44 protein-coding genes (2 of these 44 cut by a window edge) are annotated in these 57,671 nt (G+C 60.5%); 27 read left to right on the forward strand and 17 right to left on the reverse strand.

Going from position 1 to position 57,671, the window contains the following annotated elements; all coding sequences use genetic code 11:
- Both EJP67_RS10430 and EJP67_RS10435 read right to left on the reverse strand, forming a co-directional pair.
- Positions 1–479 carry the beginning of a sensor histidine kinase gene (locus EJP67_RS10430; RefSeq protein ID WP_126021622.1) on the reverse strand. 1,384 nt of this gene lie to the left of the window's left edge, so 479 of the gene's 1,863 nt are visible here — the first part of the coding sequence; its start codon is at positions 477–479; its stop codon lies off the left edge, out of view.
- Positions 480–563: 84 nt separating this feature from the next.
- Positions 564–1,916, reverse strand: coding sequence for a dicarboxylate/amino acid:cation symporter (locus EJP67_RS10435; protein WP_126021728.1), 1,353 nt, complete (start codon positions 1,914–1,916; stop codon positions 564–566).
- Positions 1,917–2,177: 261 nt separating this feature from the next.
- Between EJP67_RS10435 and EJP67_RS10440 the strand changes: the two genes are divergently transcribed.
- Genes EJP67_RS10440 through EJP67_RS10450 form a run of 3 tightly spaced genes read left to right on the forward strand, consistent with a single transcriptional unit; the run spans position 2,178 to position 4,771 of the window.
- Positions 2,178–3,596, forward strand: a complete 1,419-nt coding sequence (locus EJP67_RS10440; RefSeq protein ID WP_126021623.1) for an MFS transporter — start codon at positions 2,178–2,180, stop codon at positions 3,594–3,596.
- A gap of 40 nt (positions 3,597–3,636) precedes the next feature.
- Entirely contained in the window at positions 3,637–4,335 is a 699-nt protein-coding gene (locus EJP67_RS10445; RefSeq protein WP_126021624.1) for an aspartate/glutamate racemase family protein, read from the forward strand.
- Between the two features lie 34 nt (positions 4,336–4,369).
- Positions 4,370–4,771 carry a PaaI family thioesterase gene (locus EJP67_RS10450; RefSeq protein ID WP_126021625.1) on the forward strand — a complete coding sequence of 134 codons (402 nt, stop codon included), beginning with the start codon at positions 4,370–4,372 and terminating at the stop codon, positions 4,769–4,771.
- A gap of 39 nt (positions 4,772–4,810) precedes the next feature.
- Here EJP67_RS10450 and EJP67_RS10455 read toward each other — a convergent pair whose 3' ends face one another.
- Positions 4,811–5,167, reverse strand: a complete 357-nt coding sequence (locus EJP67_RS10455; protein ID WP_126021626.1) for a hypothetical protein — start codon at positions 5,165–5,167, stop codon at positions 4,811–4,813.
- 401 nt (positions 5,168–5,568) lie between these two features.
- Between EJP67_RS10455 and EJP67_RS33910 the strand changes: the two genes are divergently transcribed.
- The 9 genes from EJP67_RS33910 to EJP67_RS10500 all read left to right on the forward strand — a co-directional run bounded on the left by EJP67_RS33910 (position 5,569) and on the right by EJP67_RS10500 (position 13,176).
- Positions 5,569–5,925 (forward strand): hypothetical protein, encoded by a 357-nt coding sequence (locus EJP67_RS33910; RefSeq protein ID WP_240650590.1) that lies wholly within the window; start codon positions 5,569–5,571, stop codon positions 5,923–5,925.
- 95 nt (positions 5,926–6,020) lie between these two features.
- Entirely contained in the window at positions 6,021–6,401 is a 381-nt protein-coding gene (locus EJP67_RS10465; protein ID WP_126021627.1) for a hypothetical protein, read from the forward strand.
- 553 nt (positions 6,402–6,954) lie between these two features.
- Positions 6,955–7,890: a metallophosphoesterase gene (locus EJP67_RS10470; RefSeq protein WP_126021628.1), complete on the forward strand. Its 936-nt coding sequence runs from the start codon at positions 6,955–6,957 to the stop codon at positions 7,888–7,890.
- Positions 7,891–7,975: 85 nt separating this feature from the next.
- Positions 7,976–8,428: an HAD domain-containing protein gene (locus EJP67_RS10475; protein WP_126021629.1), complete on the forward strand. Its 453-nt coding sequence runs from the start codon at positions 7,976–7,978 to the stop codon at positions 8,426–8,428.
- Positions 8,425–9,270 carry a metallophosphoesterase gene (locus tag EJP67_RS10480; RefSeq protein WP_126021630.1) on the forward strand — a complete coding sequence of 282 codons (846 nt, stop codon included), beginning with the start codon at positions 8,425–8,427 and terminating at the stop codon, positions 9,268–9,270. Before EJP67_RS10475 ends, EJP67_RS10480 begins: the two co-directional genes overlap by 4 nt.
- A complete protein-coding gene (locus EJP67_RS10485; RefSeq protein ID WP_126021631.1) occupies positions 9,267–10,097 on the forward strand; it encodes a metallophosphoesterase in 831 nt (276 codons plus the stop codon). The genes EJP67_RS10480 and EJP67_RS10485 overlap by 4 nt, the downstream gene beginning before the upstream one ends.
- Positions 10,094–10,309: an antitoxin Xre/MbcA/ParS toxin-binding domain-containing protein gene (locus EJP67_RS10490; RefSeq protein WP_126021632.1), complete on the forward strand. Its 216-nt coding sequence runs from the start codon at positions 10,094–10,096 to the stop codon at positions 10,307–10,309. Before EJP67_RS10485 ends, EJP67_RS10490 begins: the two co-directional genes overlap by 4 nt.
- On the forward strand, positions 10,306–10,797 hold the full coding sequence (locus EJP67_RS10495) for an HAD domain-containing protein (protein WP_126021633.1): 492 nt from the start codon (positions 10,306–10,308) through the stop codon (positions 10,795–10,797). Before EJP67_RS10490 ends, EJP67_RS10495 begins: the two co-directional genes overlap by 4 nt.
- A gap of 219 nt (positions 10,798–11,016) precedes the next feature.
- Entirely contained in the window at positions 11,017–13,176 is a 2,160-nt protein-coding gene (locus EJP67_RS10500; protein WP_126021634.1) for a PDDEXK family nuclease, read from the forward strand.
- A 416-nt stretch (positions 13,177–13,592) separates the two neighbouring features.
- On the opposite strand, the gene EJP67_RS10505 is transcribed toward EJP67_RS10500, so the two are convergent.
- Genes EJP67_RS10505 through EJP67_RS10515 form a run of 3 tightly spaced genes read right to left on the reverse strand, consistent with a single transcriptional unit; the run spans position 13,593 to position 15,668 of the window.
- A complete protein-coding gene (locus EJP67_RS10505) occupies positions 13,593–14,930 on the reverse strand; it encodes a S41 family peptidase (RefSeq protein WP_165909600.1) in 1,338 nt (445 codons plus the stop codon).
- A gap of 52 nt (positions 14,931–14,982) precedes the next feature.
- On the reverse strand, positions 14,983–15,369 hold the full coding sequence (locus tag EJP67_RS10510) for a hypothetical protein (protein ID WP_126021636.1): 387 nt from the start codon (positions 15,367–15,369) through the stop codon (positions 14,983–14,985).
- 59 nt (positions 15,370–15,428) lie between these two features.
- Positions 15,429–15,668 (reverse strand): hypothetical protein, encoded by a 240-nt coding sequence (locus tag EJP67_RS10515; protein ID WP_126021637.1) that lies wholly within the window; start codon positions 15,666–15,668, stop codon positions 15,429–15,431.
- A gap of 465 nt (positions 15,669–16,133) precedes the next feature.
- Between EJP67_RS10515 and EJP67_RS10520 the strand changes: the two genes are divergently transcribed.
- From EJP67_RS10520 to EJP67_RS10555, 8 genes are all read left to right on the forward strand, one after another.
- Positions 16,134–19,109: a type VI secretion system Vgr family protein gene (locus EJP67_RS10520; RefSeq protein ID WP_126021638.1), complete on the forward strand. Its 2,976-nt coding sequence runs from the start codon at positions 16,134–16,136 to the stop codon at positions 19,107–19,109.
- 48 nt (positions 19,110–19,157) lie between these two features.
- A complete protein-coding gene (locus tag EJP67_RS10525; RefSeq protein ID WP_165909601.1) occupies positions 19,158–24,065 on the forward strand; it encodes an RHS repeat-associated core domain-containing protein in 4,908 nt (1,635 codons plus the stop codon).
- Positions 24,065–24,568: a hypothetical protein gene (locus EJP67_RS10530; RefSeq protein ID WP_126021639.1), complete on the forward strand. Its 504-nt coding sequence runs from the start codon at positions 24,065–24,067 to the stop codon at positions 24,566–24,568. The genes EJP67_RS10525 and EJP67_RS10530 overlap by 1 nt, the downstream gene beginning before the upstream one ends.
- 91 nt (positions 24,569–24,659) lie before the next feature.
- A complete protein-coding gene (locus tag EJP67_RS10535; RefSeq protein ID WP_126021640.1) occupies positions 24,660–25,211 on the forward strand; it encodes an SMI1/KNR4 family protein in 552 nt (183 codons plus the stop codon).
- 85 nt (positions 25,212–25,296) lie between these two features.
- Complete coding sequence (locus EJP67_RS10540) at positions 25,297–25,794, forward strand: pentapeptide repeat-containing protein (protein ID WP_126021641.1); 498 nt, start codon at positions 25,297–25,299, stop codon at positions 25,792–25,794.
- Complete coding sequence (locus EJP67_RS10545; RefSeq protein WP_126021642.1) at positions 25,795–26,691, forward strand: AP2/ERF family transcription factor; 897 nt, start codon at positions 25,795–25,797, stop codon at positions 26,689–26,691.
- A 90-nt stretch (positions 26,692–26,781) separates the two neighbouring features.
- Complete coding sequence (locus tag EJP67_RS10550; RefSeq protein WP_126021643.1) at positions 26,782–27,219, forward strand: BPSL0067 family protein; 438 nt, start codon at positions 26,782–26,784, stop codon at positions 27,217–27,219.
- Positions 27,206–27,553, forward strand: coding sequence for an STY0301 family protein (locus EJP67_RS10555; protein WP_126021644.1), 348 nt, complete (start codon positions 27,206–27,208; stop codon positions 27,551–27,553). The genes EJP67_RS10550 and EJP67_RS10555 overlap by 14 nt, the downstream gene beginning before the upstream one ends.
- An 81-nt stretch (positions 27,554–27,634) precedes the next feature.
- Here the strand turns inward: EJP67_RS10555 and EJP67_RS10560 are convergent, their stop codons facing one another.
- The gene (locus EJP67_RS10560; protein ID WP_126021645.1) at positions 27,635–28,150 is read right to left on the reverse strand and encodes a DUF805 domain-containing protein; all 516 of its coding nucleotides are present in this window, start codon (positions 28,148–28,150) and stop codon (positions 27,635–27,637) included.
- Between the two features lie 520 nt (positions 28,151–28,670).
- Between EJP67_RS10560 and EJP67_RS10565 the strand changes: the two genes are divergently transcribed.
- Entirely contained in the window at positions 28,671–28,925 is a 255-nt protein-coding gene (locus EJP67_RS10565; protein ID WP_126021646.1) for a hypothetical protein, read from the forward strand.
- A 24-nt stretch (positions 28,926–28,949) separates the two neighbouring features.
- Positions 28,950–29,153, forward strand: a complete 204-nt coding sequence (locus EJP67_RS10570; protein ID WP_126021647.1) for a hypothetical protein — start codon at positions 28,950–28,952, stop codon at positions 29,151–29,153.
- Between the two features lie 950 nt (positions 29,154–30,103).
- Here the strand turns inward: EJP67_RS10570 and EJP67_RS34115 are convergent.
- From EJP67_RS34115 to EJP67_RS10645, 7 genes are read right to left on the reverse strand one after another with little or no spacing between them, the layout of a single operon-like run.
- A complete protein-coding gene (locus tag EJP67_RS34115) occupies positions 30,104–38,212 on the reverse strand; it encodes a putative Ig domain-containing protein (RefSeq protein WP_206169481.1) in 8,109 nt (2,702 codons plus the stop codon).
- Between the two features lie 3 nt (positions 38,213–38,215).
- A complete protein-coding gene (locus EJP67_RS10620) occupies positions 38,216–38,848 on the reverse strand; it encodes a hypothetical protein (RefSeq protein ID WP_126021648.1) in 633 nt (210 codons plus the stop codon).
- Between the two features lie 7 nt (positions 38,849–38,855).
- Entirely contained in the window at positions 38,856–39,872 is a 1,017-nt protein-coding gene (locus tag EJP67_RS10625) for an alpha/beta hydrolase family protein (protein ID WP_240650592.1), read from the reverse strand.
- Entirely contained in the window at positions 39,869–40,969 is a 1,101-nt protein-coding gene (locus tag EJP67_RS10630; protein WP_126021649.1) for a hypothetical protein, read from the reverse strand. The genes EJP67_RS10625 and EJP67_RS10630 overlap by 4 nt, the downstream gene beginning before the upstream one ends.
- Positions 40,970–41,003: 34 nt before the next feature.
- Positions 41,004–42,713, reverse strand: coding sequence for an outer membrane protein assembly factor BamB family protein (locus tag EJP67_RS10635; RefSeq protein ID WP_126021650.1), 1,710 nt, complete (start codon positions 42,711–42,713; stop codon positions 41,004–41,006).
- A gap of 1 nt (position 42,714) precedes the next feature.
- On the reverse strand, positions 42,715–44,199 hold the full coding sequence (locus EJP67_RS10640) for an HlyD family type I secretion periplasmic adaptor subunit (protein ID WP_126021651.1): 1,485 nt from the start codon (positions 44,197–44,199) through the stop codon (positions 42,715–42,717).
- Positions 44,196–46,367 (reverse strand): type I secretion system permease/ATPase, encoded by a 2,172-nt coding sequence (locus tag EJP67_RS10645; RefSeq protein WP_165909603.1) that lies wholly within the window; start codon positions 46,365–46,367, stop codon positions 44,196–44,198. The genes EJP67_RS10640 and EJP67_RS10645 overlap by 4 nt, the downstream gene beginning before the upstream one ends.
- 907 nt (positions 46,368–47,274) lie before the next feature.
- On the opposite strand from EJP67_RS10645, the gene EJP67_RS10650 reads away from it, so the two are divergent.
- The 4 genes from EJP67_RS10650 to EJP67_RS10665 all read left to right on the forward strand — a co-directional run bounded on the left by EJP67_RS10650 (position 47,275) and on the right by EJP67_RS10665 (position 52,081).
- Positions 47,275–48,930 (forward strand): amidohydrolase family protein, encoded by a 1,656-nt coding sequence (locus tag EJP67_RS10650; protein ID WP_165909604.1) that lies wholly within the window; start codon positions 47,275–47,277, stop codon positions 48,928–48,930.
- The gene (locus EJP67_RS10655; RefSeq protein ID WP_126021654.1) at positions 48,927–50,648 is read left to right on the forward strand and encodes a caspase family protein; all 1,722 of its coding nucleotides are present in this window, start codon (positions 48,927–48,929) and stop codon (positions 50,646–50,648) included. Before EJP67_RS10650 ends, EJP67_RS10655 begins: the two co-directional genes overlap by 4 nt.
- A 26-nt stretch (positions 50,649–50,674) precedes the next feature.
- Positions 50,675–51,598, forward strand: a complete 924-nt coding sequence (locus tag EJP67_RS10660) for a serine protease (RefSeq protein WP_126021655.1) — start codon at positions 50,675–50,677, stop codon at positions 51,596–51,598.
- A gap of 63 nt (positions 51,599–51,661) precedes the next feature.
- On the forward strand, positions 51,662–52,081 hold the full coding sequence (locus tag EJP67_RS10665) for a helix-turn-helix domain-containing protein (protein ID WP_126021656.1): 420 nt from the start codon (positions 51,662–51,664) through the stop codon (positions 52,079–52,081).
- A 67-nt stretch (positions 52,082–52,148) separates the two neighbouring features.
- Here the strand turns inward: EJP67_RS10665 and istB are convergent, their stop codons facing one another.
- The gene (gene istB / locus EJP67_RS10670) at positions 52,149–52,952 is read right to left on the reverse strand and encodes an IS21-like element helper ATPase IstB (RefSeq protein WP_126021657.1); all 804 of its coding nucleotides are present in this window, start codon (positions 52,950–52,952) and stop codon (positions 52,149–52,151) included.
- On the reverse strand, positions 52,942–54,519 hold the full coding sequence (istA, locus tag EJP67_RS10675; RefSeq protein ID WP_126021658.1) for an IS21 family transposase: 1,578 nt from the start codon (positions 54,517–54,519) through the stop codon (positions 52,942–52,944). Before istA ends, istB begins: the two co-directional genes overlap by 11 nt.
- A 273-nt stretch (positions 54,520–54,792) precedes the next feature.
- On the opposite strand from istA, the gene EJP67_RS10680 reads away from it, so the two are divergent.
- Positions 54,793–55,401 carry a hypothetical protein gene (locus tag EJP67_RS10680; RefSeq protein ID WP_126021659.1) on the forward strand — a complete coding sequence of 203 codons (609 nt, stop codon included), beginning with the start codon at positions 54,793–54,795 and terminating at the stop codon, positions 55,399–55,401.
- A 647-nt stretch (positions 55,402–56,048) separates the two neighbouring features.
- On the opposite strand, the gene EJP67_RS10685 is transcribed toward EJP67_RS10680, so the two are convergent.
- Positions 56,049–57,671, reverse strand: partial view of a DUF262 domain-containing protein gene (locus EJP67_RS10685; RefSeq protein ID WP_165909605.1) — the 3' portion only. The gene runs 333 nt beyond the window's last position; 1,623 of the gene's 1,956 nt are visible here — the last part of the coding sequence; its start codon lies off the right edge, out of view; it ends in the stop codon at positions 56,049–56,051.

Below are 57,671 nucleotides of genomic sequence, written 5' to 3' on the forward strand. Positions count from 1 at the left end.
CTGCCCTGCCCCAGCGCGTCGATCACGTAGGGGCGGAACGACAGGTCCTGGCCCACGGTGGTGCCGGGCTTGTCCCAGTCGGAAGCCGCCAGCGAGGTGCCGGAAGCGTCGAGCACGTAGAGCATTTCCGCTCCGGCCGCGGCGTTGACGCCGTCGAGGTAGCGGTTGACCGAATCGCGCAGCCGCATGTCCGACGGCGTGCCGAGCAGGGCCGGAACCAGGGGCGTCATCTCCAGCAGCGCGGGCAGGTAGTCGAAGCGGGCGAGGTCGGCGTCCAGGCCGGTGGCGAGCATGTCGAGCCGGTGGTCGGCCGCTTCGCGCAGCCGGGCCAGGCCGGTCTGCATCGCGACCTGGTAGCCCGCGAAGGCGGCCACGGCCACCAGGGCCAGCGCGCCGCCCCATCGGGGCAGGCCGCGCCATCCTCTCGTCGCCTGGTCGGAGTGTGGGTCTAGACGCCGGGCCGGCTCCCTTGGATTCATGGGCCCGTTATTGCACAAGGCCGGGCCGCCCGCATTAGTGGCAGCCCGATGGCCCCAGGCGGGGCCGGAGGGAGCGGAAAAAAATCAGGAAGCCTGGCGCGCGCCGCTGGCGGGCATGTGTGTCTCGGTGGCGTCGAGCACGCGCTCGGGCTCGTCGGCCTCGGCCGTGCTTTCCTGGTTCAGGTGCTGGTTCATGCGCACGGTGTCGAGGTCGCCCGTCCACTTGGCGACCACGAGGGTGGCGACACCGTTGCCGATCAGGTTGGTGAGCGCGCGGGCTTCCGACATGAAGCGGTCGATGCCCAGGATGAGCGCCAGCCCCGCCACCGGCACGTGCCCCACCGCCGACAGCGTGGCCGCCAGCACGATGAAGCCGCTGCCCGTCACGCCGGCCGCGCCCTTCGAGGTCAGCAGCAGCACCGCCAGCAGCGTGAGCTGCTGCGTCAGCGTCATGTCGGTGTTGGTGGCCTGCGCGATGAACACGGCCGCCATCGTCAGGTAGATGGAAGTGCCGTCGAGATTGAACGAATAGCCGGTCGGAATCACGAGGCCGACCACCGACTTCTTCGCGCCCAGGTTCTCCATCTTGGCCATCATGCGCGGCAGCACCGATTCGCTGGACGAGGTGCCCAGCACGATCAGCAGCTCTTCCTTGATGTACTTGATGAACTTCCAGATGCTGAAGCCGTGGAATCGCGCAATGAGCCCCAGCACCACGAAGATGAACAGCAGGCAGGTGGCGTAGAAGGTGGCCATCAGCTGGCCGAGCTGCAGCAGCGAGCTCACGCCGTACTTGCCGATGGTGAAGGCCATGGCACCGAAAGCGCCGATGGGCGCGACCTTCATGATGTAGCCGACGATCACGAAGAGCACGTGCGAGCCCTTCTCGATCACGTCGAACACCAGCGTGCCGCGGCCGCCGAAGCGGTGCAGCGCGAAGCCGAACATCACGGCGATCAGCAGCACCTGCAGGATCTCGCCCTTGGCGAAGGCGTCGACCACGGTGTTGGGAATGATGTTGAGCAGGAAGTCGGTGGTGCTCTGCATCTTGCCCGGGCCGGTGTAGGCCGCGATGCTCTTGGTGTCGAGCAGGCTCACGTCGACGTTCATGCCCGCGCCGGGCTTGAGCACGTTCACCAGCACCAGGCCCACGATGAGCGCGATGCTGCTGACGATCTCGAAATACAGCAGCGCCATGCCGCCGGTCTTGCCGACCTTCTTCATGTCCTCCATGCCGGCGATGCCGACCACCACCGTGCAGAAGATGATCGGCGCGATGATCATCTTGATCAGCTTGATGAAGCCGTCGCCCAGCGGCTTCATCGAAGCGCCGGTGTCGGGATAGAAGTGGCCCAGGAGCACCCCCAGCACGATGGCCGTGATGACCTGGAAGTACAGGGATTTGTAGAAGGGTTTGGGGGCGGTCTGGTGTTCCATGGGAGTGCTCATTGGTTTGTCTCCAGGTTCGTGACCGAGCCCCGCATGAGGGGCGCACGGCCGGCCGGTGGTTCAGCAATCGACATGCCACGGCCGGCAAGGGCTGGGGCGCGCCCTAAGTCCTTGATTTCACGGGGCTTTTCTTCACGCGGCGCGAGGCGCCCCGCCGACGATCCGGATGCCGCCGACCGGCCCCGTCCGACCTTCCGGATCGTTAACTCCGGGTAAACCCTAAACACCCGGCGGTGTCAGACTCGGCGCATGAACGACAACGCCCAGCCTGCCGCGGCCACGGAAAGCGCCTCCAGGCGCATCGCGCTCACCGTGGCGGCCGCCTTCTTCATGGAGACGCTGGACGCCACCGTCATCGTCACGGCGCTGCCGGCCATCGGGGCGGCCTTCGGCATCGGCGCGCTGGACGCGAGCCTGGGCGTGACGGTCTACCTGATCGCGATGGCGGCGCTGGTGCCTGCCGCCGGCTGGTGCGCGGGGCGCTTCGGCGCGCGGCGTGTGTTCGCGCTGGCGGTCGGCACCTTCACCCTCGCCTCGCTGGCCTGCGGGCTCGCGCCGAGCTTCGAATTCTTCGTCGCGGCGCGCGTGCTGCAGGGCGCGGCGGCCGCCTTCATGTCGCCGGTGGGCCGGCTGGTGGTGCTGCGCGAGACGCCGAAGCACCGGCTGATCGAGGCCATCGGCACCATCACCTGGCCGGGGCTCATCGCGCCGGTGATCGGGCCGCCGCTGGGCGGGCTCATCGCCACGCATGCCTCGTGGCACTGGATCTTCCTGCTGAACGTGCCGCTGGGCCTCGCCGGCCTGTGGCTGATCATGCGGCTCTTTCCGCGCCGGGCCGACACGGCACCGGTGCGCTTCGACGCCGCCGGCTTCGTGCTCACCGCCATCGCGCTGGCCGCGCTGGTCGAGGGCCTCACGCGGCTGGGCGGGCCGCAGCCGGGCTCGGCCGCCACGCTCGGCCTGCTGGCCGCCGGCGTGGTGGCCACCATGGCCGCCGTGCACCATGCGCGCCGCGTGGCGACGCCCCTGCTCGACCTTCGCGCGCTGGCGGTGCCGACCTATGCGCTGGCCACCGCGACGGCCGGCTTCATCTCGCGCGTCGCGATCAACGCATCGCCCTTCCTGCTGCCGCTGATGTTCCAGATCGGCTTCGGCATGAGTGCCTTCCAGGCCGGCTCGATGCTGCTGGTCTACATGGCCGGCAACCTCGTGATGAAAAGCGCCACCACCGCGGTGCTGCGGCGCTTCGGCTTTCGCCGCGTGCTGACGGTGAACGGCGCGATCTGCGCCGCCACGCTGTTCGGCTGCGCGCTGCTGTCGCCCGGCGACCCGCTGCCGTGGATGTGCGTGCTGCTCTTCGTGGCGGGCATGGCGCGTTCGATGAACTTCACCGCCATCAACACGCTGGCCTTTGCCGACGTGCCCGACGAGACCCGCGCGGGCGCCAGCACGCTCGGCACCATGCTGCAGCAGGTGTCACTCGCGCTCGGCGTGGCGCTGGGCGCGATGGTGCTCGGCGCATCGCAGGCGCTGCGCGGCGCGGCGGCCGTGGAGCTGGTCGATTTCCACCACGCCTGGTACGTGGTCGGCCTGCTGATGGCCATCGCGACGCTGATGATGCTGCGGCTCGACCGCCATGCAGGCGTGGCGGTGTCGCGCAGGGCGTGAGAACATCGTCCGCTGCCTTTCCTTGACGGAGATTCGCTTCATGCCACTTCACATCGGCATCGTCGGCTGCTCGGCCGAAGGCGCTGCGCTCTGCTATCGCACGCTGTGCGTCGAAGGCGCGAGCCACATGGGCCACGCGCATGCCCATCCGGAGGTTTCGATGCACACGCATTCGCTCGCGGCGTACGTGGATTGCCTGGACCGCGGCGACCTGGGCGGCGTCGCGCAGCTGATGCTGTCGTCGGCGGACAAGCTCGCGGCGGCCGGCGCCGACTTTCTTATCTGCCCCGACAACACCATCCACCAGGCGATGCACCTGGTGCTTCCGAAGTCGCCACGGCCTTGGCTGCACATCGCCGAAGTCGTTGCGGCCGAGGCCGTGTCGCGCGGCTTCCGCAGCGTGGGCGTGCTGGGCACGCACTGGCTGGTGAACAGCGAGGTCTATCCGCAGGCGCTGTCGGCAGCCGGACTCGAGGCCGTGCGGCAAGGCACCGAGGAGCGCGCGACGATGGGCCGCATCATCATGGACGAGCTGGTGCGCGGCGTGATGAAGCCGGAGTCCACCGACGTGCTGCGGCGGATGATCGACGGGCTGAAGGCGCGCGGCTGCGATGCCGTCGTGCTGGGCTGCACCGAGTTGCCGCTGGTGCTGAACGACGGCAACTCATCACTGCCCACGCTGGACTCGACACGTCTGCTGGCCCGCGCGGCGCTGCGGCGCGCTACTACCACGGGCTGAGCCTTCGCTCCTCGATACAAGCAAGGAGACATTCATGCCAGACATCGCCGCGATGCAGAAGCTGCTGGACACCATCTTCCCCGGCCTCATGGGCGTGCGGCTCACAGAGCTGGCGCCCGAGCGCGTGGTCGCGCTAATGGAAGTGCGGCCCGACCTGTGCACCGCCGGCGGCATCCTCCACGGCGGCGCCTACATGGCCTTCGCGGACACCCTGGGCGCGGTCGGCACCATCGTCAACCTGCCCGAAGGCAAGCGAACGACGACGACAGATTCGAGCACCAAGTTCATCGCCGGAGCGCGCGTGGGCACCACGGTCACCGGCACCAGCGTGGCACTGCATCGCGGGCGCACGACTCAGGTGTGGCAGACCTCGGTAACCAACGCGGACGGCAAGCTGTGCGCTGTCGTCACGCAGACGCAGCTGGTGCTCGACTGAGGTGCACTGCCGCGTCAGCGGCTGCGCATTCGCTCGATCTCAATAGCGGTCTTCGTAGTAGCGGCGATGCTGCTCGCGCTCCCACTGGCGGCGGCGCCACTCGCGGCGCTCTTCCCAGCGCTGCGCACGACGTTCTTCCCAGCTGGGTCCGGACTCGTAATAGACAGGCGCCGGAGCGGAATACACCGGGGCCGGCTGGTAGTAGGTCGGTGCCGGCCGCGAGTACACGGGTGCCGGCTCGTAGTAAACCGGTGCGGGCTCGGTCACGACCACGCCGGGTACGTTGATGCCTACGGACCAGCTCGTGCCCGCGTTGGCGGATGCGGCGGCGAACAAGGCGCCGGCGGCGAGGAAACCTGCGGCGACCAGCTTGAGCGTGGATTTGGGGAAAGCCATTTCTTTCATCTCCTGAAGGGCAAGAAGCTGCCCTGATGCGCTTCCAACGCCTGGCTGCACGGTGTGGCGCACATCGGGACGGTGAAGAACGTTCCTAAATGTCACGCTACCTCGATGGGCGGCTGCGAAAAGCCCGCTGGCTATACTGCCTTCGTCACGTCAAAAGAAGGCGTGACCGGGTTTAGCAGCCCGAAGAAGCTCTGCGACGCACGCCGCAGGTTCTTCCGCAGGATCTGCGGCTTTGTCGTTCGCGCCTCCAGTTTTTGGCGGCTCGGATGGGAGGGCTCGCGCCCTGCCGGTTCTCGCAAGAGCTTCCCGGTCTGCTAACCCGTTCGAGCCGCCGCCCCCGTTTAGCAGCGAGTGCGTCGGCTTTTGCAAACCGAAGCTCTTGGAGGCCATTCATGGCTAGATCCGCTCGCGCATTCACGCGCACATCCTCGCTCCCTCATTCCAACGAAGAACCCGCTGCGCCCTCCGGCGCGCCGTCGAAGTCATTCCCTCAAGACGGCCCCGAAGCATTCGCGCTGCAGGCAGGCGACGACATCACCAGCATCCGCGACGTGCACAGCGCATACGCGTGCCTCGAAAAGCTCATCGCGCCGTTGCAGGTGACCGACTGCGAAGAGCTCTGCCCGACGCGCTCCGAACTCGGCGCGCTGGTCCGGCTGATCAACGAGGCTCTGCATCGGCGCATCGAGGTTGCGGACGGCACGATCAGCTCTCTGCGTGAGGTTCTGTGGGAGAGTTGTTCGACCTAGATATGGATCGGCTCCGGCGAGAGCTCCAGCCCTTGGATATGCTTCCGCATCCACCGCTCCGTCAGCGGTTTCATGAACGAACCCTGCAACCGCCGATGGACTATCTCGCCGAACTGCGACTTCAAGGCTTCCACCAGGCGGACGACCATCGAGACGATGAAGGCCGCGTGCAGTTCGATTGCGATCTGTACCGCGGTACATCGGACGAGCTCACGATCCAGGTGTATGCCGTGGATCAGGAGGCGCTTGAACGCGAGGTCATGCCGACACTGGAGGCTGTGCTGCCGCAGATCGACGAGATGGTCGCCCGGCTCGGTGAGATCGATGCCGATCTGGCACAGATCATCTTGTATCGCGGGCGACTCGGGCTCCACTTCTGGTCGCGCGGGGTCAACAACGAGTTCACCGGGATCTGTACGCAAAGCGGAAATCGCTGGGTCTTCCAGGGGTATGGGGACATCTTCGCCAACGGTTAGTTGAAGAAAAGCCCGCGCGGGCGAACATCTGGCGATCTGGCCAAGCTGCTGAAGCAGCACAAACTGAAAAGCCCCTGATTCCGTGCCGTCTAACCCATAAATATGCTCGCTGCGCCGGCATAACTTGGCGCAACCAGTAGCTCCCACGCGGCTTTGAACAGGGTCTACGCATCGCGTTGGAGACTACCAACACGCGTGGGAACCCATAAGTTGGCATGATCGCCAACATCACCACCATAAGTTGGCATAAAGCTTGACCCTCGCAGTTCCCCTCAATGGCCCCGCAATGGTGATTGCCCGAATGCAGTGGTCAACGCTAAGATGAGCTTGACGAAAACGCTCCCTCAAGACTTGTCTCCGAACGCCATGTTGAACTTCTCAGCCGCAACCACCCAACGCGCCGCATCCGACGCGGGCGCGGCTGTGCGCATGGCCATATGTTCGCGGATCTCGACCCGAACCTCGAACCGGATAGCAGCGGCGATATCGCCTCGCCTCATCCTCGTTCCCCAGTCCAGGAGCTGACAAATTCGGCTCCATCCAGGAGCCCAGAATGGTCAGCCCAAAGCAACTCTTTCCTCTCCCGCGTGCAAGTGCTAGCCCCGAGATCCTGATCTTCGGCGATCCGCACGGCGACTTCACCCCCGTGATCGCCGCAGTCGAGTGCTTCCGGCCCAAGGCGATCGTGCTGCTGGGCGACATCCAGGCGCGCCAACCTCTGCACATCGAGCTGCAGCCGATCCTGGCTCTCACCGAGCTCTGGTTCATCCACGGGAACCATGACACAGACTCCGACGCCGACTACGACAACCTGTGGGGGTCGGAGCTCGCGGGCCGCAACCTGCACGGGCGGGTCGTCGAGATCGCCGGGTACAGAGTCGCAGGCCTGGGAGGCATCTTCCGCGGCAAGATCTGGGATCCGCGGCGTCCGATCAACGAAGCGGCATGCGTCTCGGCCGACGCGTTGCGTCGGTCCACGCGCCGCGAAGAGCGGTGGCGAGACGGCATTGGTCGCCGGCATCGCTCCACCATCTTCCCCGACGACTTCCAGCAGTTGCTGCGGAGCGGGCCCGCCAACATCCTGGTGACGCACGAGGCGCCGGCCGTGCATCCGCACGGCTGGCAGGCGATCGACGAACTCGCCGAAACACTTGGTGTCCAGTTGGTGGTCCATGGCCACCATCACCAGAGCATCGACTATCTCGCAGAAGGGATGCAAAGTGCTGCAGCACCGTTCCGCGCCTTCGGCGTCGACATGGGCTCGCACCTGGCGTGGCCGCTAGATCCGCAGAGGGAGACTAGGTTGGGAAGTCCGCCTCAAGATTTGCTGGAGCTCGCAACCCAGGTGTTCGGCGCGGAGGCCCAGGTCTGGTTGGACAAGCCGCACGAACAGCTTGATGGCCAAACACCTGCGGCGTTAGCTGCCGGGGGCGGTTCGGAAAAGGTGCGCTCAATGCTCAATGCCATTCAATACGGCGGTGTCGTATGAGGACCGTCGCGGTACCGCTCCTCGCCTTCGACATGAGCTCGCTCCTGGCGTGGTCGCTGGGTGGGCATGGATTGGGAGGTCCAGGGTGATCCTCTTTCTCGACTTCGACGGCGTGCTTCATCCCGAAGGGGAGGATCACATCCTCAATGGTGGCGTCGACTTCTGCTTCCTGCCGCGCCTGGAGGCGCTGCTGCGCGAATTCCCGCACGTGAAGATCGTGATCAGTTCGTCTTGGCGCGAGCATCTCCGCTACAAGACATTGATGAAGCCCTTCTCCAGTGACATTCGAGCTCGTATCCTGGGGATGACCCCGTACCCGGGGTGCGGACTTCCTCCGCCGTACAGGCCGCGTGAAGGAGAAATCCTCGCCTGGCTCCAGCTTCACGATGCAGTCGACAAGCCCTGGGTCGCGCTCGACGATGCCCATTGGCAGTTCGATCACTGCAGGGATCATTTGGTGATGTGCAACTCGTTCGTGGGCTTTGACGACAAAGCCAGTGCGGAGCTTCGCGCGCGCTTTGAAGGGGCATCCCCATGAAAGTGTTGATCCTCTCCGACCTTCACCTCGAGTTCGCGCCCTTCGAGCCGGTGCCGGATCTCGAGTTCGATGCTGTCATCCTCGCCGGCGACATTCATTCCCCGGCCAAGCGCGCTGTCCAGTGGGCAGTGGATCGCTTTCACGGTAGGCCTGTGATTTATCTGTTGGGAAATCACGAGTACTACGATGGTCGCCTCGACACGACGCTGACTGAAGCACGCCGCGAAGCCGAAGGAACCAATGTTCATCTGCTCGACGGTGACGAGTTGGTGATCGACGGCGTGCGATTTCTCGGCGCGACGCTGTGGACCGACTTCGAGCTCGCCATCGAGACATCTGAAGGTCCGATCAGCGATGTCGGGCGTGCCATGAAGATGGCGACCAATCTGCTGAACGACTACGCGCTGATCCGCACGGTCGATGAATCCGCAGAACCTGATACCTGGCGTGACAAGCAGGGAAGAAAGCTTCAGGCGGCCGATACGCGGCGGATTCATCAGGCACAGCGCGCCTGGCTGCGTGAGAAGCTTTCGGAATTGTTCGCCGGACCGACAGTGGTGGTGACGCACCATGCACCTCACCGCGGCTCACTGGCGCAGCGCTACGCCGATGACTGGTCCTCAGGCGCCTTCGTCACCGAGCTTCCGGAAACCTTCTTTGATGTACCCGTGCTTTGGGTGCACGGCCACACACATCAGCAACTCGATTATCGAGTCCGCTCTTGCCGAATCGTGTGCAATCCGCGCGGCTATGTGAACTGGAGCGGCAGGATCGAGAACAAAGCGTTCGATCCTGAACTGGTCATCGATGTGCAAAATACTACTGGAGGTGAGGACTCGTGAAGCTGCTCATCCTTTCGGACCTGCATCTCGAGTTCGGCGTCTTCAACGCCCCGAAGATCGACTACGACGTCGTGATCCTTGCCGGGGACATCTTCGTGCCCGGCTCCAAGGCCATGCGTTGGGCCCGGCGGGCAGACACTTTCGGGGATACGGGCTCGATCGTCTTCGTGCCGGGAAATCACGAGTTCTACCAGGGCGTTTTCCAGACGTCTCTCAAGGAGATGGCGTTGACTGCAAAGGCGTGCAACGTGCACCTCCTGGCGCCAGGCGAGGTCGTGATCGCCGGCGTCAGGTTCCTGGGCTGCACCTTGTGGACCGATTTCGAACTGCCAATCCAGACCAAGGCGGGACCTCTGGTCGGCGCCGAGCGGGCCATGAGGGCCGCCAAGGTCCATCTCAACGACTACTCGTCCATCCGATGGGCCGAGGTGACAGCGCCTTCCGAGGCACCGGCGGCAGCCAAGCCCAAGAAACGCCGCCTGACGCCCGAGGACACCCGAGCGCTCCACTTGAGCGACCGTGCCTGGCTGGCCCAGAAACTGGCGGAGCCCTTTGCGGGACCAACGGTGGTCGTGACCCACCATGCCCCGCACCGAAACTCGCTCGCGCCGCACTACCAGTCCAACTGGCTATCCCCGGCCTTCGTGAGCGAGCTTCCGGACTCCTTCTTCGAAGTTCCATCGCTATGGGTCCACGGGCACCTCCACGAGAGCCACGACTACCGGGTCGGCGACTGCCGGGTGGTGTGCAACCCTCGGGGGTACTTGCAGCATGGCCGAGACCCCGAAAACAAGCAGTTCAACCCAGAGCTGGTGGTCGAGCTATGAGCGACATCCCGTCCTCTACCCGCACGATCCAGAAAGTGCTGGCTGCCGCGACCGCGGTCGCGGGTGGGGACCTCGAGGCGGCCATCCTCTGGTACAGGAACGAGCCTCTCCCGCTGTTTGATTGCAGGACCGCCGAGTCGTTGGTAGCCGAGGGGGGAGCCGCCGATGTGCTCAATCTCCTTGAGTCTTTCCAGGCCGGGTTTGTTGGATGACATCCCTCCACGCGTCCCGCACTGGCGGCTCCAGCGACCTGCTGTTCCTGGACGTAGATGGGGTTCTGCATCCCCTCAACATCGACTACACGTTCAGCAGCAGGTTCTTCAGCCATTTGCCGTTGCTGGAAGAGCTGCTTCGGGAGTTCAGGTCTGTCGATGTCGTTATCTCTTCTGATTGGCGACTCGCTGACAGCGTCGAGCAACTGCAGCAGTATTTCAGCGATGACATCCGGCACCGGATCATCGGGGCCACGCCGCAGATCGACCCCGATGCGGTCGTCCACCATCGGCGCCAGTTGGAAATCCAGGCTTGGCTCGAGGGGAACGGCCGCATCGGCTCAGAGTGGGTCGCGCTGGATGACTGGGCTTCGCACTTCGAAGCAGGCTTTAGGCGCCTCGTGCTCACCGATCCCAAGCGAGCGTTCGACCAGGACAGCTTCCAGGAACTGCGCTCGCATTTCCTTCGGTTCGCGGCCGGCCGTTGAACCGCCATAGGATCTGTTGGCGAACTGTGCTTGATTCAAGAAAGCTGCGGCGCTCAAGCTTCATCACCACTTCGGCGCATAGAGACCTCTCATCCCGTCGAACCTCCACGTGCGACAGCGCTACATTGACGTGTCGATATAGGAAGCGACTTCGCTTTGTGCTCATTGCCCAACTTTTACGACCCATACTTCCGGCAGCAGTTGACGGCTCGGGCTTCCTTGCACACCGCAGCAGAAGCAACGGCCAGCGCCTATTTGGATGGGAAACCCAAGCTTCGCGGCAAGTACAAGGTCACTTCGGCAGAGCGCGATGCTGATTTCTGGTCAAGTCCGTTTCTGGAGGAACTTCCCTCGGAGGTCTGGAGATCGGACCTGATGGTGTTGGCGCTGGCGCGGTACTTTGCGCAGGAGCGAACTACCAATGTGAATCTCCTGGCGCGCATCGCCACGGACTCGCCCCGCGTCTTGTCCGATGCGGTGCGCTACTCTGGACTAGTCCTTTGCCAGCATTCCCCGCGCCGAACGGATTTGGACCAGATTGCCGGGGTCCATCCGGAGGTTGCGGAGCTTAGCAAGATGCTCGACGTCTTCGAGTGGGCGCACCGTGAACGACTCGCGGCGTTGGAGCATGCGAGGAGCGCATTGAGGGTGCTGACACCGTTCGATCTCCTGATCCATGCCAGCCTGCATGCCTTTGAGCACATCCTGCCCCACAGCCTTGCTCCGTCGCCGCGGTCGGATGGTGCGGTTTCCGCCGATGAGGTCACCTGGCACGCCATCAACGACATCCTGCTGTGGAAGCTCGCAACCGCGCCCGAGAGCACACTGAAACTGCACGAGGCCGACATCGGCCGCTCGCTGGCCGAGCACCTCGCCCCGCTCCTGTCGCCGTCTTCGGAAGCGCAGTCACTTGTCGCGCATGAAATGCGGGCCGCGTTCGGTGCGCTCCTGGAAGCGCAGATCGAACTGAACGAATTCGTCTCCCGATCCGCCGACGCATTCAGCTACGACGACAGCATCCGGTTTTTCCGCAACGAAGCGGTGTTGGAGATCGAGGAAACGGATCCTGTTGCACGCGCCGCATGGTCGCGGGACAGCCGCAAGCTGGCGCGATTGCACGAGTACTGGTTCTACAGGGCTTTGGACGAATTCGCCGGCTCGGAGATCGCGACGCGCACTATCGGACGGCCTGAGAACCACGAGGCAAACCGGTTGGCCTACATCCGCGCGATGCGCACCCGGCTACAGTTGGTGGAAGTCTACGGCGTGGCAGACGCCGTGACCACGGACGCGGGCGATTCGGTCGACTTGTTCCAGGCACTGCTCTCGCTGGAACTGATGTCGGCATTCTTCCTTCGCGATTTCATCGGCGAGTACGTCAAACACCTTCAGGAGTCGGCGGATTGGGTGACCGCGCTCGAGAAGCTCATCGTCGGCGGTCTCGGCCAGACCCTGGAGAACCGCCTGCCGCTCACGTGGTCGGATCGTGAAGCCAAGATTTCTCACATCACCGGGTGGACGGTGAGTCCCCAGACGCCGCAAGGCAGTCCTCGCATGGCGGCCCGCATTCTGGATTTTTGGACGAGTGACTGGGCTTCGTTGGCAGCGCAGGTGCGCAGCTCGCAGGCCGGCTTGCTGCCCGAACTGTTTGAGCGGCCGATCTTGAAGTTCGGACAGTGCCTGGTGCAATTGCCTTGGCTCGTCGGCATGCAGAACAACAGCACCGCCGCGATCAACAACCTGCGCCGGCTTGGTGCACGGAGGGGCGAAGCACGAGAAGAGACGCAGCGCATCGAAGCGCGCCTTGGGGAGGCGTTGGAGGCGCGGGATTTCAGGGTGATGCGGAACTGGCACCCGCCGATCGAAACGCATGGGAATGCCGGCGAGGTCGACCTGATCTGCGCCAGGGATAGCATCGTTCTCGTGATCGAGGTGAAGTCTACGTTCGTCCGCAAGTCGCAGCGCGACGCGTGGCTGCACGCCACAACCACACTGAGGCGCGCGGGACAACAGTTGCAACGCAAGGTGGCGGCTGTGCTTGAGATGCTTGCGCAAGGTGGCGAGTTGGCGAACTGCCTTGGACTGGAATTGTCTGGAGGCGCGCCGCCGATTCATGGCTGGATCGTCGATACCTCAATAGAACAGGATCACGAGAGATTCTCGGGATTTCTCAAGCTGTCGCTCGAGGAACTTTTGATTGCGCTGCGCGACGACAGGAGCTTACTGCGCGATCCGAGCGGAATCTTTTCCGGCGCTGACGTCGAATACACATATCCAGATACCAGCGCGACTTCAGCGCTTTCGCTGTACCCATCCGGCTTCACCGCCGAACGACTGATCGCCGTGATTGAAGCAGAGGCTGTTTGGGATTCGATCTAAGGAACGGCGGTTGCACGAAGCAAGACGGTGAGTATCGTTTCACAGAGCTTCCGTACGGACTTCATTCCGACTTCACCGCGGCCACGCACACTGCCTCTCGACAGCGGTTCGGCGCTGGTACCCGTTGCGTACACCTTTCACCGGAATTCGCACCGGCTGGACTTCGATCTCAGGATGTCATCGTCAGGGCCCAGCAGAAGAACATAGTCCTTCTCCTGCAGCGACTCGAACTCCGGCATCTCATCCGAATGGCGCGTGTGCACTCGCCCCGTCACCACCAAGTAATTCTTGGGGATTCTTCGTATCGGCATATCGTCTCCCCCGAGAGATGCCGGACATTCTCATACTCTTCTGACATGACCTAGGTCGGGCATCGTCTGGATAGAGTGGCACGCAAACCAGTACATCGACTGTATTCAAGGACGTTTCAAACGGGCGATCGCCGCCATGAGTTGCTTGTCCGTCGTGATCTCCCCAAGCTCTCCCTTTCCATGCTCATCGACACTCACCAGGATGTCCGGCACGATCCCTCGGCCTTGCCACGACATCCCGTTCGGGGAAGACATGGCCCCCATTGTGAGTTTCAATGCGGTATCGAATTCAAGGGGCATGATCGTCTCGATTGAAGCCAGCCCAGAAGTCGGCTGTCCCAGCACCACGGCGTTGCGCGACTCCTGAAGCGCCTTGGCCAACGCCTCCGCACCGGCCCCCGTCTTGCCATTGACTAGTACAACGAGGCGCAGCGACTGCAGCGAGGGACGTGCTGGCGCGTCGATCTGTGCTGAGGTGTTGCCAGCGTAGTCCTCCGGTACGGCCCTGTAGATTCGATTCATGGCAGTGTTTCGCCCTGAGACTTGAACGACCACGGCGCCCGGTTTGACGAACAGCGCAGCAAGACCCACCGTTGCCGTCAGAAGCCCGCCAGGGGAATCGCGCAGGTCGAGCACGAGACTGTGCAGTGGGCCACCGTTGTCTGCTTCCAGCTTCGCGACATCGGCAAGCACCTCGCCGCGTGTGCGGTCCTGAAACTGGAGCAGCCGGAAATATCCGACACCAGGCGAGAGCAGCTTTGCCGATCCGACGGTCATCATCTTGATCGGCTCTCGTGCTACCACGAACTTGAGCAGTTCAGGCACACCCGGCCTGCGCACCTGCAGCGTCGTCTTCGTCCCCGCTTCGCCTCGCAATGCATTGACCGACTGGGCCAGCGAGAGTGAACTGGTCGACGTGCCATCGATCGACACGATCAAGTCTCCCGCTCTCAGGTCCGCCCTGTCGGCTGGCGCACCCTTGATGGGTGAAACGACTTCGACAAGACCGTCGCCACCCGCGTGGGTTTTCATCTCGAGGCCGATGCCGGCCAGCTTGTTCGGGGTGTCTCCTCGCAGGACTCGCCATTCAGCCGCATTGAAGTAGTGGGAGGTCGAGTCCAGGCCTCCGAGGGCTGCCTGGAAGCAACGTTCGATCCGGCTCGCGTGATCCTGGCTGGATTGACTGGCGACAGACGTCTTGCAACTCGCTTCGAGTTGCCCTGCCTTGATCGGCCTGACGTAGTTCCGCGAGACGAGCCGGGAGAACGATCGCCACGAAGGTGACGCGACCACGCGCTCATATGCGTCTTCGTCGTCATTTGCAGGCGTGGCGCGCGCGAGGCCTACAGAGGCCAAAAGGATGGCCATGCCCGTTAGCAACGAGGATCGCCATCTTTTCTGCGAACCGGGATTGCGCGAGACATCCATTGCTTTGACTTTCATCTCTCTGGTGAAGGGAGCGCCGCGGCCCGCAGGACGTGGCATTCGGGCGACTTCAGGGAGTCTCGCCTTTGGCAGGGCATGGATAAAGTTCGCGCATGTGCAGGCGAAATGCCCTGTCCATCGACATCGAGCGCTGCTCGGGCGGCAGGCGCAGCAGGAAGGGAACCAGCGTATCGGTGGTCATCTTCACGCCACCGACTGGGCAACTGTCGAGTGTCTTGCCTGCATTCTTGGCGTTCTCGTAGTCCACCCGATAGGACTCCCCGATGCGAATCAAGCCGCGACGGACCGCGACATAGTCAGGGTCTTGTTCCGCAAGCACAGGTCCGATCTTGCTCAGCACCTCCAAGCCGCGCAGGAAATCCGCCACCGTCAAGGTCGCGCTCTTGTCCGGCGCGATGGGCTGAGGCAAGTCGCGCGAAACAGCAAGAACTGGCATGGTGGTAAGAACGGCGCCAATCAGCGCAGCTCCGAGGAGGGGGCGAGCCAGGGGTTGCCTCACGATCCCGAGCCTCGCCAGAACCACCACCAGCGGCGCTGCGTCACCGTGCGCAGATCGAGCGAGCGCAGATCCAGGGTGTCGTAGTTCGTGCTGGGGGCGCCGCAGCGCCGACGCATCTCTCTCTCCAGTTCGTGCGCGATACCGCGCGCGTGGAGGTCACCTTGCAGCGCCCTCTTGCGCCACTGGCCCGCCTGGGCTCCCAACTCCTCGTCGGACAACATCTCCTTCATCGTCATGAGATCGATTGTGCCGTGCCCGGCGCACCGCTCCTCAACAGCACCAACTGGATCTTGAGTACTCTTTCGGACGCAAGGTTCATGACTTTCCGGATTCTCAAACAGTAGCAGGCGGTGAGGGACAAGGCGCAAGGTCGGTTCGAGAGCGGCGAGCTCACGTCCTATCGAAAACCAGTGCCAGCGAAGTCCTGTGCCTCCGTAAGGATGGCAATATGAAGCTGAGCCTCTGGCGGTCGCAAGGCCCGCTCGTGTCCACGGGCGGGCTGCCGCAGCGTCCAGCCTCTCGTACAGCCCACGCCATAAGCCCGTAACACTGCCTTGATACTTTTGGGCGCTTACGCAGAGGCGGGCGGCAATTACATAATCGAACAAAGCTGAAGCCGTCTTGATCCAACACGGTGATCGGCTGCAGGGAGATCGCATGTCCATTCACGAAGGTGCGTGTGTACGCACGGGCCTGACGCCATGACACGGCGTGTCACCATCGCTACGTCCGCAGGCGATGCGCTTCAATTCCATCGATTGGCCGGCCGCGAAGCTCTCAGCGAGCCGTATGTCTTCGACATCGATCTGCTGGGCAACAGCAACGCCATTGAACCCAAAGTACTCCTCGGCAAGAACGCCACTGTTGCCATCCAGACAGAGCGCGGTGATGTTCGCCATCTTGGCGGTGTCGTAACCAGCTTCGGCCTGTCCCAGGAAGACAGCCGCCAGTCCTTCTACAGGATGCGGTTGCGTCCATGGTTGTGGCTGGCAACGCGCCGAAGCGACTACCGGATCTTTCAAGATCAGACTGTTCCCGACATCGTCACAGCGGTCCTCGGGCGCTACGGCTATCCGATGGAGCAGAAGCTCAGCCGCAGTTACCGGACGTGGAACTACTGCGTGCAGTACGGTGGTCCGAATGGCGGGGAAAGCGATTTCGATTTCGTCTCGCGCCTGTGCGAGCACGAGGGCATTTACTACTACTTCCGGCACGAGGCCGAGCAGCATGTACTGGTCTTCGCCGATGACATTGCCAGCTCGCATGGAGCCCTGCCTGGCGGAGAGGAAGTCCGCTTCCACCCCGAGGAGAAAGCCGGCATGACCGGTGGGCTCGAGCCCAGCGAGCGCGTCACCGAATGGATGCAGCACGAGAGCGTGCGCCCCGGGCACCACTACCGCAGCGACTACGACTTCGAAAAACCCAAGGCCGATCTCTCCAGTCAGCGGCAGTTGCCTCCAGGTCACGATCACGACAGCCACGAGCTGTACGAATGGCCTGGTGATTACACCGACCAGGGTGATGGAGAGACCTATGCACGGATCCGCAACGAAGAGCAACTGAGCGAGCGCAGCCGTGCGCGCGGCAACTCCAACCGGCGCGATCTGGCACCGGGCTACACGATGCGTCTGGCCAGCCATCCCCGGGAGGACCAGAACCAGCAGTACCTGCTGCTCGGTGTGGCCTATGACCTGCAGGAGAACCTTCAAGCCAGCGAAGGTGCCAGCGCATCCGAGGGCTCCGTGCAGCGCTTCGCTTTCGACGTGCAGCCCACCGCCTATGCGTGGCGACCGAAGCGCAGCACGATCAAGCCACGCACCCGCGGTCCGCAAACGGCGCTCGTGGTCGGCCCAGCCGGCGAAGAAATCTGGACGGACAAATACGGTCGGATCAAGGTCCAGTTCCAGTGGGATCGGCTCGGCCAGAAGAACGAGAACTCCAGCTGCTGGCTGCGCGTTTCTCTCGGCTGGGCAGGATCAACCTTCGGCATGGCCGCATTGCCACGCATTGGGCAGGAGGTCGTCGTCGACTTCCTCAATGGCGATCCTGACTACCCCATCGTTGTCGGCCGCGTGCACAACGCCGATGAGATGCCTGCGTGGCAGTTGCCCGAACAGAAGCATCTGGCGGGCCTGCGCAGCCGCGAGCTCAAGGGCGGCCAAAGCAATCATCTGGCGCTCGACGACACTAGCGGCAAGATCCAGGCGCAGCTCAAGAGCGATCACCAAAGCTCCAGCTTGAGCCTTGGCCATATTGGCCGCATCGATGACACCTCGGGACGCACGGACGACCGAGGCCAAGGCTTCGAACTGCGTACCGACGGGCATGGAGCCATTCGCGCAAAGGCGGGGCTGCTCGTCACGACCGAGGCGCGCGCCAACGCACAGGCTCACATCACGGACATGCGCGAAACCGTCGGCCGGCTCACGCAGGGGCGCGACCTCCACGAAAGCCTGTCTGAGGCAGCCAAGGGGGCCAAGGCTCATGAAGCGGGTGATCAGGATGAAGTTGCCAAGGGCCTCAAAGAGCAGAACGACGCGATCAAGGGCAGTGGTGGCAATGCGTCCAAGGGTGAATTCCCGGAGTTCCAGGAGCCGCACCTGACACTGGCAAGTCCGGCCGGTATCCAGACCACGGCACAGGGTTCCACGCATATCGTGAGCGTCGAGCACACGGCCATCACCAGCGGGGCACATGCGAGTTTCGCCACCGGCAACAGCTTCCTGGTCAGCGCAAAGGATGCCGTGCGCATGGTCGCGTTCAACAACGGCATTCGCATGGCTGCGGCCGCTGCCGATATCGACATCACGGCGCTCAAGAACAGCATCAATGTACTGGCCAAGCTCGACATCAAGATGGAGGCCAACCGGATCACCATCACGGCCAAGGAAGAGCTGATGCTCAATGGTGGATCGAGCTACATCCGCCTGAATGCTGGAGGTATCGAGAACGGGACCAACGGGTTGTGGCGCGCGCATGCGGCTTCCCACTCGATGGTGGGGCCGAAGAGCGACGGACAACCTCGGTTGCCCCAACCCGCTCAATTGCCAAAGGGGCAACTCGATCTGTATCACCAGTATGTCAAGGCCACAGGCGAGATGCGCCAGGGTGTGAAGCAAGGCGACTACACGGTGGTGGACTCCGAGGGCGCCACACACAGCGGCAAGCTCGACAACAACGGCTTTGCCACGGTCTCCGGTCTTCCTGTCGGGCAGGCCAAGGTGACTTTTGGCAAGGATCCGAGCGACCCTTGGGACAAGGGCAGCTATTTCGGCAAACCCGATCGCTGGCCGGCCAAGACCGGCGAGGCGGAGGCCGCGCCAAACACGGGTGCTACGGACGCAACTGCCGGTGGTATCGGCGGACTTGGCGGCGCTGCCTCCAGCTTGCTCGGCGGTGGCGCAGGAGCGTTTGGCAACCTTGCCCAGGGCTTGGGGGGAGGTCTCGGGCAGGTCGGACAAATCGCCCAGATGGCCGGCACTGCCCAGCAAGCCGTTGCTGCAATGCAGGCTGTCCAACAAGGCGGTGCACAAGCCCTGCTCGGGCAGGCCGCACAAGCAGCCACGGGTATGGCGGTCCAGAAAGCCGGCGCGATGGTGCCCCAGTTACCTGGGGCGGCACTGCCCAAGCTTGGCTCGATTGGGAGCCTTGGTCAGACGCCAGGCTTCGCGGGCTGAGCGTCGGCGCCGCGACGCTCGAAAAAGCATATCAAGGGGAATCGATAGATGGCTGACGAGGCTCCACAAGGAACGCCCGATTCGCAGGACAAGGAGCGAGACCGCCAGACCGCGGTGGCACCGCTGAACACCATCGGCGTCGAAGACATCGGTGCTGCCAAGGCGAAGATCGACGCATGGTTGCGCTGGCTCACCAAGGACTACGTGACCCTGGACACGCTGCTGACCGTTGCAGGCAGCATACCGATCATCAGCAACATCATGGCGCTGGTCGATGCCGTCTGGGACATCATCGACATGATCACGAAGAAGCTGTACCAGGACGTGCTGCAGTGGGTCAGCCTCGCGATCAATCTTCTAGGGGTCATCCCGTTTCCGCCGGCTACCGGGGCAGCTCGCATGAGCCTTCGGCCGATGCTGCATCTGCTGAAGCAAGAGATCGCCAAGTCGGCCAAGAACGTCGTGCCGAGCATTGGCGAGGCGGTGATGAACGTCCTCATCACGCACCTGAACGACACCATTGCTGGGACGCTCGAAAAATTCGCCGATGAGGCCCAGGGCTACCTCAATGGTTTCTTGCAGGACTGCGCCAAGAAGGTCGATGAGATGGCTGAGGGGTTGATCGGCGCGCTGAAGATCGCTCTTGGCGAAAAGCCGCTGTTCTCGGCAAGCACCGGTGCGGAGAAGAATGGCTACGACCCTGAAACTCAAAGCACCTGGTCGCGCGTGTGGGGTGCTGTTTCCGATGCGTCACAGAGTACAGCCAACTATGTCGTCGCCAAGTCGTCTCAATACGGACTCCCCGAGATCGCGCGGACGAAGATCAACGAGACCATCGGCAGCCTGACTGAGCTGAAGGGGCTGGCGAAACAAAAGATCGTCATGCTCGCCGACGAAGGCCTTCAATACGGCATCGCGTGGATGATCGTGATCCTGAGGAACGCGCTGAGCAAGCGCAAGGCCAAGCTCGCAGCCAACGTCTCGGCGCACAAGGGAGCGGAGGCGACCAAGCCCAATCCGGGCGGTGAGCATGTTGCCCTGGGAAAAAATGCGCCCGCGACCGGCGATGCCAAGGATTGCAAGAACTGCCCCGCGACGGCAAAGGTCGGGAGCGCCATCAGCTTGGCCATGGGATGCGAAAACTTTACGCACACCGATTTCGTGGTGACCGCACCGCTGCCGATCACGTGGTCTCGCACCTACCGCAGCAACTTGGGAGCCTTCGATCAGGGCAACCTCGGTGCACGCTGGCTCACCCCGTACTCCACGCGGGTGGACATCGCGACGGCCGCCAAAGGCAAGCGACAGGGGAAGAAGAGCTTCATCCATCACGGCGCCGATGGGCGCAGCCATGCGTACCCTGTGCTTGCTGTCGGGCAAAGCCACCGGGATCCGATCGAAGAGGTGACGCTCACTCGCCTGAGCGATCGCTTGCTGACACTGGACTTCGGCAAGCCCATGCCGGCAGGTGCGCCGAGTGACTGGCGCGAAACCTACGAACTGGTCGAAACCGTCGCCGGCAAGGTCAAGACACAGGGCAAGCAGCACTTCCGCCTCGTGGCATTGACTGCCGGTGACGGAACCGGCATCGGCCTGCGCTACGACCACGTGATAGTCGCCACTGGCGAGCAAGTCCTGAGCGACATCATCAGCAAGCAAGGCGATGTCGCGCTTGCCCATGTCGGCACTCGTCCTCACGCCGGCAGCGGGCTGATCGAAAGCCTGTGGGAGATCAGAGACGGTCAGGTCGCTCGCCAACTCGCGGCCTATGCATACGACGAAGAGGGCGACCTGGTTTCGGCGCAGGACGAGAACGGCGCGAGCTGGCAGTACAGCTACACCCATCACCTCGTCACCCGCTACACCGATCGCACTGGGCGCGGCATGAACCTCGAGTATGACGGCACCAGCGCCGATGCCAGGGCCGTGCGCGAATGGAGCGATGACGGCAGTTTTGCGTTGAAGCTGGAGTGGGACAAGAACATCCGGTTGACCTACGTCACTGATGCCCTCGGGCAAGAGACCTGGTATTACTACGACATCCTGGGCTACACCTATCGCATCATCCATCCCGACAAACTGGAGGAGTGGTTCTACCGCGATAACGACAAGAACATCATCCGCCACATTCACACGGATGGCGGCGTCGACAGCTTCGTCTACGACGCCCATGGCAACTTGCAGAGCCATATGCGAGCCGATGGTGGTTGCACCCACTTCGAGCACGACGCGCATCACCGGGTGACGGGCATCCTCGACGCCGAGGGCGGCGTCTGGAAACGCGACTACGACGACCAGGGCCGGCTCGTTGAAGAAATCGATCCGCTGGGCCACAAGACCGCGTACGCCTACGACCAGGCAGGGCGCCCGGTGCGCGTCACCGATGCCAAGGGTGGGGTCAAGACGCTGACATATACGAACGCCGGCGAGTTGGCCAGCCACACCGACTGTTCGGGAAAGATCACGCAGTGGGCTTACGACCCTCGGGGGCGATTGGTCAAGGTGACTGATGCCTTGGGCCATGCGACCAGGTATCGCTACACGGACCTGGCTGATCTGTCGCGGGCTGTAACGCCGACCGACGCGAATCCACCGGGCCGCCTCGAAGAGATCGTCCACCCCGACGGCACCAGCGAACACCTGGTGCATGATGCGGAGGGGCGTCTGCTTGTGCACACTGATGCACTGGGACGTCGCACGAGGTACGACTACACCCGTGCCGGCCTGGTGGCGGAGCGCACCGATGCTGCGGGCCGCACGCTCAAGTACGGCTGGGATCTGTTGGGCCGACTGAGCGAAATGCGCAACGAAAACGGCAGCCACTACAACTTCCGCTATGACCCGGTCGGCAGGCTGCTTGAGGAAACCGGCTTCGACCGAAAGACGACGCAGTACCGCTACGAGGAGACCACGGGTGTTTTGGCGGAGGTCATCGAGGCTGGCCACCACACCGAGTTCGAGTTCGATTCGCTGGGCCGACTCAACGAGCGCAGGGCCGGCGGCCAGACTGAGCGCTTCGTCTACGACCGCAATGGCCGATTGGTCGAGGCGACGAACGACGATGCGAAGTTGCAGTGGTTCTACGACCGCGCAGGCAACGTGGTGCGCGAACATCAGCACTATCTGGCCATGAGGCGCACGGCAGTCTGGCAGCATGGCTACGACGAACTCAATCAGCGCGTGGCCACCATTCGTCCAGATGGCCATGTCACGCAATGGCTGACCTACGGTTCGGGTCATGTGCATGGGTTGCTGATCGACGGGCACGACGTTCTTGGTTTCGAGCGCGACGACCTGCACCGCGAGATTGCTCGCGAGCAAAGTAACGGGCTGATTCAGAGCCAGCGTTATGACCCGGCCGGCAGGCTGCTGGAGCAGCAGATCTCGCAGACAAGGCCCGGTGCGGTCGAAACCGTCGGTATCCGTCGCAGCTACGCATACGACAAGGCAGGCCAGTTGATCGCCATCGGCGACGGCCGCCGCGGCAGCTTGAGCTATCGGTATGACCCGGTCGGGCGTCTGCTGGAGGCCAACAGCCGATTGGGCCGGGAGACGTTCGCATTCGATCCTGCAGGAAACATCGGCACCCCTTCCGATAAGCGCTCGGACACGCAGGTCTCGGGCCGTATCACCAACCGCGTCGCTGTTCGCCTTGACGATGATGGCCGCAGCATGGCCGGACGGCTGATGGATAACTTGCTCAAGGACTACGCCGGGACCTACTACAAATGGGACGAGCGCGGTAACCTGCAGGAACGCGCGCGCAATGGAGAGAAGACCACATTCACGTGGGATGGCTACAACCGCATGCGCAGTGCCACTACCTACGGTAGAACGACCAGCTTCAGCTATGACGCGCTAGGTCGACGCATCACGAAGCGATCGGGTGAAGAAGTCACCGTATTCGGATGGGATGGAGACACACTGGCCTTCGAGAGCACGCAAAGTACAGAAGGGCAGCAGGAGTTGTCCTGGAGGGGCGACAGCATCCACTATGTCCATGAATTCGGCTCGTTCGTGCCACTGGTGCAGATCAGGCAGGCACGTGCCGTCGAACTGAGCGAGACGACGGATGTGAAGGAGTTGATGGCGGCGCACGGCGGGCGCTACGACCTCGAGCAAGACCCGCTATGGAATGGGCGGCAACTCAGGACGCCAGAGTCTTTTGCGAGAGAGGAGATTGCCTTCTACCAATGCGACCACCTGGGAACGCCGCAGGAACTGACGGACCATGAGGGGCGAGTGGCCTGGTCGGCAAGCTACAAGGCGTGGGGCGAAGCGAGACAAGCGATCAGCGAAGCTGGCAGGAAGGCAGGATTCAGGAATCCGATTCGGTTCCAGGGGCAGTATTGGGATGAAGAGACCGGATTGCACTACAACCGGTATCGGTATTACGACCCGCAGGTAGGGAGGTTCGTCAGCAGCGACCCGATTGCTCTGCTTGGCGGCAGTAACCTTCACGCGTATGCAATCAATCCCGTTCAGTGGACCGATGCGGTCGGCCTGGCATCACAGTGGCAGACCAACTGGGAGGAAAAATATGGCCCCCTGCCGAGTGGCTATCAGGTCCACCACGTGATCCCGAAGAGTGCCTCCTCGGTGGCTGCGGCCAAGAAGCTCTGCCCGAACTTTGATGTCCACAATGTAGACAATCTCATTGCCTTGCCGAAGGATTCGTCAGTTGCTCAAATAAACGGGGCAGGATTTGGAAAAACGACCCACTACGGATACCACGCAGGCTACAGCGCTGCTGCGGAAGTCGCCATGGCCGGTGCGGCTCGGTTCAAAGGGGGCGGCGTCAGTGGTTGCACCAAGCTGAAGGTTGTCCAGACGGCACTCAGAACACAGCTTTCAAACGGCGGGCTCACCATGTACGGGAATCAACATCCAAATGGAGTTCCTGGTGTGACGACCGACTGGAAAAACAGCATCAAAGACAACATAAGGGCGCAGTGATGGCGGAAAACTGGGAACAACTGATTGCCAAGGCTCAGCCACTGGTGGACTATCTTCATCGCGATGGGTACTTCGATCGAGGATTTTCGGGCGATAGATCCGCGAACTTGGTGATCTCTGATCCTGAGGTCGGTATCGATTTCGCCAGCAACGACTCTTTTGATACGTTTGACGAATGGCAAACCGTGAGTGACTCTCCGGACGTCTTCCCGCCAGAATTTGAGTGGAAGAGATGGATCGACTTCAATCTGAGGAAGAACGATTACTTCGGTCTGAGGGGGAAAAACTTCAACGGTGCCGACACGAAGTGGACTAAGGGCGATGGGTGCTTGCTCATCGAGTTGATGCACAGGGATGTACGGATCTTGCTCAATTGCTACGCAAACGACAGTTTTCCCGAGGTCTGGAAGAGCATCCAGAGTGCATACCTCAATGACGGATTTCCATGTGGTTGGGATGGAAAGCTCCCAGCCGGAAAACTGGTCGTTTACTCCAATGAATGATTGACATGACGAGCAATCATCCGACTGTCTTTCTGGTAGATCTCTGTGAGAACGGCCAGAGTGCCATGGTGCGCGACGCGTTAGAGATCGCATGAACAACCTCAAGTTCAGAAAGCTGGGCTTGTCCGAAGTAGAGATCGAGGCGCAAGCCAGAGCAGGAAGCAGGTTGGACAGAAGAACAAGCAAGGCCTATCGCTCGATGTACGAGACCGGCAATCCGACCGATGAAGACATCAAGGAACTCGAGAACGTCGTTGGGGCGGTTCCAGAGGACTACAAGGCGTTCCTGAAATCTCACAATGGCGGGATTCCGAGCGCAACCCTGCTGAAGACTCGCTCCAATGAGCGGGTGATCAATTCGCTGCTTGCGTTAAAGGCCCCCCTGGGGTTTGGAGACTCCATAGGCGCTCGCATGAAGGTCTATGACGGAAGGGTTCCGGAAAAGACTTTCCCCATTGCATCTGCGGGCGGCGGTGATCTGGTTCTGCTCAACACCGCTTCAGGCAATCTCGGAGAGATCCTGTACTGGGATCACAATTTCGAGTCGGATGAAGATGACGCGAGCGACTACTTTGACAACACCGAGGTGGTGGCAGCTTCCTTCTCTGAGTTCCTGAACAAACTGACCCTCGACGTGGGATGAGCGGCAGCTGATGTCAACCGTGCGCTGCCCGCGCCAGCTGGTGCGGCAATCACCTTGTTCCAGCCACTGCTAAGGAAATCTGCACATGGCATCTCAAGTCATCATCCTTGACCATGATCGTTGGCGCAAAGGCGCGGGAGGGGCACAGGCAGGCCTTTCGGGCGAGTCCGACAGTTCCTCCTATTCAGGCCTCGACCTGAACTTGGCTCAGTTCTCCTCCAGCACCTTTTCCGGCAGCAGCTTTACCGCGGTCACTTTCAAGAAAGCGCAGTGGAGCAGTTGCCGGTTCAGCAATTGCACCTTCAGTTCGTGTGACTTCGAGGGCATCGGCATCACCGACTGCACCTTTGTCGGGTGTACTTTCAGCGCGTCGCAGTTCAGTGATGCACAGTTCAGCAGTTCGGCTTTCCGGCAGTGCACCTGGACTTCGCTCGGGTTCGACAACAGCCTCTGGTCGCAAGTCGACGTGCTCGATTGCCATGGACGCGAGATCACGGCCAGCAATCTGCGGGGGCGGCGAGTGAACTTCACAGGTAGTCACTTCGAGGAACTGCGGTTCAACAATGCCATCATCAACAGCTGAGTGATTGCGAAGCAGGACTATGTTTGCCCGGTACAGATACCGCAGCTGTTTGAGTTTCCGATGAATCACCGGTTGAGCAATTCGCAACTGACTCCTGAGCTGGTCGACGTTGCCAAGATGTCCGGGAGTCTCGTCAATCACTTCAAAGGCGGCAACGAGCGCAGACAGCATTCAGCCGAGATGTACGGCATCTATCGCGTTGCTGCTTCACGTCGGTGGGTCGTGATGATCAGAAGACAGGGTGCCGTGCTTCGCAAGACATTCGGGTTCGGCCCCTATGGTGGCGAACAGGCCGCGCTGGAGCATGCAAAGCTATGGCGTGATGAGTTGGTCAGAAGTCACCCGCCCACTCAGAAAAAGATACTGGCCACGCGGCCACGCTCCCACAACACCAGTGGAGTTGCCGGTGTCTTCTGTGTGTTCGATGCGAAAGGCACACCTACCGCATGGAATGCCAAGACGGTCCTTGGCCCCGGTCACGTTCTCTCGAAGAACTTCAATATCAAGGCGCTAGGCGATCTGAATGCAAAGCGAATGGCTGTTGCCGAGCGCGAGAAGCAATTGGAGATGATGGAGGGCTTCCCGCATGTCCATGAAGGGGAGACATTGGCCAGGAAATCTGAGCCACGCGCCCTCAACGTCAACCTGCCGGCGCGGCTGATGCCCGGCGAAGAATTGCGTCGCAGCAGTTCAACGGGAATGCCGGGTGTTTTCCTCTTGAGATTTCCTTCAGGTGAACCCAAAGCATGGAAGGCTGCAACACTCCATCGTGGCCGAGCAATCGGACGTGCGTACTTCTCGGTGCGAAAGTATGGCTTTGAGAGTGCCAAGACGTTGGCTATCGCGGCACGGCAAGAGCAATTGAAGCTAAAGGCCATGGATCATCGAAGAATTTAGTGCCTTGACTCAGAGCGAGAAACTCATTTTCAGAAGGCAGCATGGCGTCGGTAAATTCGGCGTCGGTATTTCAATCATGGAGGTACTTTTTTGGCTTACGTATCCAGCAACTATCAGAACAACGCCAGTGCGCCGGTCGGGAAATGGACCTGCGCCCCGACCTCGAGCCTTGCGCCATCCGGCACAGTGCCCAGCGCCAGCGAGACCACCGGGATCAATCTCTGCGGCCAATGTGTTTCCTATGTGAAGAAGGTTTGTCCAACGCTTCCAGCGACCACGAACTGGCGCAAGGGTGCTGCTGTCAAGGACAACAAGGACATCCAACCCGGCACCGTCATCGCGACCTTCAACAGCGGCGGTCACTATCAGGGCCATGCCGCCATCTATGTCGGACAAAGTCCGGCCGGCGTCAACGTCTACGACCAGTACGTGACGCCACCCAGCCCGAAGGCTGTTGGCCCTCGGCTACTGCGCTGGGGTGCGCCCGGCAATTCGAACAATGGGGACAACTTCTATGTCGTCGACTAGGGCCCTCAGCACACTGTTGCTGACCTTGCTGGTGGCCTGCTCGGGCGTTCCCGCGGTGTCGGCCGAGGTTTGCCCGGTACGCACCGGCCAGCCATTGCGCTTCGTTGACGTGTTCGACGGTAAACCTGAGGAAATGGCAACCCTGGTGCCAGATGAGACCGGCAAGTCCTCTGGGCATTGGAGCCTCGGCTACATCTACGAAGCCGGCCGCGTCGTCACGGTGCGCTGCAAATATGCCGACGGCCAGACCTCGGACGTCACGCTGTCCGCGAAGACAGCGCGCTGCGACTACAAGATCAACGCCAAGAAGACGCTGGCGCTGAACTGCAACTAGGCCTTTCGCCGGTCACCCGGTCGATCACATGGCATCGGCGAGCGCGCGAAGCGAATGAACATCGAGCGAGCGTGCTGGCTGTTAGCGAGCCGCCAGCATCGCAATCACGAGCACGATGACGGGCATCAGCCAAACGCCGATGAGCACACCCGACCCGTTGGGCGGTGGAGGTGCTCCGAAGCGGTTGTGGCCTTCGGTACCACCCTTGAAGATCCAGAGTAGCCCGACGAAGGGTATCAGCGTCAGAAGTAGTGTCCAGCCCGGCCAGTCCATGTCGTGCGCACGCCGCATCGCCACGAGTGCGTAAAAGATGGACCAGGGAACCAAGGCCAGGCCGGTGGAGATAGCGATGCCGATCGGCGAAGCAAGACTCGGCGCACCGAGGAAGACGCCCAGCACACCCGTGCTCACGATGCCAACGGCGCCCACGCCGCAAAGCAGGCACGAATAAAACACGTAGGCCAAGAAGCGCAACCGGCCGATGCGTCCCTTGGTGGACCACAGCGTCGCCGACCGGACGCCCATGCGATCTTCATAGACATCGTCCACCGGCACGCTGGGCGCAGCATAGGGATTAGGACTGGTTGTTTTCTTCATAGCGATGAACAAAGCCCAACGAGTGTCCGCGCCCCCACCGAGTCTGTCGTTCCAAAAATGACCCAGCAGAATCTGTTGCCGGACGTTGCCCGTTGTATCTGAAGGCTCAGGATGCCGTCATCCATGACGAGGATCACTCATGCGACGGCGCCGATCGATTTCCGAACGCACGGCGATGCATGCCAATCGCAAATCTTCACCGATCGGCCTCGCGCCACCGGCTTCACCTTTGAGTCGTGAGCCGTCGTTCAGCCCGCAGTTCCACCGACACACGTCCCCCTGCTTCTGGAGCAGGACATCAACGCGAACATGACGGTACACAAACGAATGGCGCATGAGCGTGAAGCCCGCAATGCCTTGCCCTCCAACGATCGGCCGGTGCTAGACTGCCGAGCGAACTGGAGCACCTTGGCATTCTTCTCCTGAGAAGCAAGTAAATCCACCTACAAGGCGCCGGGTAGGCCATCGGTGCGTTGCGAGGCTGTGACAGCCACCCATATCTGTTCTTCAAAGGAATAGCATGAACGCAATCAAAGAAGCCCGCCGGATCATCACGGCCGATCCGAGCAGCGAAGAATCCCGGACTTTGGCCCGCCTGGTCCTGGCGCTGGAATCCGAGGCCGACTTTCCTCTCGCAAGTCTCTACGCGCTGAACCTTGGGACATTCTCCCTTTCGATGGAGATCCTGAAGGAATGGCGACTCGACCGCTACTACGCGCAAAAAGGAAAGCTGCTGGACGTGTCCTACCAGGTCAACATCCTGGCCTCGCACTGACCTTTGTCCGGTGCGGAGCGCGCCGTGATCCTTTCAAGCCAGTTCCGCGTGGTTGTGGAGGAAGTAAGCCCCGGTGCCTTTGCCTGGGCCGTGGTAGAGCACAAGGAAGCGGAGGCCGGCGACCGCCGGATCGCCCAGTCCCAGAAGTCGTTTCCAGAATTCGATGTCGCCTTGGAAGAGGGATTTGCGGCGCTGAAGGCGCTGCCGCAAAGCCCGCGCGCTGGCTGAAGCCGCGGCCAGACAGGCATGTTGGGCGAGGTCGAGCAGCGCGCTTGAGGGGCGGTCTTACGTCTTCGGCGCAAGCCGTGGGCCTGAGTCCTATCGCATGTGCGCCAAGTCCCGGACGTCTGACCGGACCGCCGCGCGATCGGCGCCATGAAGCGGCAGGTTGACAAACAACTCCAATCGGCGACGCAATGCATACAACATCTGGACCGCCGCATGCGCCACCACTTCCACGTGGCGATGTCGGCTGCATCCGGGAACGCCCATAGTGCGGAGTCAGGCTGACCGGGCCACTTTGGCTGAAATGATGACGTTGCCTCGTCAAGTGTGATGACAAACTCGGCGCGCGTTGCATTCGTTCGCATCAATGCATTCCAGTCGCGAGGTGGATAAACCGGAATCGGCATACTCGCGCTGCGCAAGGCGCCAATGGCTGCCGGATGGATGGCTTCGGCGATCATTCCCGGCTGCCCGCACGACAGCGCCAAGAACCGATTTGCCCCGAGGTGCTCAAGGCAGGCCTGCGCCAGGATGCTTCGCAAGGAATTGCGTCGCGAAACGAAGATCACCCCGGTGTTTTTCGACATGTGGCTTGAACTATAGCGAGGCAAACCTGACATCTGACTCCGACGTCAACGCCACCAAGTCTGTGTACCGCGCACCTGAAGCTGTCAAGGTGGCGTCACTAGACACTTACGAAAAGCAGGCGATGCCTCTGTAACAAGTTATGGCTGCTCTCCGTGGATTGGCCCGGTCTACCTGCACATCTAGGCAACCTGCGCGGGAAGTGATGCATGTGCGGCAATCCAGGTGAGAAAAGAGCGTCCAGCGCATCCGAATCGCGGACCTCTCGTCCACGGTTTCGAGCTCCAGGCAATTCGCGACTGAAGTTTCCCTTCAGGTGAAGCTTGCCGCTATTGCCTAGTCTCTAGAGACGGGACACGCTCAATCCACTATTGCCAGTTCGCTGCGATGACGGTATTCAGGCTGCTCTGATAGTTCACCGGAAGCGTTGTCTGACCGGCCGCAGGCGGCGAGAATGCCGCCATGGCCTGCACGAGGTTGTGCACCTGACTGTCGAGCAGAGTTTTCCCATCACTGGTCTTAAACTGTTCGACCTCAGTCGCCTTCATCGTGATCTTGTTGCTAGTTCCGATAATGCTGATTTCCAAAGAGTCGCCATTCTGACGGAACCACAATTGGTCAGCGGCAACGCCCGGTCCGAACAGCACTGTGTCTGTTTCGCCCTGTGCATCCCCGTCTTGCTGGATGACGTCGCTTCCTGAGCCTCGACCGAAGAGGAAGGTGTCATTCCCTGTCCCGCCTTTGAGGTAGTCCCAGCCGGCCGCACCATCCAGAATGTCGTCGCCTGCGTCCCCAATCAGGTAGTTGTTATCGCTGTTGCGCACTCTGAGCGTATCGTTGCCGTCTCCTCCGTGGAGATAGATTGTCCACATCCGGCCCAGGTTTTCCCCGTCCGCCTCGATGACGTTGTTCAATGCGTTGCCGTAGATTTCTGCAATGTCATCGCCGCCGCCGTTATGCACCGCGACCAGATTCTCGATGTTGGCAGCCAGATCGTAGCGCCCCTGAAAGAGGCTGGAGAAGATAGTGTCAACGCCTTCGCCAGCGAGTTCAACGACAACATCACCTAGGTCGTCGACCTTATAGGTGTCATTGCCCGCGCCGCCTGTCATGGTGTCGGCCCCCCAACCGCCGTCGAGCGTGTCGTTGCCTGCCGTTCCTCTCAGGATGTCGTTGCCCGAGGTCCCTGTGAACGTTTGCCCAACGGGCGCAGTCACGGTGAGTTGCAGGGGTTGATTTGCACTTGCGCCTGATCTGTCGGTCGCAGTGATCCGCAGGTCCAGATTTCCGGCGTCTGCAGGACCCGCCTTGCCGCTGAGTGTGCGCGTCGCCGCATCGAAGCTCAGCCAAGCGGGCAGCGCCGCACCGTTGCTGCGCGTGACTGTAAAGGAGAGCGTGTCGCCCGCGTCCGAATCCGCGAACATGGTCACAGGCAAGACGTAGCTCCACTGGACATCGCTGGCGATGGTTTGTGCAGCAACGGGAGTGCCAATCGTGGGTGCGTCATTTGTGTTGGCAATGGCCAGGGCCAGTGTCGTCGAGATATTTCCTCCCGCTGGATCAGTGGCGATCACCTTGAGCTCCACGGGACCCACGTCGGCGTTGAGCGGCGTTCCCGTGAAGGTCCGACTCGCCGCATCGAAGGAAAGCCAGGACGGCAAGGCTGCACCATTTGCCAGCGTTGCGCTGAGATTCAAGACCACGCCACTTGCAGTAGCAAACGTGTCGACAGGCAATACAAAGGTCCATGCAGTGTCTTCGACTGCATCCTGTGCATTCAGCAAATGCCGGACCGTGGGCGCGGACGCGATCGCGAGCGAATCGAACTTCGAGGCGCCCCAAGTCGTTCCATCAGCAAACTTGAACTGTCGTACGGGGCTGGCCTCGGAATTCGGATCGCCGTTCTGGAAGAAGCCCGCAATCAGCACCCGATCACCAGTGCCTGCAATGCTCAGTATCAGGTCCGCGCCATCTGCCGAACGTGTGGCCAAGACATCCGAAGTGAGAATGCCTTGCTTGAACTGCAACGTGCTGATCTGCGTCCGCGCTGTCTCTGTGCTCCGAATCTCATCGCCCCCGTCGCCACGGCCAAACAGGTAGGTGTTGCTGCCGGCTCCGCCATCCAGCAAATCATTGCCGGCGCCGCCGTCCAGGATGTCGTTGCCGTCGCCGCCTTTCAAGGTGTCCTGACCAGAAGCACCGAGGAGGGTGTCATCACCACCAAGCCCCTCAAGCGTGTCACCACTGCCAACAGCGGTCAGGGTATTGCGGTTCGAGTTTCCTCTCAGCAAATTGACCGAGGAGTTCCCCGTGCCATTGATGGCAGCGTCGCCGCTGAGAATCAGGTTCTCGACGTTGGCACCGAGGGTGTAGCTGATGCTTGAGACCACCGTATCAACACCCCAGCTCGTACCTGTGAAGCCTTGATGACCAAGTGCATTGAAAAAGCCCGAGCTGAGCATGTTGTCTGCTGCAAACTGGCCGGCGCTCGCAGGCATTGAGAAACTATCTCCTTGCTCCAGCACAACATCGTCGGCACTGTCCACCACATAGGTGTCGTCACCCGCTCCACCAGCCATGAAATCGGCTCCGCCACGCCCATCGAGATAGTTGTCGCCCTGATTGCCGAAAAGCGAATTGTTCAATCCATTGCCGGTGGCATCCAGATCTGCATTGCCTGCCAGTACCAGATTCTCAACGTTCCTTGTCAGGGAGAAGTCGATGTAGCTGATGACGGTGTCGTTTCCGGCATTGGCCTCCTCTATGACGATATCGAAGGCATTGCCGACGACGAAGACGTCGTTTCCGTCATCTCCTTGCATACGATCCGCATCGTTTCCGCCATACAGCCAGTCGTTGCCAGCTCCTCCGTAAAGGGTGTCATTGCCGTCATCGCCGTAAAGCACATCGTCACCAGCATCCCCGGACAGCGCATCGTTGCCATCGCCGCCATGCAGCCGATCACTTCCGTCACCGCCATAGAGGCGGTCATCGCCAGTTCCACCAGACACGGTATCCGCGCCAGCGCCTCCGAGGATGACGTCGTTTCCTTTGCCGCCATAAAGGGTGTCGCTTCCAGTGCCGCCATCGATGACGTCATTACCCGAATCGCCGTAGACGATATCGTCGCCGGCAGCGCCCCACACGATGTCGTCGCCCGCACCAGCATAAATTTGGTCTACAGCATCACTGCCTTGGACCTGGTCATTGCCCGCACCGCTTGACGTCGTTCCGCCCTGCGGAGCAACAGTGATCTTGTCGTCCGGGGTTGCACTGAATTCGTCGGTGCTTGCACCGAACTTGACATCGGCAAGTTGGCCAATGGATCCATCCACGCGTGTGTATTGACCAATGCCGTAGACAGTATTTCCCGAGATGGTACTTACTGCGTTATTGCTAGTCAGTGAAAGGGACTCAATCCCTCTTTGCGCGAGTGTGCGCAACTCGTCGGGCGTCTGTACGCCGTCTTCATTCGCGTCCTGCCAAACATAGAAGCTGTTCCACTTCTCATCAGCAGCTGACAGTTTTCCGTCGTGGTTCGTATCGAATGCGGCTAATCCCTGAAGATCAGTTTGCGCGCCTGGTACGTACCCCTTGAAGCGGATTTCGTCGCGCTGATTGATTGAACCATCGCCGTTGGCATCGTAAGCCAGAAGCCCATCAGTCCCGGCAATCCAGCCGGTTCGCTCCCGGATGCCATCGCCAGTGAAGTCGTAGAAGGCGTGTGACTCTCGCGCAGAGATGAAGCGAAAGCCATTTCCGTTGAGGTCGAGAACGATAGGCGCGCTTTCGCCACCGCCTTCTCCACCGCCGCCTTCTCCACCGCCACCTTCTCCACCGCCACCTTCTCCACCGCCACCCTCTCCACCGCCACCGCCTTCGCCGGAGCCCTCACCGGTACCTTCGCCGGACCCTTCGGTCTCCCCAGTTCCTTCAGTCTCACCCGTCCCTTCCGTCTCGGTCTCGGTCTCGGTCTCGGTCTCGGTCTCGGTCTCGGTCTCGGTCTCGGTCTCGGTCTCGGTCTCGGTCTCGGTCTCGGTCTCGGTCTCGGTTTCGGTCTCGGTTTCGGTTTCGGTTTCGGTTTCGGTTTCGGTTTCGGTTTCGGTTTCGGTTTCGGTTTCGGTCTCGGTCTCGGTTTCGGTTTCGGTCTCGGTCTCGGTCTCGGTCTCGGTCTCGGTCTCGGTTTCGGTTTCGGTCTCGGTCTCGGTCTCGGTCTCGGTCTCCGTCTCGGTTTCGGTCTCCGTCTCGGTCTCATCGGATTCGTCGGATTCGTCGGATTCGTCGGATTCGTCGGATTCGTCGGATTCGTCAGAAGTAGCGTCGCCATCTGCGGGGGCAGTGCTCGGGTTCCCACCTGGGCCATCGGGTCCGCCTTCTCCACCGACGGTCTCTCCATCCCAAATTCCGGCCCCGCTATGGAGCACATCCTCGTTCTCCACCTTGACCTGTAGGTCCGTCACCCCTCCGTGGCCATCACTGACGCGAACCACGAAAGCATCATCCTTGCCCTCGAGATCGCCGCCAAAATAACTCCACGCACCGGTCTGCTCGTTGAGAACCAAGGTGCCGTATCGCGTCGTCTGAACCAGCTTGTAGGTCAGCGCACTCGACGGATCATCTGCATCGCTTGCACTCACGACGCCTTGATGTGGTGTCGCAAGAGAGATCGGGCGCCAGGTAGATGCCGTGTCGCCAAAGGGTCCCGACATCACCCCGGTCCCCCAGTACATGGCTCCATCCCTGAACCCGATCAATCCGTCCTCCGAGGCCAGGGTTGCGTGCGCAAAACTGACGATGCCTTGGCCGTTGACCGGGCTGCCCAACACTGGATTGGCGGGCAATGCGTACGACACCACCTCCTGAGAACTGTCAGGGTCCACACGCCGCGAAGATTGCACCAGATCTTCCCAGCGGGCGAATCTTGTCCCCGTCGAACTACTGACCACCGGCGCATCATTGACTTGCGCAACATCCACAACCGCCGTGGCCACGCTCGTTTGCCCCGCGGCATCAACGATGCTGTAGCTAAAGCTGGCGGTCCCATTGAAGTTCGCCGACGGCGTGAACGTGATGGTCCGCTTCGTTGCATCAAATGAGGCACTGCCGCCCACTGTTGCCGTGATCGCCCCAAACGACAATGGGCCCGCGCCCTTATCGTTGTCGAGCAACTGGTCGATACTGACGGTGATCGCAGTATCTTCCAGACCATCCATCAACTCATCCACGGCAATCACCGAGCCGTCGGCGCTCAAATGCGTATGTGCTGAGCGCTCCGTGGAGTTGGTGCTCTTCGAGTAGTCATAGAGCGCCGAAGCCAGTAGGTTGGTCTCTCCGGTCTCCTTTACAACCAACAGGCTGTTGCCCGACATCTGGGTGATGAAGCCCGCGCTGTCGGCTTGCAATCCTGTTGCCGCCATGGACCGGCTCACGCCGTTGGCCGTGAAGCTCCCCGATCGGATGTCGAGCTCGCTGATACCCAGTTGGGCCAGCGTTCGCAGTTCGTGAGTCTGAATCTGGCCGTCGTGATTGATGTCTTGCCAGACATTCAAATGAGAAAAGACGGCATCAATGTTCGTGAGTTTTCCGTCGCCGTTGGCATCAATCTCGTTCAGTACGGACAACCCTCGCCTGCTCATATCGACTTGGGAGTCGCTGAACATCTCGTGGCCACCACTGATGCGACCGTCACCGTTTCGATCGAGCACCAGAATCCCGTCGCGCGCACTGATCCAGTTGGTTTCCTCGACGAATCCATCGTCGTCCACGTCGTAAAGGACGCTGCCGCCACTGGCTGCATCAGTCACCTGGATGCCGTTGCCATCGAGATCCAGAACGATTGGGCGAGCAGTTTGCGTGCTCTGGCCTGTGACGCCGCCAGCGTTGCCCGCCGAGGCATCACCAGGATCCGTCGCGTACAACTGGCCGGTGGCCTGTGCGAACTGCAATGTGGTGAAGCCGGGCACCGGGTTCGTACCGCTCGCAGCCTGCGCATCGATGGTTTGAACCATCCACTTTGGCGCGACAGCTCCGGCATCGAGGGCCTTCTCGATGAACAGCTGCGTCAGGCTCTTGAAGAAGTCCGGGCTGCTGGCCACATCGGATCCATCGGGAACCGCAATGAGATTACCGTCCTTGTCAAAGGCGCGGGCGGTCACCACGCCGGTCTTCTCATCGCGCCAGCTCAGCGTGAAAGCACCATCGCCTTGCGAATTTCCTGAGAAGCTCAGCCACGGTAAGCGTGCTGCGATGATGCCCATTCCCTCTGTATCCTGGATCACGGTTTCCAGTGCGGACATAAGGTGGTTCAGAGCATTCACGGTGGTCTGTTCGCCCCCGTCCCCTCCCTGCAGAAGCTGCGCATGGACGTGCTCACCGTCGCCATTGCTCAGGAAGACGCCCGATCCCCAAGGCTCAGGGTCGTCCTGGAGAATGCTGTAGGCAATTCCGACAATGGCGACGATCCAGCCGACTGGGCCCGCCCAACTCACACCAGCCGCGTCAAGGATGCCCAGGCCAGAGGACACGACGCCAAACTCATCACCATTGGAAATGGCGTTGAGCAGGCTCAGGTAGGGGACAATCTGGCCGATTCCAGCAGCGGCACCATCGACGAATCCCTGATCCTGTAGAAGCTCGAATGCCGCTTCGGAATTTCCGCTCGCAAAAAGATCAGCGATTTGCCCGTGCATCACGCGGCTGATCCCTCTCAGGGCATCTCTACTCAGGATCGCACCGCTGTTGATTGCGCCCAGGGCATCTCCACGGTCCAACGCGTCTCGCAGCCCAACCGCGGCGTTGACGCTGCCCAGCACAGTGGAAATATCGGTCAGTAGCTGGTAGTCCGCCTCCAACTGGGGTCTGCCTTGCGTGTCGTAGATGACCTGGCCGCTCCCATCAAGTTGTGCATGGCGCAGCACACTGGAAGCGATGCCGAAAACGCCGGAGGCGATGGGCAGTGGCTTGCCGCTTTTAAGGCCCGCAATCAGGCTCTGAACGCTTGTGAGCGCATCGCCGAAGCGGTGTGCATCAGCCGACGCGTACCAGCCGGCGGTGCCCGATTCGCTGCCCGGCGCGGAAGCCACGCCATCCGCGTCATTCGAATCGGCGGCAGCAATCAGTTGATTGACAGCACCATCGTTACGGCCCTGCCAAAAACCTTGGAGGTCAACCTCGAGTTCACCGAAGGCCGAATTGACAAGATCACCATCGATCACTGGTTGACCATCGATGGAAATAATACCGGTCAGGGAGATATTTCCCTCGGAAGTCAGGCTGGCGCGAAAGACAACAGATCTACCATCGATGACTTGTGACAAAGTGCCGGTCGAAGAGCTGCCGCCACTGCTTATTTCAAAAAGGCCATTTCGAATGACGTCCCCATCAACGTCCAGTTGTGTGATCGCGACTTCATCAGGCTGGGCAGCGCCCGGCAAATAGGTAGTAACCGTAGAAAATCTGCCACCAGTTACGGAGTCTGGAGATATTTCAGTGCGTCGAATGAGATTGTGATCGGCATCGAATACCTGAATGCTCTCCCTGTTAGTGTTGTAGTTCGAACTATCGACAATCGATGCACCGCCATCCAGAATGGAAGTGATTGTCTGAGAATTCAATCTCGGCGCTGCGGCGCCAACTCCAACATTTCCCCTGGGGTCATAGTTTTTTGTAATGGAGCCTGTTGCGGTGTTTGCCGTTACGGACCAATAACCATTGTCATCCTGAGTGACTGAAGTGATTTGCTGCTGCGTCAAGCCAGACCACGCTGCCGCATATTGGCGCATGTTTTGTTCAAAATAAGACGTGACTCCTGGGTCATTTGATGGCTGTGAATTCAGATAGGCATCTCGCGCGGCAATCACTGATTTATCGAACTTCTGCTGAGTTGTTAACGACGAATCAGCATTAATGGCGGCAAGAGCTACATCGATAGAGCTGCTCGCGCCCGCCGAAAAACTTATAGGGTCAACATAGAAGACCTTACCATCGACTGTAAATGGTATGCCCTGTAGTTCGTAGTCTGCTCGCCCCTCTGTAGCGACTGCACGGGCTTCAGTCAGGCTTCGCCCAATGCTGTAGTCGCCTGGAGATCTGTAGTCAGATGGATTGGCGATGCCGACAGCTGGATTTCGTGCATCCGCATCATGCGAGGCTTCATGCCCTCCTTCGATTGCAAGATAGAGGGCATTATTAAAAACATCCAAAGACGTCGGACCGGTCCTGAAGTAGGTCTGGTCGACGTAAATCGCCTTTGGAAGTTCTTCTGTTCCCACCGAATTATAGAAAATCCCGGTTCTTGTGCTTATTACATACGGCGTGTTGTTGGCAGCTGCAGCTTCATATCTCGCCACCAAAGTAGGCGATGAATTAATAATATCCATCTGAAGCTGAGTCCATTTTGCAGCAGGCAAATTGACGCCAGTCCCAACCTGGAAAAAACTTTGGCCATTGGCCATCTTCATGTCAAGCGATACTGCCATTTTTTAATTCCCCTCTTTGTATACGACTCCGACCACAATCTCTTTCAAACACCGATCACGGCCACCAATAGAAAAACCAACAAACTGCTCCTGGCTCGCCAAATACTTGCGCGCCCGGTGAAATGAAGGTGCATTCGGATCGCGTACGTCGTACATGAGGCTGGAGGGCTCATACACGAGGTCATGTGGAAAGAAGCGAGGTATTTTCCATTCCGGGAAACATCCTGGGGCCGGAAAAATCACCCGAAGAATTTTTCTCTTATTACTCGAAAATTCTTTGGAGACCGCTATTTTTTGACCGCGGAACACCCCACTCTTCATTTCAAATCCAACCCCCAGTGCTGGCCCTGAAAATGACTCCGGCTTAGTGTCTTTGGGAAATTCTCCTAATTTGTAGCCGATCCGTTTCTCGTAGAAGCTCTCATCGTCAAGTACACCGTTAACGAATCCATAATCAAGCTCCGCCAGAAGTTGCTCTACGGTGCTTATTTCCGAATTGGATTTTGGAGCCCCGGCACACCCTAAAAAGACGAGTGGAAATAAAACCCCTCCCGCAATCAAATGAGCAACTTCCGAGCGGGCAATCTTTGCCCTGCGATTCAAATAATTGCGTGCTTGAAGGATCAACATCTTCATGTTTGCCTCATTTTTTGATTGGCGCATCAGCTTTATTGGAATCCGCCTGATGGAGGTCCAATTCCTGAGGAGTGCGCTCTGTTGTTCCGGTCGAAGACGTGGAAAGTACGCCGGCTGATTGCGGCTTCGGGCCGCTCGCCGAAGCGACCAGGCCCACGCGATGCAGGAACTCCTGCACCTTTGGCTGCCAGATCCGGGGATACTTCGTGAAGAGGCCGTGCCCCCCGCCTTCGCCCTGAGGCGGGAACTGCACGAACTCGCCGTTTCCGCCCGCATCCTTGAAGGCCGAGAACCACTCACGCGGATAGGTGGGGCCGAAGTACTCGTCGTTCTCGGTGTAGATCCACAGGGTTGGAATGTGCGTAGTCTTCCCGTACTGAGCGAACATGCGTTCCAACAGTTGCGGCGCGCACGGGCGTTGTGGGCGGTTCTTGGGATCGCCGCCTCCACCGCCTGCAAAATTGATGGTGGCGATCACGCCTTCCGGACTCTTGGCAGCCGACGTGATGGCCACGGTCCCCCCGAAGGATTGCCCAACGAGCACAGAGCGCGTTCGATCTGCATCGGGGCGCGCACGAACGGCTTCCAGCACGGTCATCGTCTCTATCGCCGCTGCCTCATAGGCGGGCTCATAGCGCTTGACGTTGCACGCACCACTATCTTCGATATCCTCTCCACCGGTCACGCCGTAACCGATGCGCGTCGGAACAGCGACGATGAATCCTTGCGCCACAAAATACCGGGAGGCCACCGAATACCTGGCTCGTCCCATGTTGGCTCGCTCAACGGCATCGGCCGAGCGTCCATGATTGAGAATCAGGATGGGTGCCGGTGTCGGATTGCGGTCGTCCCAAAAGACTGTGACCTTGATCGCATGCTCGATCGGCTTGCCATACGCATTGCTGATCTTGACCGGCACATCCAATTGGTCTTCGTTCAAGGCGGCCGCAGCTTGGTGGCAGGCTCCCCACATCAGCAAGAGCCCGAGGATCAAGCCCGGAGGACAAAGCGGTGTCGTTTTCACGATCGTTGTCCCTCCTTGCCAGGCTCGCTTGCCTTCAGTTCCAACTTGGCGATGGCGGCGCTGACATGCTCAATGTCTTTGAAAGTTGCAACGCCTGCGATGCGACTGAGGAAAGCGTCCTTGGAAGCTTCGGTTTCCAGTAGGACCTGGGCAGCCTCGTCCATCTCGCTCAAGATATCTTGAGCAGCCTCTGCCAGCGGTTGCTTGCGCGCCGCCGCGTAACTCAGAAGCGTGGCTCCGTCCAGCCCCGGCGGCATGGCGCCTCCCGCGGCCAAAACAGCCTGCGCGATGCGTGCTCGATGCTTGAGCACCAGGTCGTCCAACAGATAGTGCGAGACATAGGGGCGGCGCAGTCCGTTGACACGTTCCCGCAGTTGGATGCGCAAGCGAAGCTGCTCACGAGCCAACTCGTCCGCAGCGGGGACGGCGACGATGGTTCGCGGCGTCGTGTGCGAAGGCTGGACCGCGAAGCGCGCATTGAGCTCTGGGGCGACCTCTTCCAGCAGGCGGGCGCGCAGATCAATCAATTCCGTTTGCGTGCGTGCTTCGTCGATCGACACGGTGAGACTCTCACGCAGCGCTTCCGTCTCGCGCAGCATCCGGGCTTGTGCTTCGTGTGCGTCCACGACACGCTGCGCCATCTCGCGCACGGTGCAGCGTCTCGCGGCCGCCGCGGCAAGCAGATAGCCTCCGGACGAAGGTTGCATGCCTTGCTCGATGAGCTCACGCGCCTCCTGGAGCTTCTCCTCGCGGACCTGCTCACCCAGGACACTCGATGGTGCATAAGGACGCCGGACCGTGTCGATCTTTTCCCGAAGCAGCGTTCTAAGCGCGTCCTTGTTGTTCTCCAGAAGAGGATCGACGCCTTGCCTGGGCTTGGCGGCACCAGCATCAACGAACTCATGGCCATTGAATCGCCAGCGCCAGCAATTGCGCAACGTCATTCCCTTGGGCAGTGAGCCGCGAAAGGGACTGACGTAGTACCAATCCCCCTGACCCGGGGGCACGTAGTCCGGATCATCCGTGAAATAGACTACCCGATAGGACTTGACCTGACTGACGACGAGCCAGTCCGTCTCAACGAACGCGGGAGTCACGACTCTGGGGCCTTCGCCCGGTCTTTCGGCCACTTCAGTTTTCATAGTAAGGATGGATATCGAACGCCAATAGACCGGACGTATTGCTCGCTGCCACTAGCGTTCCGTTGCGCAGGGTGGGGGGCTGATGGAAGGTCCCTGGCAGCTTTCCTTCCCAGACCTTGATTTCCCGCTGCGGATCGAACACCGCGAGGTGGCCTTCTCGTGACAGAACCGCGCAAAAGCGCCCATAAGGAACAGCCTGCCAGCAGCCAGGGCTGCGAAGGCGACTGAGCCAACGCAATTCGCCGGTCTCGACATCAAAGGCGCTGATGTGCCATTTGCCATCCATCACGATGACGCAGTCATTCATGACGAGCGGGAACTGATGCCAGAGTCCTTCGCCATACCGCACGCTCCAGATGAGCGCACCGTTCGAGGCGTTGCGACATTCGAGATGCCCACGCTCGGTTGCGGTGAGAATCAGATATCCGATTGACGTCTCAACCAGCGATGGGCGACCTCGAACCAGACCTTTCGTCTGGGTTTTCCATGCGAGCTCCCCTGTTGTCGTGCGCAAAGCGATCAGTGCTTCGTCATTGCAAGGCGCAATGACAAGGCCAACCTCGGGACACAGCAAGGAGCTCCCTGGAGGCCACCAGGCATGCTCCCGCTTCCACAGGAATCGGCCTGTCTCGAGGTCAAGGCACTGAAGGTGGCCGATGGGTCGACCTTCATTCCATTGCTCCGTATTGATGAAGACGCGCTGATGCACCTCGTCGATGCAGGGGGTGGCGTGGATGCTCGAGTCGATCTTGCGCCGCCACAAAGGCTCCCCGGTCGTCGCATCGAGCCGGGTGACCGTACCGTCGTAACAGCCATAGATAACACTTCGGCCCACGCCTTGCAGCAACTGCACAATGCCCTTTTTTGGTCGAGCGAGACTCGGCGTCATCCATTCGATTTCGCCCGTTTGCAGGTGATGGCGCCAGACTTGGCTGTGATCGTCCGCTACCAGTACCGCGTCATCAACGATGACAGGCGCACATTTGGTGGGGTAGCCCGTTGCGTGGTTCAACGCGAATCGCCACCACCGCGGCTCTTCCGAAACGAAATCGGGTGCGCCTCCCTTCATCAAAGGCGGCATGGCATCAAAGCAATCCCTCGATAGACCGATGTCATGGCGTGTGAACAAGGCAAGAACCGGTGCAGTGGAGACTCCGATCTGCCGAGAGCCCAGCGGCTCCCACATGTCGAAGAACAACCCGACGGCGCGCAGTTCGACGGCGACTTTGTCGGCAGAGAGCGCTTTCTTGACCAGTGGTAGCGCTGAACCGGCTTTCATGAAATCGTCGACGAAGACAGCACGCTTTCCATTCGCTGCAAAGCGATTGCCCTCAACCCATTTCTTCTGGTTGCGATCCTTGCGCTGGTCACGCACCATCAGCACCTGCAGATTTCGACCTTCGTTGAGAGCAGCGGCGGCGATGCCGTAGAGAAGTGGCGTCGAGCCAAAGCCTGGCCCGACCAGCACTTCCGGTTTGAAGTCGCGCAGCAACTCCCACATCAGGACTCCTGCGTATTGCGCGTTCTTGGCGTCGGTGAGAAGAACGCGAAAATCGAAGCTCAGTTGCTCACCAAACCGCATCCCCGTGCTGTAGATCTGCCGCCTCAGATACTCCCATTCCGGTCTGTGTCGGATGCGTTCGGGAAGGCCGGGCGGCCGGCGACCATATTCTTGGACAGTTGACAATACCGCGCTCAATTCAACGCTCCCTCAAACTCTCGCTCGTTGCTCTTTGAACTGGGCTGAGCAGGAACTCGATGATTCGCCGTTTGCCCGTCTTGATCTCCGCAGTGAGGTTCATCCCCGGAGACAGCTTGATCGGCCTGCCATCCACATCGATGGTTGTCGAACTCAGGTTGAGCGTGACGGGGAAGATCGCCCCGCGCTTCTCGTCATTGACCGCATCGGCCGTCACCGTCTTCACGGTCGCGTTCACCGTGCCGTAGCGCGTGTACGGGAACGTCTCCAGCTTGATCGCCGCTTCCTGCGTCGGACTCACGAAGCCGATGTCCTTGTTCTCCAGCGTCACCTCGGCCGTCACCTGCGCCCCGTCGGGCACGATCACCATCAGCGGCTGCGCTTCCGTGACCACCCCGCCTTCGGTGTGCGCGGCCAGTTGCTGCACCGTGCCTGCCACTGGGGCCTTCAACGTGGTCAGCCGCTCGCGTTGACCCGCCTTGGCCAGGTCCTGCGTGCCTTGCTGGCGCTTGAGTTCGGCTGCAGCTTCCCGCGTCCTCAGGCTGTGCTTCGTCTCGGCGATGTAGGCCGCTCTGGTGTTCTCGCTCTCCCTCAGCGTGGCGTTGGCTTCCGCCAATCTCGCTCGCTGGGTTGCAAGGTCCCGCTCCATCTCGATGCGCTCGCGCGTGCGGTCCTGGTTCGCATGGCTGGACATGAAGCCCTGGTCGGCCAACTGGCGGAAGTCGGCTTCTCTTTGTCTTGCGATGGGGAGCGTCGTCTCCAGCTTGGTGACCACCTCGCGCGCAGTCGCAATCTCGGCCTGCCGCCGGTTGATCTCGGCGGCCGCCTTGGCCAGCTTGGCCGTGATGTCGCTCCATTCGTCATTCAGCTCCGCGCGGGCTGAACTCAGGTCTTCGTCGGTCCAGCCTTGTGGAATCGTCTTGCCTAGATCCGGCACATGTCCGTCAGCGGCGTTGGGAGTAGTCGTCAGGGCCTTCAGCAGTGCCCGAGTCCGCATGACCTCGGACTGCGCCGACTTCAGTTGCTCATTGACGTTCGTCCTGTCCGCAGTCGCCATCGTGGGATCGAGCTCGACCAGCGGTTGGCCTGCTTCGACATGGTCGCCATCCCTTACCAGCACCCGCTTGACCACGCTCACCTCCAGCGGCTGGATGATCTTGGTGCGCTCGCTCACGATGATCTTGCCCGGCGCCACCGCCACGATGTCGACCTGTCCGAAGATGGACCACGCCAGCGCGATGAGGAACAGTGCAATCAGCGCGTAGGCCAGCCGCCTGGGAGCCGGGTGTACGGGGGTGTCCTGCAGGCTCAGTGCTGCGGGCAGGAAGGCGGCTTCGTCGGCCAGACGCTTCGGGCCGGCCAGTTCGTGGCGGTGCTTCCAGGCGGCCTTGAAGATCGCGCCGTAGCACCCCAGCAGCTCGAACACCGGATGGCGAACACTGGGTGCATTGGCCGCAGGAGCAGTGGTGGAGACTTCTGGCGTCATGCGGGAGCTCCTATGCCCTTCGAGCCTTCCGTCTCCGTCGGATGCCCACCACCCTGCATGTTCCACAGGTGCGCATAGATGCCCTTGGGCCTGCTCAGCAGGCTCTCGTGCGTGCCGCCTTCGACGATCTTGCCCTTGTCCATCACGATGATGCGGTTGGCATGGCGCACCGCGCTCAGGCGGTGGGCAATGATGAAGACCGTTCGCCCCCTGCAGATGTGCGCCATGTTGCGCTGCACGATGGCCTCGCTCTCGTAGTCCAGCGCGCTGGTGGCCTCGTCGAAGATCAGGATGCGCGGGTGGGTGAAGAGAGCCCGGGCGATGGCGATGCGCTGGCGCTGCCCACCGGACAAGGAGGCTCCTTGCTCACCCACCATGGTGTCGTAGCCCTCGGGCAGCTCGCTGATGAACTCGTGGGCCCCGGCCAACTGGGCAGCCTGGATCACCGCGTCCAGCGGCGCCGCCGGGTCGACGATGGCGATGTTCTCCCGCACGCTACGGTTGAAGAGGGTGTTCTCCTGCAGCACCACGCCCACCTGCCTTCTGAGCTGGGCTGCATCGATCAGGCTGATGTCGATGCCGTCGACGAGCAAGCGCCCTTGCTCGGGCGAGTACAGCCGCTGGATGAGCTTGGTCAGCGTGCTCTTGCCCGAGCCCGAGCGCCCGACGATGCCGATGACCTCGCCGGGGCGCACATCGAGGCTGACGCCGTTGAGCACGGGGGCTGCCTCGGGGCGGTAGCGGAAAGTGAGGTTGTCCAGCGTCACGCGGCCCTTCAGAGCCGGGAGCTGGGCGGCGGTGCTCGGCGGTACCTCGGTGCGGGTGTTGAGGATGTCCCCGAGCCGGGCCATGGAGATGCCGGTCTGCTGGAAGTCTGTCCACAGCTGGGCCATGCGCATGATGGGCTGCGACACGCGCTGGGCGAACATGTTGAAGGCGACGAACTGGCCGACGGTGAGTTCGTTGCTCATCACGAGGTGCGCGCCGTACCAGAGGGTGGCGGCATTGACGAGCTTGCCAATGAGGTTGACGCCTTCGTGCGCCCAGCTTGCGAGGTTCTGGGTTCTGAAGCTGGCCGAGACGTAAGCCGCGAGTTGGTTGTCCCAGCGCCGGGCGAAGGCGGGTTCGAGCGCGGTGGCCTTGACGGTCTGCACGGCACTGACGGTCTCCACCAGCATGGCCTGGTTCTCTGCGCCGCGTGCGAACTTCTCGTCCAGACGCCGGCGCAGGATGGGCACCACCGCCAGGCTCAGGCCGAAGTACAGCGGCATGCTCGCGAGCACGATCAGGGTCAGCGGCACGCTGTAGAACAGCATGACGGCGACGAAGACGATGGAGAAGACAACGTCCAGCAGCACCGTCAAGGCGTTGCCGGTCAGGAAGCTGCGGATGTTCTCGAGTTCGCGCACGCGGGCGACCGAATCGCCGACGCGCCGGGCCTGGAAGTAGGCCAAGGGCAACTGCACGAGGTGACGAAAAAGGCGCGCACCGAGCTCGACGTCGATGCGGTTCGTGGTGTGGCTGAAGACGTAGCTCCGAAGGCCATTGAGCAGCGACTCGAAGATGACGACGACCAGCAGGCCGATGACGAGCACATCGAGCGTGGTGAGGCCGCGGTGCACGAGCACCTTGTCCATGACGACCTGGAAGAACAGCGGGCTGACCAGCGCGAACAGTTGCAGGATGAAGGAGATGAAGAGCACCTCGCCGAGCAGCTTGCGATGCTTGACCAAGCTGGGGATGAACCAGGAGAAGTCGAACTTAGCGAGTTCGCCTGCGAGGCTTGCGCGGCTGGTGATGAGGATGAGTTCGCCTGTCCAGTGCGAGGCGAAGACTTCCAGGGGTTCGATGACGGGGCGGCCGTTGGCAGCGGAAGGGTCTTGCAGCAGGACGCGTTGGGCATCGCATTGGGCGAGGATGACGAAGCGTTCCTGGCCGGATTCATCGCGCAGCACTGCCAATGCTGGCAGCGGCGTCAGGGACAGGCGATCGAGCGTCGTGCGGGAGGACTTGGCCTTCAGGCCCAGGTGTTTGGCTGCGCGCAGCAGCGTGGCGGTGTCGACAGCTTCAGAGGATGCGAGACCCAGCTGATGGGAAAGCAGCGACGCATCGGCTGCGATCTGGTGGAAGCGTGCGAGGGTGCAGAGTGCAACCAGCGCAGGAAGCACTCCACTTGCCGTCGTGGCCGAACTCGCTGCTGCGGTTTCCCACGCAGCAGCGCCTTTTTCTGCATCTCCCACTCCTCATCCCCCGAGTGTTGTTGTATCTCTTGAACGGGAACCCTCAACTGGCGGAGATCTATGTCCCGGCGCAGTAAGAAAAAGTCATCGTGCGCCGGAAATATGTCAAAAACATTACAAACAACTCGTGCTTCTTTTTCTTCAGGCGCGATGCGGCTCTCGGGCGCTTGCATCAAGCTAATGACGAAGAACGCCAGACGCTCATGCGGTTGTGAGAATGCACTCCCAAGGCGTTGCTACGCTGGTGCAAATTGCGCATTCCTTGTCGACATACTCAAAGTCGAGCAGCCGGCCTCTTGAAGCCGATCAACACTGGCAGTCTCCAACACGGCGCCCAAAGCATCCTTGTCTGATGCTGCCCCAAACACACGTTCAATCAATCCGATCCTCCGGAGAGGTCTGCGGCGCAAAAGTCCGGCCGGAGGATTCAGAGGTCCATGGAAGCGCGATTCGCATTTAGCGACAGCAAATTTGAATCCATTCGCATTTTTCGACGTCGCTTACGGATGATGTCGGAGTCGGATGTCAGGTGCTGCGCATGACCCAGGGCACTTCTTGCGGAAATATATGCCAAGCGGATGGCAAGTTGAGCGTTTTGCAGTACCTCGCTCTACCCCCAGCTTGGTGCATTTTTGACAGATCGCACTGGCTTTCGCCTGCGGTCGAAGTCGCGCAAAAGAAAATGAATCGGCCATCTGGCTTATCACTTTCTAGTGTGGACTGAGGCCTACTTTTGCCTTAGATTCGGCCGATCGAACTGAAATCAATCGCTCGCAGCCATTGAAGATCGCTGCCATCAATGCGTCAGGAGGAGAGCTTGACTGGTGGACTGCATATGGATCGCCGCCGCTTTGTGGCCCAGTTAGCCGCCGCTGCGTGTGCAAGTCGCTTGCTAAGCGGATGCACGCCCGCGCAGCTTCAATCCAGCTCGCGGGCACCTCCCTTTTTGATTGATGTTCATTGCCACGTGTTCAATGCCTCGGATTTGCCTGTCCGCGGATTCATACAACAAGTGGCACTTGGTGATGAACAACATCAAGTCGCTTTAGGCCCAGCTGATCGGGCAGCACTGCCGTGGCTTGCCGCAGTGCTCGTCGAAATGCTTGGGAGTGGCGCCAAAACTGCTGACGCGGAATTGGCAGAGCTTCAACGAGGAAGCTCAAGCGGTACGGCTGGCGCATCGCGAGCCGAGCAGGCGTTGACTGATTCCATCAGCGTTGTGCTCGGCACAGATGGCCGAACTCGGCGGAGCAGTTTGACTGTACCGCTTCCAACGGATGGCACGGGTCGATCACTGCTGCTATCTCGAATCGATCAAGAGACGAGGCGCACAGGTCGAACCAATCTGGTTACGCCCGAAGATGCACGCGAAATGGCGCGTGGACTGTTGAGCGGCAGCGGCGAGATTTCGCGCTATATACAGTGGATTCAAGTTTTGCTTTTGGACCGTCGAGACATCGTTTCTCGGCTGGTGTCTCTCTATGCGCCGGAGGGCAAGTCCTGCCTGTTCACCCCAGCACTTATCGATTTCAGCTATTGGCTGGAAGATGACCCTAGGTCCAGCCTTGAGTCGCAAGTGCGCGTTATGGACATGATTCAGAGACTGCAAGGGCTAGCCGCGCTTCGCTGTTTCGCGCCGTTTGATCCTTGGAGGCAACTCGTCGGAGCTAGCGGCGCCGAACAGCGACGTGCGCTTGAAATCGTGAGATGGGCCGTCGAGGATATGGGCTTCATCGGCGTCAAGCTTTATCCGCCAATGGGCTTTCGACCGGCTGACAACGCAAACATTCGTCAGAACTACCCCGAGCGCGCCGCCAGCATTCCCGGCTTCCCGGCTCGACTCGACGGTGCCCTTGCCCAGTTGTACGAGTACGCGCAGAAAAGCGGTGTACCGATCATGGCGCATACTGCTCACAGCAATGGTGCAGCGCCCGGCTATGCTGACCGAGCAAGTCCGCAAGGTTGGCGACCCGTACTCCGGCGCTATCCGGAACTCAGCGTCAACTTTGCGCACTTCGGCGGGTTTGAACAAAGCAGAGCCAAGCCGCCTTCAGCCGACTGGGAGGCAATCTTCGGCGGTCTCCAGCGCGAGTTTGGAAGTGATCGGCTCTTCGCAGACATGAGTTATCTGGCGGAGCTTCTTCCAGGGCGGGACACTACCGTCGCCGAACATGTGCGGCAATCATTGCGCCAATACATCAACTCAAACGACGTATGGATGCGATCGTTGATGTACGGCAGCGACTGGATCATGCTCGGGAAAGAGCAAGGCTTCGAAGCATACGAGCACGCGATCGCGGCTGAACTGACGTCGATCCAAATCACGGCTGCGCAGGCCGGAAGATTCTTTGGCGGTAACGCTGTTCGCTATCTCGGCTTGAAAAGAGGTCGGGCTAACCGCCAGCGCATCGATCGGTACAACACGCGACACGGCCTCTCTACGAAGTGGCTTGAGGTCATCGATGCGCTGCCAGAGGGACTGACATCATGAAGCGAATGGTCGGACACCACTTGCGTAGCTGTGTTGGTTTTTTCGCCTTCTGCGTAGCCTCCCTAAGTGCAGGCGCAGAAGACTACCTCTACGAAAGACCGCCTGCACGACTTGCACTGGTCGTTGGAGTCGAAACCTATAAGTTCATTCCGTCATTGCCAAGCGTCAAGGCAGACCGTTTGGAAATCGCTAAAAAGCTCGAAGCACTTGACTTCAAAGTTACGGTTGCACCGGACATACAGTCGATGAACCAGTTCGAAGAAGATATTCTTCCAGCATTTCGGCGCACGATCAGCGAAGGAGACATAGTTCTGTTCTATTTCTCCGGCCATGGGTTTTCGTACGGCGCCAGCAACTACATCGCACCCGCGAACCTCAAGCCCCCGGTTCACTACTTGAACCTGAGCAATTCGGCCGCAGCACTGGAGAATATTCAAGATTACCTTGGCAAGCGCCAGCCTGGCGTGTTGATAATGATGCTGGATGCGTGCCGGACCATCGCGAACTTTGTCATAACGGGCCCGAACAACGAGAACCTAGTCGGCAAGGGCACTGGGGATACGCCCGCCAGGACAAATGGGGTCAACACTCTCGTCGGCTTCGCGGCGAAGCCCGGCACGGCCGCTTTGGCTAGATCGCAGCCCGGACGAATGAGCCCGTTTACCGAAGGCTTGACAATGCGCCTGCCTTCCCCTGCTACCGAGTTTGGCGTTGTGTTCAAAGACGTCAGTGAGGACGTTTTAACGGCTACCGGTGCGGTCCAACAACCCGGATTGATGGACTGGTCGACAGCGAACCTTTACCTCCAGCCGACCGATGCCCTTGTGGCGCAGCAAAAACTTGCATGGCAAGCGGCACTGAGCACCGGGAAGTTCTCTGAGATCTTGCGTTTCAGTCGTCGCAATGCGGCAAGTCCGTTCGCAGCTGCTGCACGGCAGTGGCTGAGAGACCATGCGGAACTGGCCGACTCGCAACAAGCGTCCTTCGTCTCTCCGGCGGCTATAGAGCGCCTTTGGGGACCGAAGTCACAGCAGTTCGACATTGCGTGGGTATCTTCCGGCTTAGGCTTCGAGCAACGATACGTAGAGCTTCCAAACGCGAGCTTGAGTGAAGCAAACTTTGGTTTCGTGAACGCCGGATATGACAAGAGAACGGCCGCACGCGCCGACGTCTACAACCAACTCGCAGCATACGTCGCGCATGGCTCCGCAGTCACGACGACCGACCTCGTCGCGACGATCAATCCCTCCAGCACGGCCGCGCTCACCAGGGGTATTCCCGCTGGCTCGCGGCTCATTGCTCAGAGCGTCGAGCGTCGTACCGATGGCTCAGCTTGGCTCGCCGCCACGCTACCTGGCAGCGACGAGCGTTTGTACGTTATGGCTCAGAGTAATCCGGTCATCAATATTCACCCAGGCGAGAGTCTTCTCGAGATACTTGCCCCACCATCGCGCGACGGCTTTAATGATTTACTCGATGCGCGACCGCTTCAAGACGCGTTGACCCGTCTGGTCAGCGAGAAGCGAACGATCTCATGGGTGTCGATCGCAACGGCGAAGACCTCGAACGCGAAAGACGCGGGAGCGAGGCAGGCACGGGCCACCCATGCGTTGTACGTACTTAGGAAAAATGGCATCGATGAGCGTCGAATCACCACGCTTGTTTCGGCCTCGGACATGTCGGGTGAGAACATTCGCATACGGTTTTTTGGTCGCTAGTCCAATTTTCCCATCACGAGGGCCCTATGAAAAGCTTCCTTCGCATCGCTTTACAGGTCGGACTGTCATTGAGTCTTCTTAGTCTGAGTGCGGTTGCGCAGACGCAGCCAGTCTCCACCGCATCAAGGTTGGCAGACACTCCCGTCGTCGGGTCAGATGACTATGAGCAAGCAGTGAAAGCTTTCTTCGAGGGACGTGAGCCAAAGATTGTGAATGGAATTCCGGCTTCGATATCGGACTTTCCTTGGCAAGTGTCACTGGGCATCTCCTGGATTGCAGACGAATATCGAGCACACTTCTGCGGTGGAAGTGTGTACTCGGCAACTTGGATTGTCACAGCAGCTCACTGCGTGGTCAGAACGTCGGCTAGAGATATCATCGTGACGGCTGGCACCGATCAGCTTGGTAAGAACGGTGTTCGACGAAACGTTCGGCGCATCATCGTGAAGTCTGACTACGCCGCCAAGACTCACGACAACGACATTGCTTTGCTTGAGCTTACATCGCCGCTACCGTTGGATGACACCAAACGGATCAAGCCAATCGCGCTGCTGTCCAGTAGCGAAGATCAGCTAGGGCTGAAAGAGGGTGTATCACTTAGCGTTTCAGGGTGGGGGGCGACTCAATCCGGCGGCGATGCTGTACGGAAACTTCAGTTCGTCGCGGTGCCAGTCGTTGCCACGAAGAGCTGCAACAGAGCGCTGGCTTATGACGGTCAAGTCACAAACAACATGATATGTGCTGGGAAGATGACTGGTGGCACCGATTCCTGCCAAGGTGATAGTGGCGGCCCGCTCGTGTTGGAGCCGTCTACGAATCCGCGTTTGGCGGGCATCGTGAGTTGGGGAGAGGGCTGCGCGCAGCCGAACAAGGTTGGCGTGTACACGCGCGTCACGAACTATATCTCTTGGATCTCAGCGTGCACGGCTAGTCCTTCGTCGTGCCCGTAAGCTCGTCACGACGTAAACAGTCAATAAACCACGTCCTTGCGCGAGGCGCGGCACAATGTCTCCATGCCAAACATCGCCTCGATCCTCAAAGCCGAAATCTCCCGCGTTGCTCGCAAAGAAGTGCGCGCTGAGATCGAAACGCTCAAGAAGGTATCCGTCGCGCATCGCTCATCGATTGCTGAACTACGTCGCCAAGTCAATGCGCTCGAGAAAGAACTGCGTCGTCTTGTGAAGGGAACGATGCGTCCCGCCGCAGCGTCGGATTCGGATGATCAAACGTCAGCAGGCACGAAGCGCCGATTCAGCGCAACTAGGTTAGCGGCGCATCGCGCAAAGGTTGGTCTGTCCGCAGCGAACTATGGACAGTTGGTGGGCGTGTCCGGACAGACGATCTACCACTGGGAACAAGGTAAGGCGCGCCCACGGGCAGCGCAGCTCGAAAGTCTTGCGGCGGTGCGAAACCTCGGTGCGCGCGAATGTTGATTTCCATGCAATCCTGACCCGCGATTTCCATCGAATATTGACCCACCCTCTTTGCGAACCAGCCGGCTCACGGTGTGGATAAGTTTTTGGTTTTCTCCTTTTTTGGTTGGACTGCCTGAACGGGTTGCGCCGAGCTGTGTTTGAAGCGGAAGCTGTCGTTTCCGGTCTCCAGAATATGGCAGTGATGCGTGAGCCGGTCCAGCAGCGCCGTCGTCATCTTCGCATCGCCGAAGACGCTGGCCCACTCGCGGAAGCTCAGGTTGGTGGTGATCACGACGCTCGTGCGTTCGTAGAGCTTGGACAGCAGATGGAACAACAGCGCACCACCTGAGGCGCTGAATGGCAGGTAGCCCAATTCGTCGAGCACCACCATGTCCGCGTACATCAGCCGGTGCGCGATGTGGCCAGGATTTCCACTGGCCTTCTCCTGCTCGAGGGCATTGACCAACTCCACCGTCGAGAAGAAGCGCACCCGCCGATGATGGTGTTCGATGGCCTGCACGCCCAGCGCTGTCGCGATGTGGGTCTTGCCTGTGCCCGGCCCGCCCACGAGCACCACGTTCTGCGCGTCGTCCATGAACTCGCACCGATGCAGTTGGCGAACCAGGGCTTCATTGACCTCGCTATTGGCGAAGTCGAAGCCGGCGAGGTCCCGGTAGGCTGGGAATCGCGCCAGCTTCAACTGATAGGCCACCGAGCGCACCTCCCGTTCGGCCGTCTCGGCCTTGAGCAACTGCGAGAGCATCGGCTGCGCGGCCTCGAAGGCCGGCGATCCTTGCTCGGCCAGCTCCGCCACGGCTTGGGCCATGCCGTGCATCTTGAGTTCGCGCAGCATGATCACGATCGCGCCGCTGGCTGGATCATGTCGCATGGCGCACCTCCTGGCAGCTCACCCAGTTGCGCGACCTGCTGGCGGCGCAGGCGCGCCCCCTGAGCGTGTCGTAGCGAAGCACATCGGCCTTCGGCTCGTTCACCAAGCGCAGCGCCTGCGGCGCCGTGACCGGCGCCGGCGCAATGGGCTTGGCATCGAGCAGTCGATGCAGCACGTTCAACACATGGGTTTTGCTGGGCACGCCGGCTTCCAGCGCCAGCTCGACCGCGGTCAACACGGCCTGCTCGTCATGGTGCAGCACCAGCGCCAGGATCTCCACCATCTCGCGGTCGCCGCCTGGTTGCTTCATCAGCGCGGCCTGCAGCCGCCTGAAGCCTTGCGGCAGTTCGCTGAACGGCGCTCCGTTCCTGAGCGCTCCTGGCTTGCGTTGCAGCACTGCCAAGTAGTGCCTCCAGTCGTAGACGGTATGACCCGCGGTGTCGTGGCGCCGGTCAATGATGCGCTTGTGCTCGCACACGATCTGGCCCTCGGCCGCTACCACCAGGCGCTCGGCATACACACGAAGACTCACCGGCCGGTTCGCGTAGGAGGCCGGCACGCTGTAGCGGTTGCGCTCGAAGTGCACCAGACAGGTGGGGGAGACACGCTTGGTGTGCTCGACGAAGCCATCGAAGGGCCTGGGCACCGGCATGAGCAGCGCACGCTCCTGCGCCCAGACTTCGGCGATGGTGCCCGGCAGCTTGCCGTGGGCGATCTCGCCCCACAGCGCCTTGCAGCGCTCCTCCAGCCAGTCGTTGAGCAGCGCCAGCGTGGCAAACGCAGGCACGGGCTGCCACAGCCGGTGCCGCGCATCGCGCACGTTCTTCTCCACTTGGCCCTTCTCCCAGCCGGAGGCCGGGTTGCAGAACTCGGCCTCGAACAGGTAGTGACTGACCATGGCGGCGAAGCGCGCGTTGACATCGCGCTCCTTGCCGCGGCGCACCTTGTCCACGGCCGTCTTCATGTTGTCGTAGATGCCTCGTCGCGGTACGCCGCCGAGCACCTCGAAGGCCCGGTTGTGCGCATCGAACAGCATCTCGTGGGTCTGCAGCAGATAGGCGCGCACGATGAACGCGCGGCTGTGGCTGAGCTTGAAGTGCGCCACCTGCAGCTTGGTGCGCTCGCCGGCGATGACAGCCCAGTCCTCGCTCCAGTCGAACTGGAATGCCTCGCCAGGGCCGAAGGCCAGCGGCACGAAGGTGCCGCGTCCGGTGGTCTGCTGCACTTCGTGGCGGTGTGCATACCACTGGCGTGCAAAGGCCGCCACGCGGTTGTACGACCCCTGGTATCCCAGCGCTGCCAGATCGACGTGCATCTGCTTGAGCGTGCGGCGCTGCTTGCGGGACTTGGAGGCCTCGCTCTTGAGCCAGCCGCTGAGCTTCTCGGCAAAGGCGTCGAGCTTGCTCGGGCTGACGCGCTTCGCGTAGCTGGGCGCCGCCTCGCCCTCGCGAAGGTACTTGCGGATGGTGTTGCGAGACAGGCCCGTGCGCCGGGCTATCTCTCGAATGGACAGTTGCTCTCGCAGTGCCCAACGTCTGATGACACTCAGTGTCGCCACGTCAATCACTCCTGTGCTCCTGCTGCTAAAAGCAGCAGGTTAGGGTTATCACGTGGGTCAGATTTAGATGGAAATCACACGGCCAAGTGGGTCACTTCTGGATGGAAATCAACACGCGAAATTAGGGAGCGCCTAACCACGCGATAGCGCAGAGCCACAAAAAAAGGGGGCAGGGTTCGACGGGCGCGGCCTCGTAGTTGCTCGACAGACCGCACTTGCCAATATTACTTGCACTGCACTCCAGCCTTTCACAACACGTGCGCCAACAGTTCTTGGATCTTCATGTCGTCTGACCAGTTCGACTACAAACACATCTATTCTGGCCTCCGCGCTCATCTGATCACCGAAGGCGCGCAGGACACCAAAGAGATCACTGCAAGCATCAAGCTCTTTTTTTGCCAAAAGTACAACATTGACTACAAGATCCTCTGCAGCGGCGGCACGCACAGCGAGTACATGGTCGACGTGCTGGTGACATCGTTCAATCCGAAGCAGATTTTTCAGCAGAAGACTTTGGATCTTGTTCCCGAAACCTTTCGGACGCACCTGGCAGTCGAATCGGAGTTGGGTGGCACGGGCGCCTCGTCCCCCTATGGAGTGATGAAGAACGTCGGCGAAGACTTTGTGAAGCTCTTGCTAGTCCGGGCTGATCGCCGGGTGATGATCATGACGTCTCTACCCTACGCGCATGAGGCCGAGGAACACGTCGAACGGAGAGTTGAGTCCCTGCGACAGCTCTATGGGCATTTCCCAACCTTGAGTTCGGGTGTACTGGTTGTGCATATCGAAGGCGGGCAGCCCAAGTCGACGCAGGTCCAGGTCAAGATCGGAGAGTCCACGATTCGAGGCTTCCTGATCCCAGAAAATGGCAAGAGCGTGCACGAGTTGTAAACAGTTGGCGCCCGCCGGAGGGTTCAGTCGAGGTCCGGAAAGATGAACTCAGGAAAGCATCGACAGTAGCCATGGTCCCCGCATGCAAACTCGCCCGGGCGCAAAGAAGGTGAGCGCCCATGGATTCGGAATTTCCTCCCCTCTCTCTGAAGGCAAGCTTGGCACGCGTCTGTGTCTCCAGTCGCCCGCCAGATGTAGTGCGTGGCTCCCGCGGCCTGTGCGCGCGTGAAGTCCCGGGCATTGCGGTGCACCGCGGACCTCCGCATGTGTTCTGCCAAATTTGCGTGCCTAGATTCTTGATCCTCTTCAGGGTTGCGCGTCTCTTTCCGATTCGCCACATGCTTCGACGGCGATCGTCGACGCTCTCCGAAGACATCCTGCTCAAGCTGCGGCGTATCTGAAGCGGGAAGCCTCGAAGAGGCTTGTCGCGAAGTCGATGGCGCAGGAGACTTGCGATCTGGAGGATCGGGCACCACCAGACGCACGATGAAATCGATCAGGCGCATGGATCCGGATGATGCCCGATTGCCGGTCGCGAGACCGACTCAGGTTGCTCGACCAATCCAAGCAATCGCACCCGCCGTCAGATGTGCGCGCGGAGAAGCATGGGCCATGAAGTCGATTGGGACAGGAACCGGCCGTGAAAACTACTTGATTGTGAGCAAGGTGTCGTACTTGATGCCTGCAGCCTGAAACGAGAAATCCCAGCGTTCTTCCGCGAACTGGAGCAGTTCCTTGCCCCGTTTTTCGATGGCGCCCTTCGTCCAACTACTGTAGCTCGCGGCGACCTCCGTTTCCGAATAACTGCCTTGCTCGAAGCGGGGTCGCTTCGCCCTTTGATCGCCCTTGCCCGTATAGGGCAGGTTCTGCAGACTTGAGTTCTTGGTCCGATTGAGCAGAACCAGATTTCCGAGTGAGTGTCGGAAACTGTTTACCCGGGCCTTTTTTCTTCCTCCACCAAGGCTCTTGGTCAGAGGCTGCCAGTGGGTGTCGTCCTGCGGGTAGATGTGTTCGATGGAGTCGGCGCTCACTCGATCCCATGCAACCTTGACGGCGCCCCTGTCCTTCGACCTGAGGTGCTCCTCATATTCAAAGAGAACGACCTTCGTCCAATCGTGGCCGTAGAAGCCCACGCCGTGTCGCAAGGTCTTCGAAATGTTGTTCTGAAATGCATCCAGATCAAGGTAGCCTGTCCACTCAAACTCGGAGTCAACGAAGCCCTCGGCATTGTTCGGATCGACGTTGTGCACGCAAGACCGGATGTACCGTGCCAGGTAGGCCAGTGCTGTCTGGACATCGCCAGCGTAAGATTCCCGCGCGCTATGAACCCAGTGCGCCACGGTGGCGAAATCCTTCCGAGCGGTGTGCGAGCGCCTGCCTGTCACCAAGAAGACCAGAACGTTGAAACGCTCGACCTCGCGAAGCACATCGATCAGCACGCTGTCGATTGACGACGTTTTTCGCAGATCGACCGCCAGGGAGATATCTCCGCCAACCAAGCGGACATAAGACGCTAGAAGCAATGAATCGAAGAGAGGGCGGTGCACGTGATTGATCCGGTTGAGCCACAGCATCTGATCGACAGGCATGTCGCGTGGACGTCGAAGATGAGACCATAGAACCGCGCTCAGCCTTAGACTGTCGAGGTAGTCGCGCACATGGGGCTCTTCTAGAGTTCCCTCCATCGCCGCCGCCGCAGTGAAGGCTGTTCTGAACAACAGCGCCTCCAGCCACTCCTTCGCACCAGTGTCCGTAGCGAAGTACATGATTGTGTGGGTGCGCAGGAACTCTTCCTCGTCGAGCGCCTCTTTGCCTTCTCGGCCGAGCCAACTGTAAATATCGCCCCAGGTGCTGTTGATGTCGTCGCGCAGCGCGTCCTTCTTCTGTTTCCAGGCGTCCACGCTGGCGGAGGCTGGTTGTCGCATGACGGTGGCGACATAAATCAGGCGATTCTTCAGCAACTCGAGCTTGGTGAGTTGCTTGCCGCGGTGGTTGATCGACTCGAAAGCCACATGAATATTGAACTGGCGTGGATCGACTTCAATCACACTGAAGACCAGTTTGGTGCGCACGTTGACGATCAGTCGACCGACTACATCCTCGGCCAGTTCATTGACCCGCTCGCGAAGCAAAGTCAGTGCACCTTCGAGATTCTTGGTGTATGCAGTGCGATGAGCTGATGCCTTGGCCACCGCCGAGGCATCCTTGAAGAGCATCAGTTTCAGGAATGGCCACGCATCATGCGCAGGACCGTAGCGAAAGGCTGGCTT

This window comes from Variovorax guangxiensis (genome assembly GCF_003952165.1).
In the GTDB taxonomy this organism is placed as follows: domain Bacteria; phylum Pseudomonadota; class Gammaproteobacteria; order Burkholderiales; family Burkholderiaceae_C; genus Variovorax; species Variovorax guangxiensis.

Excerpts from the sequence above, each read along its gene's own strand:
- EJP67_RS10435 (WP_126021728.1), bottom strand. The coding sequence starts at position 1,916 with ATGGAACACCAGACCGCCCCCAAACCCTTCTACAAATCCCTGTACTTC.
- EJP67_RS10440 (WP_126021623.1), top strand. The coding sequence starts at position 2,178 with ATGAACGACAACGCCCAGCCTGCCGCGGCCACGGAAAGCGCCTCCAGG.
- EJP67_RS10445 (WP_126021624.1), top strand. The coding sequence starts at position 3,637 with ATGCCACTTCACATCGGCATCGTCGGCTGCTCGGCCGAAGGCGCTGCG.
- EJP67_RS10450 (WP_126021625.1), top strand. The coding sequence starts at position 4,370 with ATGCCAGACATCGCCGCGATGCAGAAGCTGCTGGACACCATCTTCCCC.
- EJP67_RS10455 (WP_126021626.1), bottom strand. The coding sequence starts at position 5,167 with ATGGCTTTCCCCAAATCCACGCTCAAGCTGGTCGCCGCAGGTTTCCTC.
- EJP67_RS33910 (WP_240650590.1), top strand. The coding sequence starts at position 5,569 with ATGGCTAGATCCGCTCGCGCATTCACGCGCACATCCTCGCTCCCTCAT.
- EJP67_RS10465 (WP_126021627.1), top strand. The coding sequence starts at position 6,021 with ATGGACTATCTCGCCGAACTGCGACTTCAAGGCTTCCACCAGGCGGAC.
- EJP67_RS10470 (WP_126021628.1), top strand. The coding sequence starts at position 6,955 with ATGGTCAGCCCAAAGCAACTCTTTCCTCTCCCGCGTGCAAGTGCTAGC.
- EJP67_RS10480 (WP_126021630.1), top strand. The coding sequence starts at position 8,425 with ATGAAAGTGTTGATCCTCTCCGACCTTCACCTCGAGTTCGCGCCCTTC.
- EJP67_RS10490 (WP_126021632.1), top strand. The coding sequence starts at position 10,094 with ATGAGCGACATCCCGTCCTCTACCCGCACGATCCAGAAAGTGCTGGCT.
- EJP67_RS10495 (WP_126021633.1), top strand. The coding sequence starts at position 10,306 with ATGACATCCCTCCACGCGTCCCGCACTGGCGGCTCCAGCGACCTGCTG.
- EJP67_RS10505 (WP_165909600.1), bottom strand. The coding sequence starts at position 14,930 with ATGAAAGTCAAAGCAATGGATGTCTCGCGCAATCCCGGTTCGCAGAAA.
- EJP67_RS10510 (WP_126021636.1), bottom strand. The coding sequence starts at position 15,369 with ATGCCAGTTCTTGCTGTTTCGCGCGACTTGCCTCAGCCCATCGCGCCG.
- EJP67_RS10515 (WP_126021637.1), bottom strand. The coding sequence starts at position 15,668 with ATGACGATGAAGGAGATGTTGTCCGACGAGGAGTTGGGAGCCCAGGCG.
- EJP67_RS10520 (WP_126021638.1), top strand. The coding sequence starts at position 16,134 with ATGACACGGCGTGTCACCATCGCTACGTCCGCAGGCGATGCGCTTCAA.
- EJP67_RS10525 (WP_165909601.1), top strand. The coding sequence starts at position 19,158 with ATGGCTGACGAGGCTCCACAAGGAACGCCCGATTCGCAGGACAAGGAG.
- EJP67_RS10530 (WP_126021639.1), top strand. The coding sequence starts at position 24,065 with ATGGCGGAAAACTGGGAACAACTGATTGCCAAGGCTCAGCCACTGGTG.
- EJP67_RS10535 (WP_126021640.1), top strand. The coding sequence starts at position 24,660 with ATGAACAACCTCAAGTTCAGAAAGCTGGGCTTGTCCGAAGTAGAGATC.
- EJP67_RS10540 (WP_126021641.1), top strand. The coding sequence starts at position 25,297 with ATGGCATCTCAAGTCATCATCCTTGACCATGATCGTTGGCGCAAAGGC.
- EJP67_RS10555 (WP_126021644.1), top strand. The coding sequence starts at position 27,206 with ATGTCGTCGACTAGGGCCCTCAGCACACTGTTGCTGACCTTGCTGGTG.
- EJP67_RS10560 (WP_126021645.1), bottom strand. The coding sequence starts at position 28,150 with ATGAAGAAAACAACCAGTCCTAATCCCTATGCTGCGCCCAGCGTGCCG.
- EJP67_RS10565 (WP_126021646.1), top strand. The coding sequence starts at position 28,671 with ATGAACGCAATCAAAGAAGCCCGCCGGATCATCACGGCCGATCCGAGC.
- EJP67_RS34115 (WP_206169481.1), bottom strand. The coding sequence starts at position 38,212 with ATGGCAGTATCGCTTGACATGAAGATGGCCAATGGCCAAAGTTTTTTC.
- EJP67_RS10620 (WP_126021648.1), bottom strand. The coding sequence starts at position 38,848 with ATGAAGATGTTGATCCTTCAAGCACGCAATTATTTGAATCGCAGGGCA.
- EJP67_RS10640 (WP_126021651.1), bottom strand. The coding sequence starts at position 44,199 with ATGACGCCAGAAGTCTCCACCACTGCTCCTGCGGCCAATGCACCCAGT.
- EJP67_RS10650 (WP_165909604.1), top strand. The coding sequence starts at position 47,275 with ATGGATCGCCGCCGCTTTGTGGCCCAGTTAGCCGCCGCTGCGTGTGCA.
- EJP67_RS10655 (WP_126021654.1), top strand. The coding sequence starts at position 48,927 with ATGAAGCGAATGGTCGGACACCACTTGCGTAGCTGTGTTGGTTTTTTC.
- EJP67_RS10660 (WP_126021655.1), top strand. The coding sequence starts at position 50,675 with ATGAAAAGCTTCCTTCGCATCGCTTTACAGGTCGGACTGTCATTGAGT.
- EJP67_RS10665 (WP_126021656.1), top strand. The coding sequence starts at position 51,662 with ATGCCAAACATCGCCTCGATCCTCAAAGCCGAAATCTCCCGCGTTGCT.
- istB (WP_126021657.1), bottom strand. The coding sequence starts at position 52,952 with ATGCGACATGATCCAGCCAGCGGCGCGATCGTGATCATGCTGCGCGAA.
- EJP67_RS10680 (WP_126021659.1), top strand. The coding sequence starts at position 54,793 with ATGTCGTCTGACCAGTTCGACTACAAACACATCTATTCTGGCCTCCGC.